The sequence below is a fragment of the Lentzea sp. NPDC005914 genome (assembly GCF_040629405.1).
GTDB lineage: Bacteria > Actinomycetota > Actinomycetes > Mycobacteriales > Pseudonocardiaceae > Lentzea.
In genome coordinates, this window is the sequence record NZ_JBEXVQ010000019.1 from 1 (window position 1) to 54,863 (window position 54,863).

Annotated in this window: 61 protein-coding genes; 23 read left to right on the top strand and 38 right to left on the bottom strand. The window is 68.8% G+C overall.

Going from position 1 to position 54,863, the window contains the following annotated elements; all coding sequences use genetic code 11:
- Nucleotides 1-90 precede the first annotated feature (90 nt).
- Complete coding sequence (locus ABZ345_RS25770) at nt 91-774, bottom strand: 3-keto-5-aminohexanoate cleavage protein (RefSeq protein ID WP_359853649.1); 684 nt, start codon at nt 772-774, stop codon at nt 91-93.
- A gap of 130 nt (nt 775-904) precedes the next feature.
- On the opposite strand from ABZ345_RS25770, the gene ABZ345_RS25775 reads away from it, so the two are divergent.
- Nucleotides 905-1,129 (top strand): hypothetical protein, encoded by a 225-nt coding sequence (locus tag ABZ345_RS25775; protein WP_359853652.1) that lies wholly within the window; start codon nt 905-907, stop codon nt 1,127-1,129.
- Here ABZ345_RS25775 and ABZ345_RS25780 read toward each other — a convergent pair.
- Entirely contained in the window at nt 1,126-1,560 is a 435-nt protein-coding gene (locus tag ABZ345_RS25780) for a GNAT family N-acetyltransferase (RefSeq protein ID WP_359854150.1), read from the bottom strand. The two genes, ABZ345_RS25775 and ABZ345_RS25780, sit on opposite strands and share 4 nt — an antisense overlap.
- A 38-nt stretch (nt 1,561-1,598) precedes the next feature.
- Between ABZ345_RS25780 and ABZ345_RS25785 the strand changes: the two genes are divergently transcribed.
- Complete coding sequence (locus tag ABZ345_RS25785) at nt 1,599-2,015, top strand: hypothetical protein (RefSeq protein ID WP_359853655.1); 417 nt, start codon at nt 1,599-1,601, stop codon at nt 2,013-2,015.
- Here the strand turns inward: ABZ345_RS25785 and ABZ345_RS25790 are convergent.
- From ABZ345_RS25790 to ligA, 8 genes are all read right to left on the bottom strand, one after another.
- Nucleotides 1,999-2,523 carry a hypothetical protein gene (locus ABZ345_RS25790; protein ID WP_359853657.1) on the bottom strand — a complete coding sequence of 175 codons (525 nt, stop codon included), beginning with the start codon at nt 2,521-2,523 and terminating at the stop codon, nt 1,999-2,001. The two genes, ABZ345_RS25785 and ABZ345_RS25790, sit on opposite strands and share 17 nt — an antisense overlap.
- A gap of 5 nt (nt 2,524-2,528) precedes the next feature.
- On the bottom strand, nt 2,529-3,263 hold the full coding sequence (locus ABZ345_RS25795; protein ID WP_359853660.1) for a hypothetical protein: 735 nt from the start codon (nt 3,261-3,263) through the stop codon (nt 2,529-2,531).
- Between the two features lie 10 nt (nt 3,264-3,273).
- Nucleotides 3,274-4,494 carry a hypothetical protein gene (locus ABZ345_RS25800; RefSeq protein ID WP_359853662.1) on the bottom strand — a complete coding sequence of 407 codons (1,221 nt, stop codon included), beginning with the start codon at nt 4,492-4,494 and terminating at the stop codon, nt 3,274-3,276.
- On the bottom strand, nt 4,491-4,811 hold the full coding sequence (locus ABZ345_RS25805; RefSeq protein ID WP_359853665.1) for a hypothetical protein: 321 nt from the start codon (nt 4,809-4,811) through the stop codon (nt 4,491-4,493). Before ABZ345_RS25805 ends, ABZ345_RS25800 begins: the two co-directional genes overlap by 4 nt.
- A gap of 10 nt (nt 4,812-4,821) precedes the next feature.
- On the bottom strand, nt 4,822-5,349 hold the full coding sequence (locus ABZ345_RS25810) for a YbaB/EbfC family nucleoid-associated protein (protein ID WP_359853668.1): 528 nt from the start codon (nt 5,347-5,349) through the stop codon (nt 4,822-4,824).
- A 135-nt stretch (nt 5,350-5,484) separates the two neighbouring features.
- On the bottom strand, nt 5,485-5,922 hold the full coding sequence (locus ABZ345_RS25815) for a hypothetical protein (protein WP_359853670.1): 438 nt from the start codon (nt 5,920-5,922) through the stop codon (nt 5,485-5,487).
- Nucleotides 5,923-5,962: 40 nt separating this feature from the next.
- Nucleotides 5,963-6,463, bottom strand: coding sequence for a GNAT family N-acetyltransferase (locus tag ABZ345_RS25820; RefSeq protein WP_359853673.1), 501 nt, complete (start codon nt 6,461-6,463; stop codon nt 5,963-5,965).
- A complete protein-coding gene (gene ligA / locus ABZ345_RS25825; RefSeq protein WP_359854153.1) occupies nt 6,456-8,573 on the bottom strand; it encodes an NAD-dependent DNA ligase LigA in 2,118 nt (705 codons plus the stop codon). The genes ABZ345_RS25820 and ligA overlap by 8 nt, the downstream gene beginning before the upstream one ends.
- 41 nt (nt 8,574-8,614) lie before the next feature.
- Between ligA and ABZ345_RS25830 the strand changes: the two genes are divergently transcribed.
- Entirely contained in the window at nt 8,615-9,475 is an 861-nt protein-coding gene (locus tag ABZ345_RS25830; RefSeq protein WP_359853675.1) for a hypothetical protein, read from the top strand.
- Here ABZ345_RS25830 and ABZ345_RS25835 read toward each other — a convergent pair.
- From ABZ345_RS25835 to ABZ345_RS25845, 3 genes are read right to left on the bottom strand one after another with little or no spacing between them, the layout of a single operon-like run.
- Nucleotides 9,423-10,076, bottom strand: a complete 654-nt coding sequence (locus ABZ345_RS25835; protein ID WP_359853677.1) for a hypothetical protein — start codon at nt 10,074-10,076, stop codon at nt 9,423-9,425. The genes ABZ345_RS25830 and ABZ345_RS25835 overlap by 53 nt on opposite strands.
- A 4-nt stretch (nt 10,077-10,080) precedes the next feature.
- Entirely contained in the window at nt 10,081-10,638 is a 558-nt protein-coding gene (locus ABZ345_RS25840) for a YdeI/OmpD-associated family protein (protein WP_359853680.1), read from the bottom strand.
- Complete coding sequence (locus ABZ345_RS25845) at nt 10,635-11,222, bottom strand: hypothetical protein (protein ID WP_359853683.1); 588 nt, start codon at nt 11,220-11,222, stop codon at nt 10,635-10,637. Before ABZ345_RS25845 ends, ABZ345_RS25840 begins: the two co-directional genes overlap by 4 nt.
- Here ABZ345_RS25845 and ABZ345_RS25850 point away from each other — a divergent pair.
- Entirely contained in the window at nt 11,221-11,700 is a 480-nt protein-coding gene (locus ABZ345_RS25850; protein ID WP_359853686.1) for an N-acetyltransferase, read from the top strand. The two genes, ABZ345_RS25845 and ABZ345_RS25850, sit on opposite strands and share 2 nt — an antisense overlap.
- Here the strand turns inward: ABZ345_RS25850 and ABZ345_RS25855 are convergent.
- The 3 genes from ABZ345_RS25855 to ABZ345_RS25865 all read right to left on the bottom strand — a co-directional run bounded on the left by ABZ345_RS25855 (nt 11,687) and on the right by ABZ345_RS25865 (nt 15,844).
- Entirely contained in the window at nt 11,687-12,859 is a 1,173-nt protein-coding gene (locus ABZ345_RS25855) for a hypothetical protein (RefSeq protein WP_359853688.1), read from the bottom strand. The two genes, ABZ345_RS25850 and ABZ345_RS25855, sit on opposite strands and share 14 nt — an antisense overlap.
- A 38-nt stretch (nt 12,860-12,897) precedes the next feature.
- A complete protein-coding gene (locus ABZ345_RS25860) occupies nt 12,898-14,751 on the bottom strand; it encodes a glycoside hydrolase family 9 protein (protein WP_359853691.1) in 1,854 nt (617 codons plus the stop codon).
- Between the two features lie 91 nt (nt 14,752-14,842).
- Nucleotides 14,843-15,844 (bottom strand): methionine synthase, encoded by a 1,002-nt coding sequence (locus tag ABZ345_RS25865; RefSeq protein WP_359853694.1) that lies wholly within the window; start codon nt 15,842-15,844, stop codon nt 14,843-14,845.
- A 185-nt stretch (nt 15,845-16,029) separates the two neighbouring features.
- On the opposite strand from ABZ345_RS25865, the gene ABZ345_RS25870 reads away from it, so the two are divergent.
- Both ABZ345_RS25870 and paaI read left to right on the top strand, forming a co-directional pair.
- On the top strand, nt 16,030-17,346 hold the full coding sequence (locus ABZ345_RS25870) for a cellulose binding domain-containing protein (RefSeq protein WP_359853697.1): 1,317 nt from the start codon (nt 16,030-16,032) through the stop codon (nt 17,344-17,346).
- Nucleotides 17,347-17,582: 236 nt separating this feature from the next.
- A complete protein-coding gene (paaI, locus tag ABZ345_RS25875; RefSeq protein WP_359853700.1) occupies nt 17,583-17,969 on the top strand; it encodes a hydroxyphenylacetyl-CoA thioesterase PaaI in 387 nt (128 codons plus the stop codon).
- Here paaI and ABZ345_RS25880 read toward each other — a convergent pair.
- Together ABZ345_RS25880 and ABZ345_RS25885 are read right to left on the bottom strand one after the other, a co-directional pair.
- Nucleotides 17,908-18,306: a hypothetical protein gene (locus ABZ345_RS25880; RefSeq protein WP_359853703.1), complete on the bottom strand. Its 399-nt coding sequence runs from the start codon at nt 18,304-18,306 to the stop codon at nt 17,908-17,910. The two genes, paaI and ABZ345_RS25880, sit on opposite strands and share 62 nt — an antisense overlap.
- Before the next feature lie 38 nt (nt 18,307-18,344).
- Complete coding sequence (locus tag ABZ345_RS25885) at nt 18,345-19,487, bottom strand: hypothetical protein (protein ID WP_359853706.1); 1,143 nt, start codon at nt 19,485-19,487, stop codon at nt 18,345-18,347.
- A gap of 36 nt (nt 19,488-19,523) precedes the next feature.
- Here ABZ345_RS25885 and ABZ345_RS25890 point away from each other — a divergent pair, with 36 nt between their 5' ends.
- Both ABZ345_RS25890 and ABZ345_RS25895 read left to right on the top strand, forming a co-directional pair.
- Nucleotides 19,524-20,027 (top strand): DUF6584 family protein, encoded by a 504-nt coding sequence (locus tag ABZ345_RS25890; RefSeq protein ID WP_359853709.1) that lies wholly within the window; start codon nt 19,524-19,526, stop codon nt 20,025-20,027.
- Nucleotides 20,024-20,875, top strand: a complete 852-nt coding sequence (locus ABZ345_RS25895) for a serine/threonine dehydratase (RefSeq protein ID WP_359853712.1) — start codon at nt 20,024-20,026, stop codon at nt 20,873-20,875. Before ABZ345_RS25890 ends, ABZ345_RS25895 begins: the two co-directional genes overlap by 4 nt.
- Nucleotide 20,876: 1 nt before the next feature.
- Here the strand turns inward: ABZ345_RS25895 and ABZ345_RS25900 are convergent, their stop codons facing one another.
- From ABZ345_RS25900 to ABZ345_RS25935, 8 genes are all read right to left on the bottom strand, one after another.
- The gene (locus ABZ345_RS25900; protein WP_359853715.1) at nt 20,877-21,590 is read right to left on the bottom strand and encodes a class I SAM-dependent methyltransferase; all 714 of its coding nucleotides are present in this window, start codon (nt 21,588-21,590) and stop codon (nt 20,877-20,879) included.
- 31 nt (nt 21,591-21,621) lie between these two features.
- Nucleotides 21,622-22,704: a tRNA 2-thiouridine(34) synthase MnmA gene (gene mnmA, locus ABZ345_RS25905; RefSeq protein WP_359853718.1), complete on the bottom strand. Its 1,083-nt coding sequence runs from the start codon at nt 22,702-22,704 to the stop codon at nt 21,622-21,624.
- The gene (locus ABZ345_RS25910; protein WP_359853721.1) at nt 22,701-23,870 is read right to left on the bottom strand and encodes a cysteine desulfurase family protein; all 1,170 of its coding nucleotides are present in this window, start codon (nt 23,868-23,870) and stop codon (nt 22,701-22,703) included. Before ABZ345_RS25910 ends, mnmA begins: the two co-directional genes overlap by 4 nt.
- Complete coding sequence (locus ABZ345_RS25915; RefSeq protein ID WP_359853724.1) at nt 23,870-25,213, bottom strand: MFS transporter; 1,344 nt, start codon at nt 25,211-25,213, stop codon at nt 23,870-23,872. Before ABZ345_RS25915 ends, ABZ345_RS25910 begins: the two co-directional genes overlap by 1 nt.
- On the bottom strand, nt 25,170-26,042 hold the full coding sequence (locus ABZ345_RS25920) for a lysophospholipid acyltransferase family protein (RefSeq protein ID WP_359853726.1): 873 nt from the start codon (nt 26,040-26,042) through the stop codon (nt 25,170-25,172). Before ABZ345_RS25920 ends, ABZ345_RS25915 begins: the two co-directional genes overlap by 44 nt.
- Nucleotides 26,039-26,812 (bottom strand): GNAT family N-acyltransferase, encoded by a 774-nt coding sequence (locus ABZ345_RS25925; RefSeq protein WP_359853728.1) that lies wholly within the window; start codon nt 26,810-26,812, stop codon nt 26,039-26,041. Before ABZ345_RS25925 ends, ABZ345_RS25920 begins: the two co-directional genes overlap by 4 nt.
- 142 nt (nt 26,813-26,954) lie before the next feature.
- Nucleotides 26,955-27,908, bottom strand: a complete 954-nt coding sequence (locus tag ABZ345_RS25930) for an electron transfer flavoprotein subunit alpha/FixB family protein (RefSeq protein WP_359853731.1) — start codon at nt 27,906-27,908, stop codon at nt 26,955-26,957.
- 13 nt (nt 27,909-27,921) lie between these two features.
- Nucleotides 27,922-28,704, bottom strand: coding sequence for an electron transfer flavoprotein subunit beta/FixA family protein (locus tag ABZ345_RS25935; RefSeq protein WP_359853734.1), 783 nt, complete (start codon nt 28,702-28,704; stop codon nt 27,922-27,924).
- 218 nt (nt 28,705-28,922) lie between these two features.
- On the opposite strand from ABZ345_RS25935, the gene ABZ345_RS25940 reads away from it, so the two are divergent.
- Both ABZ345_RS25940 and ABZ345_RS25945 read left to right on the top strand, forming a co-directional pair.
- Entirely contained in the window at nt 28,923-29,765 is an 843-nt protein-coding gene (locus tag ABZ345_RS25940; RefSeq protein ID WP_359853737.1) for a DegV family protein, read from the top strand.
- Nucleotides 29,766-29,835: 70 nt separating this feature from the next.
- On the top strand, nt 29,836-29,985 hold the full coding sequence (locus tag ABZ345_RS25945) for a hypothetical protein (protein ID WP_196778005.1): 150 nt from the start codon (nt 29,836-29,838) through the stop codon (nt 29,983-29,985).
- Between the two features lie 4 nt (nt 29,986-29,989).
- On the opposite strand, the gene ABZ345_RS25950 is transcribed toward ABZ345_RS25945, so the two are convergent.
- The 4 genes from ABZ345_RS25950 to ABZ345_RS25965 all read right to left on the bottom strand — a co-directional run bounded on the left by ABZ345_RS25950 (nt 29,990) and on the right by ABZ345_RS25965 (nt 33,299).
- Nucleotides 29,990-30,799 (bottom strand): isocitrate lyase/phosphoenolpyruvate mutase family protein, encoded by an 810-nt coding sequence (locus tag ABZ345_RS25950; RefSeq protein ID WP_359853740.1) that lies wholly within the window; start codon nt 30,797-30,799, stop codon nt 29,990-29,992.
- A gap of 111 nt (nt 30,800-30,910) precedes the next feature.
- On the bottom strand, nt 30,911-31,768 hold the full coding sequence (locus ABZ345_RS25955) for a hypothetical protein (protein WP_359853743.1): 858 nt from the start codon (nt 31,766-31,768) through the stop codon (nt 30,911-30,913).
- A gap of 26 nt (nt 31,769-31,794) precedes the next feature.
- Complete coding sequence (locus tag ABZ345_RS25960; protein ID WP_359853746.1) at nt 31,795-32,352, bottom strand: hypothetical protein; 558 nt, start codon at nt 32,350-32,352, stop codon at nt 31,795-31,797.
- The gene (locus ABZ345_RS25965) at nt 32,349-33,299 is read right to left on the bottom strand and encodes a hypothetical protein (RefSeq protein ID WP_359853748.1); all 951 of its coding nucleotides are present in this window, start codon (nt 33,297-33,299) and stop codon (nt 32,349-32,351) included. The genes ABZ345_RS25960 and ABZ345_RS25965 overlap by 4 nt, the downstream gene beginning before the upstream one ends.
- Nucleotides 33,300-33,614: 315 nt before the next feature.
- On the opposite strand from ABZ345_RS25965, the gene ABZ345_RS25970 reads away from it, so the two are divergent.
- Nucleotides 33,615-34,457 (top strand): DegV family protein, encoded by an 843-nt coding sequence (locus ABZ345_RS25970; protein WP_359853750.1) that lies wholly within the window; start codon nt 33,615-33,617, stop codon nt 34,455-34,457.
- Here ABZ345_RS25970 and ABZ345_RS25975 read toward each other — a convergent pair whose 3' ends face one another.
- The gene (locus tag ABZ345_RS25975) at nt 34,458-35,105 is read right to left on the bottom strand and encodes a TetR/AcrR family transcriptional regulator (RefSeq protein ID WP_359853753.1); all 648 of its coding nucleotides are present in this window, start codon (nt 35,103-35,105) and stop codon (nt 34,458-34,460) included.
- 115 nt (nt 35,106-35,220) lie between these two features.
- Between ABZ345_RS25975 and ABZ345_RS25980 the strand changes: the two genes are divergently transcribed.
- Genes ABZ345_RS25980 through ABZ345_RS26000 form a run of 5 tightly spaced genes read left to right on the top strand, consistent with a single transcriptional unit; the run spans nt 35,221 to nt 39,840 of the window.
- On the top strand, nt 35,221-35,568 hold the full coding sequence (locus tag ABZ345_RS25980) for a hypothetical protein (RefSeq protein WP_359853756.1): 348 nt from the start codon (nt 35,221-35,223) through the stop codon (nt 35,566-35,568).
- A gap of 9 nt (nt 35,569-35,577) precedes the next feature.
- Entirely contained in the window at nt 35,578-36,324 is a 747-nt protein-coding gene (locus tag ABZ345_RS25985) for a class I SAM-dependent methyltransferase (protein WP_359853758.1), read from the top strand.
- A complete protein-coding gene (locus tag ABZ345_RS25990) occupies nt 36,321-37,784 on the top strand; it encodes a glycoside hydrolase family 57 protein (protein ID WP_359853761.1) in 1,464 nt (487 codons plus the stop codon). The genes ABZ345_RS25985 and ABZ345_RS25990 overlap by 4 nt, the downstream gene beginning before the upstream one ends.
- A gap of 4 nt (nt 37,785-37,788) precedes the next feature.
- A complete protein-coding gene (locus tag ABZ345_RS25995) occupies nt 37,789-39,036 on the top strand; it encodes a glycosyltransferase family 4 protein (RefSeq protein WP_359853764.1) in 1,248 nt (415 codons plus the stop codon).
- A 48-nt stretch (nt 39,037-39,084) separates the two neighbouring features.
- On the top strand, nt 39,085-39,840 hold the full coding sequence (locus ABZ345_RS26000; RefSeq protein WP_359853767.1) for an SGNH/GDSL hydrolase family protein: 756 nt from the start codon (nt 39,085-39,087) through the stop codon (nt 39,838-39,840).
- Here ABZ345_RS26000 and ABZ345_RS26005 read toward each other — a convergent pair.
- A complete protein-coding gene (locus tag ABZ345_RS26005; protein WP_359853770.1) occupies nt 39,809-40,564 on the bottom strand; it encodes a DapH/DapD/GlmU-related protein in 756 nt (251 codons plus the stop codon). The two genes, ABZ345_RS26000 and ABZ345_RS26005, sit on opposite strands and share 32 nt — an antisense overlap.
- Before the next feature lie 81 nt (nt 40,565-40,645).
- Here ABZ345_RS26005 and ABZ345_RS26010 point away from each other — a divergent pair, with 81 nt between their 5' ends.
- From ABZ345_RS26010 to ABZ345_RS26030, 5 genes are all read left to right on the top strand, one after another.
- Entirely contained in the window at nt 40,646-40,942 is a 297-nt protein-coding gene (locus ABZ345_RS26010; protein ID WP_359853773.1) for a hypothetical protein, read from the top strand.
- A 50-nt stretch (nt 40,943-40,992) separates the two neighbouring features.
- Nucleotides 40,993-41,829, top strand: a complete 837-nt coding sequence (locus ABZ345_RS26015) for a nucleoside hydrolase (RefSeq protein ID WP_359853776.1) — start codon at nt 40,993-40,995, stop codon at nt 41,827-41,829.
- Between the two features lie 58 nt (nt 41,830-41,887).
- On the top strand, nt 41,888-45,145 hold the full coding sequence (locus ABZ345_RS26020) for a GH92 family glycosyl hydrolase (protein ID WP_359853778.1): 3,258 nt from the start codon (nt 41,888-41,890) through the stop codon (nt 45,143-45,145).
- A 153-nt stretch (nt 45,146-45,298) separates the two neighbouring features.
- The gene (locus tag ABZ345_RS26025; protein WP_359853781.1) at nt 45,299-45,988 is read left to right on the top strand and encodes a LuxR C-terminal-related transcriptional regulator; all 690 of its coding nucleotides are present in this window, start codon (nt 45,299-45,301) and stop codon (nt 45,986-45,988) included.
- Nucleotides 45,989-46,111: 123 nt separating this feature from the next.
- A complete protein-coding gene (locus ABZ345_RS26030; RefSeq protein ID WP_359853784.1) occupies nt 46,112-46,837 on the top strand; it encodes a nucleotidyltransferase domain-containing protein in 726 nt (241 codons plus the stop codon).
- On the opposite strand, the gene ABZ345_RS26035 is transcribed toward ABZ345_RS26030, so the two are convergent.
- Nucleotides 46,773-47,162 (bottom strand): DUF4267 domain-containing protein, encoded by a 390-nt coding sequence (locus ABZ345_RS26035; RefSeq protein WP_359853787.1) that lies wholly within the window; start codon nt 47,160-47,162, stop codon nt 46,773-46,775. The genes ABZ345_RS26030 and ABZ345_RS26035 overlap by 65 nt on opposite strands.
- A gap of 93 nt (nt 47,163-47,255) precedes the next feature.
- Here ABZ345_RS26035 and ABZ345_RS26040 point away from each other — a divergent pair, with 93 nt between their 5' ends.
- Nucleotides 47,256-47,819, top strand: coding sequence for a TetR/AcrR family transcriptional regulator (locus ABZ345_RS26040; protein ID WP_359853790.1), 564 nt, complete (start codon nt 47,256-47,258; stop codon nt 47,817-47,819).
- 23 nt (nt 47,820-47,842) lie between these two features.
- Here the strand turns inward: ABZ345_RS26040 and ABZ345_RS26045 are convergent, their stop codons facing one another.
- Genes ABZ345_RS26045 through ABZ345_RS26060 form a run of 4 tightly spaced genes read right to left on the bottom strand, consistent with a single transcriptional unit; the run spans nt 47,843 to nt 51,555 of the window.
- Entirely contained in the window at nt 47,843-49,003 is a 1,161-nt protein-coding gene (locus tag ABZ345_RS26045) for a class I SAM-dependent methyltransferase (RefSeq protein ID WP_359853793.1), read from the bottom strand.
- Nucleotide 49,004: 1 nt separating this feature from the next.
- The gene (locus ABZ345_RS26050) at nt 49,005-49,961 is read right to left on the bottom strand and encodes a class I SAM-dependent methyltransferase (protein WP_359853796.1); all 957 of its coding nucleotides are present in this window, start codon (nt 49,959-49,961) and stop codon (nt 49,005-49,007) included.
- Nucleotides 49,951-50,730 carry an enoyl-CoA hydratase-related protein gene (locus tag ABZ345_RS26055; protein WP_359853799.1) on the bottom strand — a complete coding sequence of 260 codons (780 nt, stop codon included), beginning with the start codon at nt 50,728-50,730 and terminating at the stop codon, nt 49,951-49,953. The genes ABZ345_RS26050 and ABZ345_RS26055 overlap by 11 nt, the downstream gene beginning before the upstream one ends.
- Nucleotides 50,731-50,787: 57 nt before the next feature.
- Complete coding sequence (locus tag ABZ345_RS26060; protein WP_359854156.1) at nt 50,788-51,555, bottom strand: ABC transporter ATP-binding protein; 768 nt, start codon at nt 51,553-51,555, stop codon at nt 50,788-50,790.
- A gap of 213 nt (nt 51,556-51,768) precedes the next feature.
- On the opposite strand from ABZ345_RS26060, the gene glgX reads away from it, so the two are divergent.
- Nucleotides 51,769-53,883 (top strand): glycogen debranching protein GlgX, encoded by a 2,115-nt coding sequence (glgX, locus tag ABZ345_RS26065; protein ID WP_359853801.1) that lies wholly within the window; start codon nt 51,769-51,771, stop codon nt 53,881-53,883.
- On the opposite strand, the gene ABZ345_RS26070 is transcribed toward glgX, so the two are convergent.
- A complete protein-coding gene (locus ABZ345_RS26070) occupies nt 53,860-54,738 on the bottom strand; it encodes a helix-turn-helix domain-containing protein (protein WP_359853804.1) in 879 nt (292 codons plus the stop codon). The two genes, glgX and ABZ345_RS26070, sit on opposite strands and share 24 nt — an antisense overlap.
- Nucleotides 54,739-54,863: the final 125 nt, after the last annotated feature.

The following is a 54,863-nucleotide window of genomic DNA, read 5'->3' on the forward strand; positions in this document are numbered from 1 at the left end:
CACGATCCAGGGGAGCTGCTCGCCCTTCCTCACACCAAGGTCAACACGCGGTTGATCAACAGTATTCCAAGATCATTCTGTTAGGAGTTCTTAGCTCGGAGCCCTCGACTTCTGATTCCTGCGGGCCATCGCGATCAGCTCGGCGTTGGTCTTGGCGATGCGGCCGTCGGGCATGTGCAGCGTGTCCTCCAGACCCATGCGCACGTGGTGTTCGAGCGTTGCGGCGTAGGTGAAGACGGTCCAGGCGTGCGCGTCCCTGCCGTGCAGCAGGATCGGCAGGCCGAGCGGTTCGACCTGCCGCAGCAGGGTTTCCGCGGTCTCCTTGGTCGCGGTGACGGTGATCCTCGCGATGCCCGGTGGCAGGTCGCCGAGGTCCGCCGGGGACTCCACGACCAGCTCGATGCCGACGTTGACCTGGTGCAGGGCCTGGGCGAGCTCGCGCCAACCCGGCTCGCCGACGTGGACGCTGGCAACGTCGGGGCGTCCGGCGGCGAGCGGCGCCCAGCTGGCGATCAACGTCGTGCGGTTGCCGGGGACGTCGGTGGACACGCTGATCTCGATGCCCGGCACGGCGGCCCTGACCGTCGCGATCGTCGTGGCCACCTCGGGGCCCACGAGCGTCGGCGCGCCGATGACGTCTCGCGGGTGCAGGTGCACCGAGGTGACGCCGAGCGCGGCGACGTCAGCGGCGTCCTCGGCGAGACGCTCGGGGGTCAGTGGCAGGGCCGGGTGCTCCTCGGCTGTGCGGGAGCCGTTCAGACAGGCTTGCAGCACATGTCATACGGTCCCACACAATCGGGCTCACCGCGTTGCTCCAACGGGTTTCACCGCCGTTCTGCGGGCTCGGTGATCAGGCACGAGAATCGGCTGTGATCGCCCCCACACACCGGAGGTCGGAAAGATCATGGCTGTCACCGTGAACCTCGACATGCTGCTCGACAAGGCTTACGAGAACCTCCCGCTCAACGAGATCCTGGACGCCCCGGTCGACGCGCTGCAGGGTGTGAGCCCCGGTGACGCGGAGAAGCTCAAGGCCGCGTTCAACATCAAGACCGTGCGTGATCTGGGCACCAACAAGTACTTCCGCGCCGCCGTCACGTTGCTGGACCTGGAGTCGACGGCCCGTTAAAGCGCGATTCGGTAGTGCACGAAGGGCGTCTTCTCCGCGACCTGGTCGTAGAGCCTGCGAGCAGTCTCGTTCCACTCGCTGGTGTGCCAGTAGACGCGGCAGCACCCGTGCTGTTTCGCCCATTCCGTCACCGCCTCGATGAGCGCGCGGCCGGCACCCCGGCCGCGCGCCTCGGGGGCGGTGAAGAGGTCCTGCAGGTAGCAGACGTCCGGGCCCGACGTGCTGGGGTGCCGGAGGAAGTGCGTGATGCCGACGATGGTGCCGCCGTCGCGGGCGCATAGAGCGTGGATGGTCTCGTCCGACAGGAACGCTTCCCACTTCTCGTCGTAGGTTTCCGCTGGCAGCGTGCGTTCGTAGAAGGTGTTGTAGCCCTCGAACAGCTCCTGCCACCGGTCGCGGTCCGCGGGGGTGAGCGGGCCGATCGCGATCATGTTGATCCTTTCCGTGTTCACCCGGTTGGATGACCTTCGTGTCGACGACCCTCACCACCGACCTGCTGCTGCACCGCGCGGGCACCAAGTCGTACTGGCGCGGCCTCACCTACCGCGACTCCGTGCAGTCCCTGCGGGTGCACAGCAGGCACGTGGCGGCTCGGGTGCGGGGCAGCGACGAGGCGGCGTACGCGGTGGAGCTGTCGTGGTCGGGCACGCACCTGGTGGGCGAGTGCAGCTGCCCGCACGGGTCGGAGGGCTTCTTCTGCAAGCACTGCGTCGCGGTCGGGCTGGTGCTGCTGGACCGGGGCGAGACCGTGCCGCCGCCCGACGCCGAGGACGTGGAACTGCGCGACGTGCTGAGAACCCTGCCCGCGGAGGTTCTGCGGGACCTGCTCTACGACCAGGCGGCGGGAGACCCGAAACTGCGGGCGCGGATCATGTCCGCGCGGTGATCTGCGTCTTGTGCCCCACCGCCTGATCCATCTCCAGCACCGATCCGTCGGTGAACACGAAGGCCTGGAAGTACCGCGGCCTCCCGAGGTCGTGTCCGAGGTGGACCTCCGGCAACGCGCGCAACGCCGACCTGTCCGCCTGCCACCACAGCACGTGGTTGTCCGAGTCGGCGACGTGCACGGCCGCGAGCCGGCGTTCCGTCAGGCACAACAGGGTCTTGCCGCGTCCGGCCACGAGGTGGTCCGCGAACCGCACGGCGAGCGCGCCGGGATGCTGCGCGACGACACGGCCGCACAGCGTCGGGTCGTACACCCACTCGTCGTCGAGGAACCGGCCTTCGCTCACCACGGTGCTCGGCAGCGGCAGCTTCGGCTTCTTCCGATCGGACTCCGGCACCTCGCCGAGCGGCTCGAACGGTGCGGTGAGCACGTCCCGCACCTGACCCAGCAGGTGTTTCTCGCACTCCCAGAACCACTCGATGGTCTCGCCGGGCGCAAGCCAGGGCACGCGGATCAGCTCCCGTTCGTGAAGCGCAGCATCGGATCGTGCGGGCCGTTCAGCGGGAAGTCGAAGCCCGATCCGTCCACGGCCAGAACGGCGCGCAGCACCGGCGTCTTCTCGTCCCGCCAGACCGGCTGGACGCTCGCGATCTGACCGCGTTCGAACTCGAACCCGGTCACGACCTCCGGCAGTTCGACGGGTTTGCCGGTGGAGCTGCCGGTCACCACTTCGAAGGCGCCGACGGCGAGACCGGACGCGAGACCGACGGTGGCGCTGCCGGCCAGGTGAGCGACGTTGCCCATGAACGACTTCTGCCCCTTGGCGAGCTGCGCCAGCGCGTCGGGCGTCGTCAGCCACGCCAGCCGCGCCGGCGTGAGCACCCACCAGCCCGGCACGCCGCTCCAGCCGGGCAACGACCGTCCGTGCCACGGCCGCACGGCGGAGACCGCGGCGCATTCCGGTGCCGGCCCGAAGACCTGCGGCTCGAAGGTCGGTTCCGGCACGTAACGCTCGGGCGGCTGATCACCGCTGACGGCCGCCGCCAGCGACACCGGTGCGAGCGCCACCATCGCCGCGCCCATCCCGACGGCGCGTGCCGCACGGGCGGCCAGGCCGCGCTGGGGGTTGCCCTTGCGATCCAACCCCGGCACCTCGTACGGCAGTTCCTTCAGCTGGCCCTCGCGCAGCCAGAGGATGCGTTCGCCAGGACGGCACCAGTGCTCCCGCACGGACAGCACAGCGGTCATCTGCGGTCACCTACTCGTAGTCGAAGCCACGGCGTTGCGCGTCCTTGCGTTCCTGCTCGGACTGCGGGACGCCCTCGGTCGCGGTCTCGTAGGACTTGTCGATCACGTGGTCGACCCCCATGTCGAACAGCGACCCGGTCAGCGAGCTGAACGCCGCCGTCGTCGGCCGCTGTCCGCTGAGGCCGACCAGCTTGAGTCCCTCCTGGGCGAGGTTCGCCGCCAGCGCGCTTTCGCCGGTCGCGTCCTTCATGAAGCGGTTCGCGGTCGTCGAGACGCCGTCGGCACCGGCCCGGCTGATGATCTTGCCACCCGGTCCGATGACGCCGTCGATCTGCCGGCCGACCGCCTTCTGCAACGGGCTGGTCAGCTTGTTGGCGACGTTGCTGTCGAAGATCTTGCCGCCGCGCAGGTCCCCGAACTTCTTCAGCAACCCCTCCGGCAGCCGTTTGCGGATCTTCTGCAGCAGTTCCTCGAGCCGCTTGACCAGCTTGAACAGCTCGCCCTGGAGTTTCTTGATCTTCATCGCGATCCGGCCGCCGGTGGCGCCCATGGTCGCGACCGTGCCACCTTCGGCGGCCACGACCGAGGCACCGGCGGTGATCCAGGACGCGGCCAGCGCGGCCAGCCACTCGACGATGAGCGTGATCACCATCTCGGTGATGATGTCGACGACCATCTCGACGAACATGTCGAAGAGGTCCGCGATGAGGTTGAGCGTCTCCTTGAGCTCCTTGATGTCCGCGGACAGCGCTTTCACGCCCTCCGTGAACTCCTTCATCTGGCCGCGGAACTTGTCGCCGGCGTCACCGCTCCACACACCGGAGGTCGACTCGGCCCGCTGGGCCTCCTTCTCGGCGACGCCGTCGAGCCACTCGCCGACCTTCACCCAGCCCTCGCCGGTGGCGCGCATCTGCTGCGGGTCACCGATCGCCCACTCCGCGAGCTCGACGAGCGGCGAGATCACCAGGGACACCAGGAAACCCAGGCCGTTGTTCAGGAACGCGTCGCCGGGGCTCGCGATCGTCTGGAGCAGCTCCGCCCTGTTCTTGATCATCTGGGCGGTCCAGGCCGGTGGGTCGTTCTGGTCGCGCAGATCGTTCGTCGCCATGACGTTGTCGGCGATCGAGCTGCCGCGGCCGGCGGCCTGTTCGAACCAGGTGCGGTGCTCCGGGTCGTTCGCGGAGTTGTTGAGGTCCGCGAGGGTGCCCGGTCCGTCCTTGGGCGCGGTCATGCGCCACTGCCCGCGAGGCCGTTGAAGACGTCGTGGAACGCCTTGTCCACTTCCTGGTAGGTCCTGGCGGTGTCCGCGACCTGCTCGCTGACGTGTTCGAGGTACTGCACGGCCTTGGTGGCCATGGTCTGACACTCCTGCAGGCTGTCGAAGTAGCCGCTGCTCAACCCGACCGCGTCACCGATCGGCCCGAAGCACTGGTCATCGACCCGCGCCTGCTCGAGCAGCTTCGCGAGCTCGCCGAACTTGCCGGCCAGGCTCTTCGAGCCCTCGCTGTACTGGGTGAGCGCGTCACCGCTGACGTGGAACTGGCTCATCGCTTCCCCCTCACCGCAGCACCGAGCCGCTGCCGAAGTCGTCGTCATCGTCCACCGGCGGCGCCGGCCTGCGCTGCGGCTGGACCGGAGGCTGGATGGGCGGCTGGATCGGCGGCGGTGGAGGCTGCCGCTGCAACACCGAGCCGCCGTACTCCTGCGCTGGTGGCGGCGGCTGTGGCACGTCGGGCCGGATCTGCAGGTTCTCTCCCGCGCCTGCGCCCATGGCGTCGCGGAACTGCTGCATGCGCTCGCCCAGCAACGGCGCCGCGGCCTCCTCCATCTGCGCGGCGGCGTTGGCCGTGGCCTGGCGGATCGCGCCGATGATCGCCTGTTGCAACGCGGTGTGCGAGCGGCTCATCGACTTCGGTTCCAGCCGCAGGTCGAGCACCGCACCCGACGGCGCGACGGTCACGGTCACGCCCTCGTCCGGCGCCTTGCCGACGCCGCGCATGGTCTTGATGGCTTCCTGAAGCTGCTTGGCCTTGTCCGCCTGCTCCTGGAAGGAGCGCATGGCAGCGGACAGCCGATCACCCGGCATGGTCACGGTTTACCCCCGACGATCACGTTCTCGGTGATCGAGCGTAGAGCACGCGGCCATTCGGCCGGGCGGGTTCGGACAGGTTGACCTGCAGTTTTGTTCGACTGGTCCGGTTCGTCGGATTCAGCGCGGCGACTACGACTTGGCCGTGGGACTGCTCCGGTCCGGCACGGGCCCGAGGAGACCGACGTACCAGCGGTCGTCGATCTTCGACACCACGATCCGCTCGTCAAAGCGGGACCTGTCGGCGTTCGTGCCCGTCACGTGGGCGTTGGCGAAGTCCGGCCCGAACTCCTGGGTGATGTCCAGCGACTCGACCACCAGGCCCTTGCCGCCGTGCTCGGCCAGGTAGCCGGCCGCGTCACCGCGCACGGGCTCGGCGATCATCTTGCGGAGCGCGGCCTCGTCCTCGTCGTTCATCGCGGCGAGATAGGTGTCGACGGCCGCTTTCGGGCTTTCCGCGCCGGTGCCGTCGCCACTCGCGCACGCCCCCAGCACCAGCATCATGGCCGATGCCAGAACCAAACGGGCAGGACGCACCGCGCCCCGCCCGTTCAACCCGACCCTCGTCATGAGTCCAGAGAAGCACACGGCGGCGAACGAACTCAGTTGCTCAGAGCGGCATCCCGTACGCATAAGCCACGAGGTTGACTCCGGGCAACGGCGCCCAGTCGCGTTCCGGCAGCCGCGTGAAACCCAGTCGCTCGTACAACCGGTGCGCCGCAGCCATCTTCTCCGAAGACGACAGCACGACCCGCTCCGCACCGGCGGCCCGCGCCCTGTCGATCACCGTGCGCACCAGGGCTTCGCCCACTCCCCGGCCGCGTGCTGACGCGGCGACCGAGAGCATGCGGAACTCCAGTTCGCCCGGCTGGGAGATCTCGGCGTAGGGCGTGCCGGGCAGCACGACCGTGACCGAGCCCAGCACCTCACCGGAGTCGTCCACGGCGACCAGCAGTTCGGCGTCGCGGAACCGGGACTGCGCGTCGGCGAGCGTGTCGGCGTAGTCGTCGGTGCCCTCCAGGTAGCCGTTGACGCGGTAGGCCTCGACCGTCACGGAGCCGACCGCGGGCAGGTCGGCCGCCGTCGCCGGGCGGATGTTCAGGTCAGCCATCTGACTCCTCTTCCCCGATGACGGCCACCTCCCGCGCCGCGTCCGGGCCCTGTTCCAGCAGGACGCGGAAGCCTGCCTCGTCGAGGACCGGGACCTTCAGGGAGATGGCCTTGTCGTACTTGGATCCTGGCGAGTCGCCGACGACCACGAAAGAGGTTTTCTTGGAGACCGAGCCGGCCGCCTTGCCGCCGCGGGCCAGGACGGACTCCTTCGCCGAGTCGCGGGAGAACTCCGTCAGCGAGCCCGTGACCACGATGGACAGGCCTTCGAGGTTGCGGGTGATGGACGCGTCGCGCTCGTCCTCCATCCGCACGCCCGCCGCCCGCCAGCGCTCCACAACGCCTTGGCGCCACTCGGTTTCCCGCCACTCCACGACCGCCGTCGCGATCGTCGGGCCCACGCCCTCGGCGCTGGCCAGCACCTCTTCCTCGGCCTCGAGGATCGCGTCCATCGAGCCGAACTGCTGCGCCAGCGCACGGGCGGCGGTCGGGCCGACGTGCCGGATCGACAGCGCGACCAGCACCCTCCACAGAGGACGCTCCTTGGCGGCTTCGAGGTTGTCGAGCAGCTTCACGGCGTTCGCGGACAGCTCGCCGTTCTTGGTCTTGAAGCGCTCGATCTGCTGCAGCGCCTCGGCGTCGAGGTCGAACAGGTCGGCCTCGTTCGTGTACACAGTGGACTCGGTGATCGCGGCGGCCGCCTCGTAGCCGAGCACCTCGATGTCCAGCGCGGCACGGGAAGCCAGGTACGCCAGCCGTTCACGCAACTGGCCGGGACACGTCTCCGCGTTGGGGCAGCGGATGTCGACGTCGCCCTCCTTCATCGCGCGCAGTTCGGCGTTGCACTCGGGGCAGCGCGTCGGCATGACGAACTCGCGCGCGTCGGCCGGTCGTGCGGCCAGCACCGGGCCCAGGACCTCGGGAATCACGTCGCCCGCCTTGCGGATGACGATCCGGTCGCCGATCAGCACGCCCTTGCGCTTGACCTCCGACCCGTTGTGCAGCGTGGCGCGCGCGACCGTGGAGCCGGCCACCTTCACCGGTTCCATCAGCGCGAACGGCGTGACGCGGCCGGTGCGGCCGACCTGGACCTGGATGTCCAGCAACGTCGTGGTGGCTTCCTCCGGCGGGTACTTGTACGCGATGGCCCACCGCGGCGCGCGCGACGTCGTGCCCAGGCGCCGTTGCAGCGACACCTCGTCGACCTTGATGACCACGCCGTCGATCTCGTGGACCGCGTCGTGCCGGTGCTCGCCCCAGAACTCGACGTGCTCGCGGATGGCCGCCGGATCGGTGAGCACCTTGGTGTGCTGCGAGACCGGCAGGCCCCACGACCTCAGCGCCTCGTACGCGAGCGACTGGCGGGCGACCTCGAAGCCCGCGGTCTTGCCGATGCCGTGGCAGATCATCCGCAGCTTGCGCGACGCGGTGACCTTCGGGTCCTTCTGCCTGAGCGAGCCCGCGGCGGTGTTGCGCGGGTTCGCGAACGGCGGCTTGCCCTGCTCGACCAGCGAGGCGTTCAGAGCGAGAAAGTCCTCGACCGCGAAGAAGACCTCGCCGCGCACCTCGACGAGGTCCGGCACCGGGTACTCGTCGGAGCCCTTGAGCGTGACGGGCACGTCCGCGATCGTGCGGACGTTCAGCGTGACGTCCTCGCCGGTGCGGCCGTCGCCACGGGTCAGCGCGCGCGTCAGCCTGCCCTTCTCGTACAGCAGGTTGATCGCGAGGCCGTCGATCTTCAGCTCGCACAGGAAGTGCGTGCCCTCGCCGACGTCCTTCTGCACGCGCTCGAACCAGGCCGTCAGCTCGTCCTGCGCGAAGACGTTGTCCAGGCTGAGCATGCGCTCCAGGTGGTCGACCGCCTTGAACTCGGTCGAGAACGTGCCGCCGACGAGCTGCGTCGGCGAGTCCGGTGTGGCCAGACCCGGATGTTCGGCCTCCAGTGCCTCCAACGCCTTGAGCAGCTTGTCGAACTCACCGTCGGTGACGATCGGGTCGTCCAGCACGTAGTAGCGGAACTGGTGCGAGCGCACCTCTTCCGCGAGCACGGCATGCCGCTCGCGCACCTCGGCGGGGACGTCTTCAAGGCTCTCGCTGGTCACGCCCGACAGCGTAGTAACGAGACGCCCTGGTGGCGCGAGAACACGGTGTGATGCGCGGTGTCGGATACACGCTGTTGTCCCTCGTGACCGGTTCGGTGCTGGTGTGGCTCGACTGGCACGCCGGCTCCGCGAATCCCGCCGTGCCGTTCACCCGCGCGGCCATGATCGTCATCGTGCTCCTGCTGACCGTGCTGCCGTGGGTGCTCGGGCCCGTGGCACCCCATCGCACGGCCCGGATCATCCGCACGGCCGGGTACGTCTCGATCTACGCGTTGCTCGCGGCGCTGACGGCGTTGTCGCGGTTCGCGGGCAGCCGCTTCGACCACTTCACGGCGTTCGACCAGGCCAACTGGGAAGCCGACATGCGCGGCGGGGCGGTGGTCGGCGCGGTGCTGATGATCGTGCTGATCGGCGGGTACGCCGTGGCGGTGCTGGCACTGACCTCGCAGCGGATGGCCGTGGAGCCCAGGACGTTGACCATCGGCACCGGATTGGGCCTCGCGCTGGCGTTGGCCGTGTACGCGTTCATGCCGGTCGGGAACACCTCCCACGCGTTCGTGCTGGCCTTTCTGCCGCCCGCCGCTTTGCTGGCCGCCGGTGTCCTGGCGCGCCAGGGCGTCATCGCCGGTCTGTGCGCGGGTGGTGCCGCGGCGCTGCTGCTCGCCACGCTGACCATCGCCACGATGGTGCTGCTCCCGGGTCAGGTCGACCTGGAGTGGGCGAACCCCGATCCGTCCGTGCCTCACGGCACGCTGTTCGAACTGCAGATGAGCGTGGGCGACGCGGCCGTCCGGTATCAGCTCGGACTGCTGCTGGGTCCCCTCGCCGGGCTCGCGATCGGGTTCCTCGGCAGTTCCTTCACTCGACCTCGGCGAGTGTCCGGACCAGCGAACGCAGCTCCAGCAGGCTGATCGTGCCCTCCGGCTCCAGCTGAGCGGTTTCCACGCGCCGCAACCGCTCCCCCGCCAGCCGTTCGCCGAGCGTGACGTCCAGCGGCAGGAACGTCATCGTCTGCCGCTGCTGTTCGGTCAGCTCGGACAGCGCCGGGTGGTAGACCGCGACGTCGACGACGTCACCGTCCACCTGGGCCACCACGCGGTAGTCGCCGAGCCGCATCCTGACCTCGCCGAGGTTGATGACGACCTCGGCCGGGTCGGGCACCGGCGGCACCGAGTCGTGGAACTCCCACACCATGTCCGTCGGCGGCGCGGCCTTGATCCACGCGTCGGTGTAGGGCCGCAGCCGCGGGTCCTCCTGACCGGTGATCACCAGCGCGTACATGGCCAGGTGACCCTGTTCGAGCGAGAACGTCAGGTCCGGGTGCAGACCGGCGACGAGCGCCTGCAGTTCGTCCTCGACGCGGTGCGGCTCGCCGTCTCCGAGTGCCGCGCTCACCACCGGGACCAGCTCGAACCACCGCTCCCAGAAGCGCTGGGCGGCTTCCCCGGCGTTCGGCAGGTGAGCTTGGGCTTGGGTGATGTCTTCGGCTTTGCGGCGGCGGAACCACTTCATTCGCTCAAGCGTAGAGCTTGCGTCCGTCTGCCAGCATTTCGACGAACTGGGCGATCCGCTTCTGGCGTGTCTCCGGCCGTTTCGCGTCGTGGATGCGCAGCAGGATGGCGTACCGGTTCTGGCTGTTCAGGCCCTCGAAGGCGATCTTGGCCTTGTCGTTGGCCTTGAGCGCCTCGATGAGGTCGTCGGGCACCTCGATGGTCGCCGGGCCCGCGTACGCCGCGTCCCAACGTCCGTCGGCTTTGGCCCTCTCGATCTCCTTCAGACCCGCCGGCAGCATCCTGCCCTGGGCGATCAGCTCCTCGACCTTGCCGCAGTTGCGCTTGGACCACCTGCTGCGCGCCTTCCTCGGCGTCCACCGCTGCGAGTAGTAGGTCTCGTCGATCGACCGCACCAGCCCGTCGATCCACCCGTGGCACAGCGCGATGTCCAGCGCCTGGTCGTAGGTGATCGTCTTGAGCCCCGACCCCTTCTTGGCGTACTTCATCCACAGCTCGGTCTCGGTCGCACCGTTCTCGTGCAGCCACGCGTCGAACTCGGCGGGATCCTCGAAGAAGATCAACGCACCCTCCTCAGGCAGAGCGTCATCTCCTCATAGGGAACACCGAGTTCGGCCTCCGCGGGACAACTTTCTTTCTCGATGCCGACCACCTGCACGTTCACCCGCGGCGCCGCACAGTCGAACTTGGACACGACGGACCTCTGGAGATCCTCGGTGTCCAACTCGAAACAGTCGCCCCGCGCGGCGTTGGGCAACAAGCACAGCGCCGCGTTGTGCCTGGTGTCGCGCAGCACCTTGTACTCACCGCGCGGACACTCCCCGCTGGTGCTGGCCAGGATGGTGCCGACCTTCAACGCGGCCCGCTCGCCCCCGCAGTCGACGACCGTCAGCCCCAGATCGTCCTCGCCGGGCCCGGTGAACTTCACACAGCTGCCTTTTTCCGCCTTCGAGTAGTCCGTGAGGAAAAGGGACTCCGCTGTCTTCGGCACCGCTTCGTCTCCGTCGCTCAGGAGCCACCACAGCACCCCGTAAGCCAGCAAGGCGAGCACGGACACCATCACGGTCTGTCGCACGACCACGCCGCGGATTATGGCGTCGAAAACTCGGTGGCGCGCGGTGACCGGCTTGGCCACAGTGCGCGTCATGCTGATCCGGCGGGAGACACCCGCAGACATCGACGCCATCCGCACCGTCACGAACCTCGCGTTCAAGAACGGCCCCGAAGCTCTGCTGATCGACCGGTTGCGGGAGGACGAGGGCTGGATTCCGGAACTGTCCCTGGTCGCGGACGGCGTGCTGGGGCACGTCGTGTGCACGCGCGGGTACATCGGCGATACGCCCGCTCTGGGGCTCGGGCCGATCAGCGTGCGCCCGGATCATCAGCGAGCGGGGATGGGTTCAGCGTTGATGCACGCCGTTCTCGGCGCGGCGGAGGCTCGCGGTGAGCGCGCCGTGATCCTGCTCGGCAGCCCGGTCTACTACCCGCGGTTCGGCTTCCGGCCGGCCTCGGAGTTCGGGATCACCCCGCCGGTTCCCGAGTGGGAGCCGCACTTCCAGGCCCGGCTGTTCGCGGACGTTCCGGCGGGGGCGTTCCGGTACGCGGAGCCGTTCAACCGACTGTGACGACCGTGCCTTCGGCCTTGCGCGCGTAGATCGTGCCATCGGGTTGGGCGGACACGGTGTCGATGAAGCGGTTGTCGCTCAACGGTTCCCAGCCGGTTCCGAGGCGGTGTGGGCGGCCGTTCAGCAACGTGTAGAGGCCGACCGTCCCATCAGGACGGAGCACCGCTTCGGGGGAGCTGTCGACGCCTGCCGCGACTTCGCGCCACGTGCCGGCCTCGTTGACCATGAGCTTGGTGCCCGAGCGGATGTACACGGTGATCGACCCATCCGGGTGAACGATCGCGGAGGGCTTGCCTACTGCGAACCCAGGCGGGCTCATCGGGACGGCGGACCTGCCAGCGAACCCCGGCGAGCTCGTCGGAATCGATCCGGATTGCCAGGCCCCCTGGGGGGATCCGGCCCCCATCCCAATCATCGCAGAGGGGTCTGACAATTCCGCGACGCTCCCATCCGCCATCACCGCGTACAGCACGACCGTCCCATCAGGACGAGGAACGGCCTCCGGATCTCCCCCAACCCCCGAAGCCACCGGCCGCCACACCCCATCGGCCAGCGCCATCACCACACCCCGATCGGTCCGGGCGAACACGAACCGCCCCGCCACCGACGGCCGGCCGACGAAGGAGCCGGATGTGCTCAGCCGAGAGTCGCCCCAGACATCGCCGTCCTCCACCACGTAAACCGCACCACCCACGACCTCCGGCCCACCCTGCCAAGCCTGCCGCAGCAAGAACGAAGCCCGCGACAGAGCCAGGTCGTACCGCTCCGGACAACAAGACCGCTGCACCTCGTCCGCGAGCAACCCCGAAGTCAGCTCGGGCCGGTCCACCCGAACCGCGCGCTCGAAGAACCGTCGCGCCGCATACGACACGTCCATGATCTCCGCAGGCGTGCCCCACCCCATCGAGGGCCGTTGCTGGAACACGCCGAGAGAGTCGGCGTCGCCGCAGTCGAGGTTGTTCATGTGCGACTCGACCCACCCGGCCTCGAACCCGGCGAGCATCACCTTGTCGCTCACGCCCAGAGAAAGACCAACGGCGTGCACGACGCGGATGACGTCCGCGTCGTGCACGCCGGGAACTCGGCAGGAGACGTTCAACGGCAGGGCCTCAGCCGTACCGGCCGTCAGCAGCAGGAAGACCAGCGCGAGCCTGAGCACAAGTCCGAATTGGACACCCAGGCCCGCGCCGGCGCCACTCAGCTGGAAGCGATCAGCGAGAAGCCGAGCACGCCCGTCGCCGTGAAGTCGATGGCGGGCTCGGAACTCGGCCACGAGCGCAGGTCGTCGGCGAACACGGACTTCGCCGAGTCGAACTCCTTCGTGTACGGCTTGGTGCACGCCACCGAACCCTCCGGCATCTCGCCGAGGTCCTCGAACAGCGTGGCGTCGTTCGGGCCGTTGATCACCGCGCCGACCAGCACCTTCGAGCCGCCGTTGATCGAACCCGACAGGTTCGCGGCCTGGTGGTGCGGGCACTCCGGGAACTTCGCGCCGACGCCGACGATCAGCGAGGTGCCCCAGGCGTTGGTGCCGAGGGCGAAGCCGCGCTGCTGCGTGCCGAACGTCCGGTACTGCGTGGAGCCGGTCACCTTCTCGTACAGGGCGGCCGTGGTGATGAAGCCGAACGTGCGCGAGCCGACGTCCCACGTCTCGACGTTCGCGGCGGTGCGGAAGGGCGAGGTCAGAGCAGCATCGGCGCCCTGCTGCAGCTGACGCTTGATGTCACCGACGATCTGCGACTCGGTCACCTCGGCTCCGGGCACGCCCTTCTTCAGCAACCCGGCGAGGTCGGCGTGGCCGAGCGCGGAGATGTTGTAGACGTTCAACGTGTCGGGGTCCTGGGTCGCCAGGAACTCCTTGGCCCAGTGCGCGGCGGCGCGCGCGAATTGGTTGTAGCGCTTGTCGTTCAACGCCTTCGCGGCCAGCGCGAGCTGGGTCGCGCCGAACTCCATGTCGTCGGTCCAGGAGCCCTCGGGGTAGTACGCGTGCGGGAACGCCGTCACGAGTTCGCCGACGTCGGAAGTCTTGGCCAGCGCGAACAAGGACGCGGCCTTGTTCAGGTACTCGCACGCCAGACGGGGGTTGCGCCGAGCCTCGATCTGCGCCGCCAGGGCGAACGAACCGGCGACGCGGCCGACCAGGTTCGGGCTGATCTTCTCGCCTGGCTTGTTCGCCCGGAACGCGGGCCTGTACTTGATGTAGTACTGGCTGTCGCCCGGCTTCACGTCGAGCTTGTCGTCCGCCTCCGGCAGGCGCCACACGTCGTGGTCGCCGACGAACCCGAACTCCTCGGAGCCCGTGCCGATGCCGACCTGCGCGTACAGAACGCCGGACTTCTCGTCCCACGCCTTGTCGAGCCACTTCAGGCCGAACTTCGCCTCGTCGTACAGCGCATCGTTGTGCTTGTTGCGCAACGCCAGCAGCATCGACGCGGTCGAGTACGACGAGGCGTGCGTGAACTTCACGAAGTCACCCGCGTCGAACCAGCCGCCTTCGAGGTCGACCTTCGTGCCCGTGGCCTTCAACGGCGCCGCGATCTCGTCGCCGCCCTCGCCCTTGAACACCGGCTCCTCGTAAACCATGGCCGAGCGGTCGGTGAGGTGCGCGGGCTTGCGGTTCAACCGCCCCGGGATGACGGACGCGCCGTCGCGCTGAGCCTGGAAGAACTCGACGGTGCTGTTCGCGACCGGCTGGAACAACCTCGAAAGAGAGTCGATCTTGAAGGACGTCGAGGTCGTCGAGCCGACCTTGATCCGGTACGTGCCGGCGGTCTTGAGAGCCGAGAAGTCGATCGGGTGCACCGAGGGGAACTTGTCGCTCCAGGCTCCCGTCGACGCGCCGGTCTTCCCGGTCAGCACGGTCTTGCCGCGGCTGTCGACAACGGTGAACTTGGTGTTCGCGGCACCACCGAGCACGTACGCGTGCTTCGCCTCGGTGGTGCCGAAACCGATCTGGTCCAGCCTGATGTGTCCGGTGGGGGCCGCCTGAGCAGGCGCCACGACCACACCTGTGAGCACTGCGGCGACGAGAGCCGCACGTCTGATGCGCATGAGGGGAACTCCCGGTCCAGGCCTCGACGGACGGCCTACGGTTAAGAAAGTTTCCTAATAGTCGCCGCAGACTAGCCGCCCAAACCGGACATCACCAGCCCTCTGGAGGTTCCGAAAAGGCCGAGGAGAGATCACGGGTCAGCGACAGCGAACGCTTGACCCAGCTCGACGTCGCCCCGGCCAGACCGCACGTCGGCGTGGGCAGTGCCTTGTCCGCGAGAATCGACCGCGGGAAGCCCAGCCGGTCGACCAGGGTGAACGCCCGCTGCCCGACCTCCTTCAACGTCACGGGCGCGCCGGGGTCGACGCTCGGCACCAGGCCCAGCGCCAGCGTCGTACCCGCCTCCCATGTCTCACCGATCTCGTCGAGGGCCTCTGCCCCCTTGATCAACGTCAGGTCGAACGCAATCGCTTGCGCGCCCGCCTCCCTGAGCAGCGTCAACGGCGGCTGCGGCGCGCAGCAGTGGACCATCACCTCGTAGTCCTTCAACGCCTCGATCACGGTCGCGAGCACCCCGCGGGCGTCCGGTTCGGGAACGGCGGCCACGGTGCCGAGCTTCGACGGCGTCGGCAGCAGGCCCTGCAGCACAGCGGGCAGCCCCGGTTCGTCGAGCTGCACGACGACCTTCGCCTTGGTGCGCTTGGCGACCTCGGCGGCGTGCAGCTTCAGCCCCTCGGCGAGTGACTCGGAGAACTCCTTCACGGCACCGCGGTCCGTGAGCACCCGATGGCCGCGCATCAGCTCGATGTTCGACATCAGCGTCCACGGCCCGACCGCCTGCACCTTCACCACCGAAGGCTGCGCACCCGCCCGTTCCAGCGCCTCGTCGAACGCGTCCAGGTCGCCGCGCAGCAGATCGACAGCGCGGCGGTGGTCACGGCCGGGACGCGGGTTCACGCGATACCCGGACGTGACGACCTCGATCGCGAGGTCGACGAGCAGGCCGGCGGTGCGGCCGATCATGTCCGCGCCAACTCCCCGCGCAGGCAGCTCCGGGACGTGCGGCAGCTCAGGCAGCTCTCCGACGACGACGCGCGCCGCCTCGTCGATGTCGGTTCCGGGCAGCGATCCGATTCCAGTGGCTCCACGCACCCGCCGAATTGTTCCACTGTCCTGAAGACAAGAAAGGTCTAGACCCATTGACGCTGTGGTCTAGGCCACTTACCGTGATTGAGCAGGTGCTGAGCGTGTGAGCACCTCCCTGTACGTGGGTGGGAACGCGACGCGCCCCGCGTTCCCACCCGCGCCCTTCCACCCTGCCGGGAAGGACCCGCCCGATGGCCCGCTTCGCCCTTTTCGCCGCCGGGGCCGCCACTGCGTTAGTGGCCGGACTCGTCGCCATCGCTCCCGCTTCCGCCGCCGGCGAATCCGCCGTCTTCAGCCAGGACTCGACCTGGGGCTCCGGCTACCAGGGCAAGTACACGATCACCGCGGGCACGACCGCGCTGGCCGGCTGGAAGCTCGAGTTCGACCTCGCCGGAGCCACCATGGGCTCCTACTGGGACGCCACGCTGACCAGCAGCGGCACCCACCACACGTTCACCAACCGCGAGTACAACGGCAACGTCTCCGCCGGTGCCTCGACGAGCTTCGGCTTCCTGGTGAGCGGTTCCGCAGTGCCGGCCAACTGCAAGCTCAACGGCGTCCCGTGCGGCGGTGGGACGCCCACCACCACTACGACCACGCCCTCCACCACAACGACGTCCGACGTGCCACCGACGCCCGGTAGCGCACGCGTCGCGCCGTACATCGACATCACAATGCCGACGCCGTCACTGGTCGAGGTGGCCAACGCGACCGGCCAGAAACACTTCACGCTCGCGTTCGCCCTGGGTTCCTCGGCCGGCTGCGTGCCGGCGTGGGGCGGCACGGTCGCGTTGAACGACAGCCGCATCGTGAACGACGCCAAAGCCCTGAAGGCGCAGGGCGGCAGCGTGATCGTGGCGACCGGCGGCGCCATGGGCCCGTACCTGGAGCACGTCTGCTCAACCGCTGACGCCCTGTACAACGCCTACGTGGCCACGCTGGACGCCGTGGGCTCGAACAGCATCGACGTGGACGTGGAAGCCACGATCCCGCAGTCGATCGTCAACACGGCGCTGAAGCGGCTGCAGGACACCCGCGGCACGACCGTCAGCTACACGATGCGAATCCAGGGCCAGGACTACGGCATGGACCCGTACTCAGTCGACGTGTTGAAGGACGCGGCCGCCAAGGGCGTCACCGTGCTGGTGAACCCGATGCTGATGAACTTCGGCTACACGGGCAACTGGGGCGACGCGATGGTCGCCGCCTCCAACGCCACCCTGGGGCAGATGCGCGCCATCTGGCCATCGAAGTCCGACGCGCAACTCAAAGCGTTGCTGGGCCTCACGCCCATGATCGGACGCAACGACACGGGCCCGACGACGACCCAGGCCGACGCGCGCAAGGTCGTCGACTACGCGAAGGCCAACCACGTCGGACGGATCGCGTTCTGGTCCGCCGGCCGTGACAACGGGTCGTGCCCAGGAGGCGGAGTTTCGCCCACGTGCAGTGGAATCTCCCAGGCCAACTGGGAATTCACGAACATGTTCAAGACCTACACGGGCTGATTCACCCTGCGGAGCAAAGGCCGGCGCGGGATCTTCCGTCCCCACGCCGGCCTTTGTTCGTTCGTCCGAGGCCTCTAACAGCCGCTGCAGCACCCGCAGCCCGGACCCGTGCACGAGCCGCAGCAAGAGCATCCAGCCATGATGACCACCTCCGATGTTGAGCGATCAAGCATTCGGACAGTAAGGCGCGATCAACTCGGCGTGACACCACCTTCAGAGTGATTACGCTGCCACGAATGAATGGTCCTGCTGAGATGTTGGCCGCCGACAAGGCCTCGACCGCGCTCGGCATCGCGCCGGTCGAGCTGCGCGACGGCTACGCGTTGCTGCGCATGACGGTCGCCGAGAACATGATCAACGGCCACGGCATCGCGCACGGCGGCTACGTCTTCCTGCTGGCGGACACGGCGTTCGCCTGCGCCTGCAACAGGGCCGGGTCCGTCACCGTCGCCGCCACGGCCGAGATCGACTTCATCAAGCCCGTGCACGAGGGTGACGAGCTGGTGGCGGAGGCGGTGGAACGGACCCGGTTCGGCCGCAGCGGGATCTACGACATCACGGTCAGGCGAGGGACTGAGACCGTGGCCGAGTTCCGGGGTCGGTCACGGACCCTGCGCGCCTGAGGCCGACGAACTGCAGTGCGGCGAAGGCGAACACGGCCAGCGCCTGCGTCAGCACCAGTCCCACGCCCGCGCCGGTGAGCGGGAACCACTTCAGCTCGGCCGTGAGAATGCTGTCGATCCCCCACACCGCGTTGCCGATGATGATGAGCAGCACCATTCGCCGGTCCGGGACCGCGCGCATTCCGAGTGAGAACACGCCTGCCCCGTACACCACGAAGAAAACACCGACCCCGATCAGCCAGCCGGTCGGAAGCCCGATTTCCGGGCGAACGAGGAGCGCCAGCACGCCCATCGTGAACGAAGCGACACCATCGAGTTTCAAGGCGAATTTCAACATGGCCTGACGATCGCCGGTTCAACGCTGCCAGAACCACGTCAAGCGCTGCCAACTCCTGCCATCAGGTCCGCCGCGACCAGCCGCGCGGCCGCGTTCTGCCAGTTGTGCAGCGTCCGCTCGGGCACCTGCGTCACGAACCACTGCAGCGCGCGCCGATCCTCGGCGTCGAGGTCCTCGCGTTTCGTCCGCACCGAATACGGCCGGATTCCCTTGACGTAGTAGAAGTACAGGGCGTTGTAGTAACGCCACTCGTCACTGGTCCCGAAATCGCCGTCGACCGGCTTGAGTCGTTGAATGCTCGTCAGCAGCATGCTTTTCAGCTGCGCGGCCCGGTCGAGCGGTGGCGCCTCGTCCGTCAAAGCGATCAACGGGCTGGCCACCAGCTTGCCCAGGTCCCCGTAGTGGCTCAACGCCTTGCGCGTCAGCCGTGCGAACTCGGCCTCGTCCTCGGTCACCAGCGGCCGCCGCTTGGGCAACGACTCCGCGGCCTCCCGCAGCTCGGCCCGTTGCGCCGCCACCCCGGGCACCGCCAGCCGGTCCACCACCGACGCGAGCGGGTTCGCGAGCACCTGCACCGCGATCGCCGCCGCGACCGTCGTGTACGCGAGCATCTGAGGGCCACCGAAAAGAACCACCTGCGACCCGAACAGCACCGCCGTGAACCCGGCGATCACGAACGACCGCAGCATGTCCGCGCGGATCGCCTCGCCTTCCTCGACCGCGTCGGTGACCGCGATGAGGATCCCGAACACCACCAGGTCGAAGCCGATCGAAGGCAACGTGATCGCGTCTGGCAGAAGTTGCAGCAGGAAGGCGGCAGCAGACAGCCCGAACATCACTCCGACGAGTGAAAAGTACGCGCGTTTCCTTATGGCGAGCACCGTCGACACGGCCAAAGGGAGCAGCACGACCCACGGCATCCAGAACGAGGCCGCCAGGACGACCGGCAACCCGATCGACCACCACCTGATCAACTCGGGCCGCGAGAGCAACAAGATCGCGCCCGTCCAGGCCAGCGCGGGTACCCCGATCACCACGGGATGAGGCACGACGACCGCCACCGAATAGCCGAGCAGCCCCGCCCCCGCCCACCACAGCAGAACCTTGCGCGGATCACGGGCGAGCAGGTACAGCCCCAGCCACCAGGCGAGGCCCGAGACCAGCAGCGATAGGCCGAACACAGGTCAAAGCTAGCCCTACCTGCAAAACTAATCTGCATGCCGGTAGAGCGGACGCTGCACAAAGCGGCCGAGGAGCTGCGCCGAGGTGACCTCGCGGGCGTGCTCAGCGCACGTCAGCGCGTCGCAGGACTCGTCGGCACCTACCCGCACCGCCTGGATCTCCGCGAGCGCCTCGCCGAGGTCTACCGCGTGCTCGGCCAGCCGGCCCAGGCCGGACGCTGGACCTATCTCTCCGACGACCGCGACCCGGTGGAGACGCAGGCCTTCGAGCGCGCCTACCGCCAGGCCCAGGCCCGCCTGGTGGCGCTGTGCTGGCAGGGCCGCGTGGACGAGGCCCCCACCGAGACCGCCCGAACCCGACTGGCCTCCCTCTACCTCGAGGCACGCATCGAGCTGCAGCACGAACTGGACGCCACCCCGCACCAGGAAACGTCCTGGGGCGCCTGCCTGATCGTCATGGTCGGCGGCACCTTCGTTCTGGTCTGCTTTCTCCTGGGCCTCGTCACCCTCGTCCAGTTCTTGTGGAGACTGGTCTCATGAGAACGCTGTCGCACTACGTCCGCCGCACCCCCACCATGCACGTCACAGTGGACGGCCGCGCCCTCCTGCTCAAGCTGGAGCACCTCCAGCTCACCGGCTCCTTCAAGCTCCGGGGCGCCGTCAACAAGCTCCTCGCCCTGAACGCCTCCGAGGTGGTCACCGCCTCAGGCGGCAACCACGGCATCGCGGTCGCCCAAGCCGCCCAGCTGCTGGGCGCGCACGCCACGGTCTTCGTCCCGGTCACCGCTCCCGAGACCAAGACGAAGCGCATCGAAGCGTTGGGCGCCAAGCTGATCGGCCACGGCAACACCTACGCCGAAGCCGCACTGGCCGCCAGGGACCTGGGCCTGCCGTACATCGAGGCCTACAACGACGCCACCGTCATCGAGGGCCAGTCCACCGTCACCCGGGAGATCGTCGAGGACGTGCCCGAAGCGGACACGATCGCCATCGCGGTGGGCGGCGGCGGCTTGATCGCGGGCGCCGCGCTGGCCTCCGGCGGCCGTCACATCATCGCCGTGGAACCCGAACACTGCTGCGCCATGCACAACGCCCTGAAGGCGGGCACACCAGTCGACTCCGAGGTCAACTCCGTCGCCGCCGACGCCCTGGGCGCCACCCGGGCAGGCGACCTGTCGCTGGAAATCCTCAAGCAGCACAACGTCACGTCGGTGCTGGTGTCCGATGAGGACATTCTCGCCGCCCGCGACCGACTCTGGGCGGACTTCCGCCTGGCGGTGGAACCGGCCGGTGCCGCGGCCTTCGCCGCGTTCCTCCAGGGCGACGTGCCGGGCGAACTGCCCTGCGTCGTCCTCTGTGGAGCCAACTCGGAGTGGCAGCCCCGCTGACTCAAGCCGAGGCGCGGCACACCGTGACAACCGAACGGGACAGCGAAGTGATCGGCCCACGCTCCCAGTCCCCGAACTGTCCCTCGGCCACGAACCCGGCCTCGGCCAGAAACCCGTTCAACTCCTCGACCTCGAGGAACCGCAACGAAGCCCGATCGCAGCGCACCACCTCACCACCACGCGACGTCGACTCGGCGAACGTCACCACCCCGTCCTCGACGGACTCGATGCGGTAGGTGATCGTCAGGTCGTCGATCTCGAAGTCGGACTGCGCCCACCGCTCCCACTCGCGCGCACCCGGATATCGCGTGTCGAACGCGAACCTGCCACCCGGCCGGAGCGCGGTCCTGATGGCGCGCAAGGACTCCCGGAGATCTTCGTCGGTCACGAAGCACTGGAACGCGTTGCTGGACATGACCGCGAGATCGAACTCACCTTGCCAGCGCATGCCAGAAGCCTTGCCAGGCACCCACTCGACGCCACCGCGGGCGCGGCCTCGGGCGCGCTCCAACGCGGCCAGGTCAGGATCCACCCCGACAAGACGCCCGGCATGGCCGCGTTCCCGTGCGGAGATCAGCATCTGCCCGGTACCGCACCCGACGTCCAGCACATCGCGAGCCTCGTCGACCAGGGGATCGTAGAAGTCCGCGTCCGCGCCCTTCCACGGGTTGAGCCTGTCGTAGAGCGCCGCGTTGTCGGCGTCGGTGAAGGTCACGCCCTCGACGCTAGTGCTCCGGACAACCGAATTAGCTGGTGGCGTCGATCGTCGCGCTGGCCAGCACGATGTCGCCCGCCGCGTCCTCGCGGTAGATCGCCACGGCCTGCCCGGGAGCCACGCCCTTCAACGGCTCGCGCAACTGGACCTGCAGCACGCCGTCGACCAGTTCCGCCACCGCAGGCGCCGTGCCACCGTGCGCGCGCACCTGCGCCACACACTCGACAGGCCCGTCCAACTCCACGTGCGCAACGGGCGAGGAAGCGGAAATCCCCGTCACCGCAAGCTTCTCGACGGCTCCGACACGCACGTTCCCGGACACCGGCTCCAACGCCAGCACGTACCGAGGACGGCCATCCGCGGCAGGCCCGTCGATCCCGAGCCCCTTGCGCTGCCCGACGGTGAACTCGTGCACACCCGCGTGGCGGCCGAGCACGGCACCGGTCTCGTCGTCGATCAGCAGGCCCGGCTTGGTGTCCATGCGGCCCGCCAGGAACTTCTGCGTGTCCCCGTCGGGAATGAAGCAGATGTCGTGCGAGTCCGGCTTCTTCGCCACCGACAGCCCGCGCGAGGCGGCCTCGACCCGGACGAGCTCCTTCGTGGTGTCCCCCAACGGGAACATCGCGTGCGCGAGCTGGTCGGCCGTCAGGGAGGCCAGCACGTAGGACTGGTCCTTGCCCAGGTCGGCCGACCGGCGCAGCTCCGGCCGTCCGTCCACCAGGGCCAGCCGCGCGTAGTGGCCGGTGCAGACGGCGTCGAAGCCGAGAGCGATCGCCTTGTCCAGCAACGCCTCGAACTTGATCCGCTCGTTGCACCGCAGGCACGGGTTGGGCGTGCGCCCGGCCGCGTACTCGGCGACGAAGTCCTCCACGACCTCTTCGGTGAACCGCTCCGCGAAGTCCCAGACGTAGAACGGAATCCCCATCAGGTCGGCCGCGCGACGCGCGTCGTGCGCGTCCTCGATCGTGCAGCACCCGCGGGCACCGGTCCTCAGGGTGCCGGGCTTGGCCGACAAAGCCAGGTGGACACCAGTGACGTCGTGTCCCGCTTCGACGGCTCGTGCCGCCGCCACCGCGGAGTCGACACCGCCGCTCATCGCCGCGAGGACCTTCACTGCTTGACCACCTTCCGGGAACGCCTCATGCCTGCCAGACCTGCCGTACGCGCGCGCTCGACCACCGGGCCGATCACCGCCGCGAGTTTTTCAACGTCGGCGTGCGTCGACGTATGCCCCAACGAGAAACGCAAAGATCCACGCGCCAACGCCGGTTCCACACCCATCGCCAGCAACACGTGCGAAGGCTGCGCGACACCGGCCGTGCACGCGGAGCCCGTCGAGCACTCGACACCACGCGCGTCGAGCAGCATCAGCAGGCTGTCGCCCTCGCAGCCGGGGAACGTCAGGTGCGCGTTGCCGGGCAGCCGGTCGACCGGGTCGCCGTTGACGATCACGTCCGGCACCACCGCGCGCACCGACGCGATCAGCTCCTCGCGCAACGCGACCAGCTCGGCGGCGCGAGCGGCCTGCTCGTCCACCGCGATCCGCACCGCGCGCGCCAGCCCGACGATCGACGGCACGTCCAGAGTGCCGGACCGCACGTCCCGCTCCTGACCGCCACCGTGCATCAGCGGCGCGCACTTCACGTCACGAGCCAGCAGCAGCACGCCGACGCCGTAGGGACCGCCGACCTTGTGACCGGTCATCGTCAGCGCGGAAGCACCGGAGGCGGCGAAGTCGACCGGCACCGCGCCCACGGCCTGCACCGCGTCCGTGTGGAACGGCACACCGCGTGCGGCACAAGCGGCAGCGATGTCGTGCACCGGGTTGATGGTGCCGACCTCGTTGTTGGCCCACATCGTCGTGACGAGCGCGACGTCGTCGTCCAGGGCGTCAGCGACCGACGACGCCGACACGCGGCCGAAGCGGTCGGTCGGCAGCCAGGTGACCTCGGCGCCCCGCTGCTCCAGCCACTCGACGGCGTCGAGCACCGCGTGGTGCTCGACGGCCGAGGCCAGGACCCGGCGCTTGCCGGAAGCCCAGTAGATGCCCTTGACCGCGAGGTTGTCGCTCTCCGTGCCGCCACCGGTGAACAGCACCTCGGACGGCCGGGCGCCCAGGGCGTCGGCGATGGTCTCGCGGGCCTCCTCGATCGCACGCCGCGCCCGCCTGCCGGAGGTGTGCAGCGACGAGGCGTTGCCCGTCGTGGACAACGCCTCGGTCATCGCCGCGACCGCCTCGGGGTGCATGGGGGTCGTGGCCGCGTGGTCGAGATAAGCCATCAGGGCTCAAGGGTAGCCCGCATGCGGGGTCCGGTCAGAATCGCTCCCACCACGGCCAACGCCGCCATCGAGAGGTTCAGCACCACGACGCCCGCGGTCGGCGCGGTGGCCACCACCACGACACCGCCGAGTCCGATCATGGTCGCGGAGAAGACCATGTCCGAGATCTGCAGCGCCGCGGAGTTGAACCCGCGGTCTTCCTCGGGAGACGCGGCCATCATCAGCACGCCGACGCTGGACGTCGCCATGCCCATGCCTGCTCCCGCGACGGCCCACAGGACCGGCGTCAGCCAGGCGGGACCCCACGCGGGTGCGATGAGCGTCACGGCGGCCATGCCGGTCGCGGTGAACAGGAAACCGGCCCGCACGAGGGCGTAGCGCTCGATCTTGGGGTGCCTCGACGCCCACATCGACGCGCCGGCCCAGCCGAGCGCGCTCAGGGTCAGCGGGATGCCCGACTCCAGCGGCGAGTAGCCGTGCACGACGGTCAGCGTGAGCGGGATGAAGCCCTCGACCGCGAAGAACGTGCCCGCCAGCAGACCACGCGCCAGGATCGTGACCGGCAGACCGCGCCGGGCGACCAGCGTGCCCTTCGGCAGCAGGATCCGCAGCGCCGGTGCCAGCAGCAGCAACGCCACCGCGAGCAGCCACCACGTGCGGTGCTGCAGCGCCCAGCTCAGGCTCGCCACGCCGAGGCCGACCGCCGCCGCCGCGACGGGCAGGTACTTGCGTTGCGGCGGGGTCGCGTCGTGCGGAGGCAGCTTCTTGAGCACGGGAACGAGCAGCACGCTGCCGAACAGCACCAGCGGCACGATCCCGAGGAACACCAGGCGCCAGCTCACGTGCTCGGTCGCCCAGCCCGCGATCGCCGGGCCCACCAGCGACGGCACCACCCACGCCGCGGACAGCGCGCCGAACACGGCGGGCCGGTCGCTCTCGGGGTAAGCGATCGCGATCAGCACGTAGACCGCGACGATCAAGAAGCCCACGCCGAAGCCCTGCAGCACGCGGCCGACGAGCAACACGGTCATGGTCTCGGCGATGCCCGCGACGACCAGCCCGGCGAGGAACAGCACCACGCCGACCAGCACCGCGGGCTTCGGTCCCCGCCGGTCGGAGAGCCGTCCGGAGAAGACCGTCGCGATGACGCTCGCCGCGAGGTTCGCGAGGAACGGCCACGCGTAGAGCGCCTCGCCCTTGAGCTCGCGGACCATGGTGGGCATCGCCGTGCCGACGCCCATCGCCTCGAAGGCGAAGAGCGTGACCAGCAGGAGGATGCCCGTCGTGGGCCAGCGGCGGTCAGGCGACCAGAGGCGAGACGGGGCGGGCGCGGTGAGAGTCACCCGTAGATGGTGCTATCTCCAGTTCGGTCGAGGTCAAGCGGTTTGACTGTTCCTCGGCGAGTCTCGCCAGTTCCCTGCGGGTCGCCGCGCGGCCGGGAGCGATCTCGTCGAGCACGTGCACCTCGACGACGAGATCCTTGACCTTGAGCACCCGCCGGATCGAGTCGACGAGCGAGTCGCTGCCGATGAACGCGGGCTGCGTGGTGACGTGGTCGCCGATCCGGTAGCGCAGCACGATCGGCCGCACCGGCACGCCGGCGTCGAGCGCGGCCTGGAACAGCGCCGGCTTGTAGCGCCCGGACGCGAGCCCGCACCACGTCGTGCCCTCGGCGTGGATGCCGACCGCGCTGCCGTTGCGCAGGCTCGTCGCCAGCTCGCTCACGGCCTGCGGCAACTCGCGCAGCTTCTCGCGGTCGAGGTAGACCGTGCCCGCCGCCGTGATGATCCTGCCGAGCACGGGCCAGCCCTTGATGTCCTTCTTGGCCACGAGCCGGATCGGCTGCACCGCGTCGATCGCGAGCTCGTCCAGCCAGGACACGTGGTTGCTCGCGACCAGCACGCCGCGCTTCGGGATCTCCTGGAACCTCCTGGCGCCGTGCACCCGCAGCCTGACCCCGAACGCCCGCAGCACCGCGTGGAACCAGAGGCGGATGGCGTTCTCCCGCTGTTTGGCCGGCAGCAGCAGAGCGACAGCGATCCACACACCGCACAGCAGCGCCGCGATCGCCGTGACAGCCCGCCAGGCCTGCCTGAACGCGCTGACCTGACCCGGTGTGCCGCTGACGCACCCGTCACCGCAGGGCGAGGCGGGCATCCAGGCGTGACTCATGCTGTCTCCCCCAGGAAGAACTTGAGATAGCGCTGGTCGATGTGGTCCATGCCGAGCAGGATGAAGAGGTCGGCGACCCCGAAGTCCGCGTCGAGCGCGGGCCGTCCGCAGATCCAGGCGCCGAGCCGCAGGTAGCCCTTCAGCAGCGGCGGCATGACGGTCTTGGCCGGCCGCACGATCTGGTCGACGTCCCACGGGTTGTGCGGCGTGACGCGGTACTGCTCGGGCGCGTAGTGCTTGGCCTGCACCGTGTCCCACACACCGGCCGCGAAGCTGCCACCGTCCTGCAACGGGATCGACGCGCACCCGACGAGCCACTTGTGGCCGCTCAGCAGCATGTACCGCGCGATGCCCGCCCACACGAGGCTGACGACAGCGCCGTTGCGGTGGTCGGGGTGCACGCAGGAGCGCCCGGTCTCGACCGTCGTGTGGCGGATGTCCTTGAGGTTGCTCAGGTCGAACTCGCCGTCGCTGTAGAGCCGCCCGGCTTCCTTCGCCCGCTCCGGCGGCAGCATGCGGTAGCCGCCGACGATCTCGCCGGTGCGGTCGTCGCGCACCACCAGGTGGTCGCAGTGCTGGTCGAACTCGTCGACGTCGTGGCCGGGCACGCTGGTGTGCAGCGTCGCCCCCATCTCACCGGCGAACACCTCGTAGCGCAGTCTCTGCGCGGCGACGACTTCCTCGCTGTCGCGGGCGACGAGCAGCGAGTAGCGGGGAGCGTCCTCGTCCTGCTGGACGGGGGTGCTGACAAGCAGTTCCGGCTGCGTCATGCGAACCAGGGTGAAGCCGGGTTGGCGAATGACAGCAGGTCAGAACGATGACCGGTCAGTGGCAGTCGGGTTAACCCACGGTGGTCCAGTTAACGCGAATGGGCCGCCCCGTGAACGGGACGGCCCATCGAGCGTGCTGTGCTCAGCCCTTGCGCTTCTTGACCTCTTCGGTCAGCTGCGGCGCGACGTTGAACAGGTCGCCCACCACACCGAAGTCGGCGATCTCGAAGATCGGGGCCTCGGGGTCCTTGTTGACCGCGACGATCGTCTTCGAGGTCTGCATGCCCGCACGGTGCTGGATGGCACCGGAGATGCCCAGCGCCACGTACAGCTGCGGCGAGACCGTCTTACCGGTCTGGCCTACCTGGAACTGGTGCGGGTAGTAGCCGGAGTCGACCGCGGCGCGCGAGGCACCGACGGCGGCACCGAGCGAGTCCGCGAGCTCCTCGACGACCGAGAACTTCTCCGCCGAGCCGACGCCGCGGCCACCGGAGACGACGACCGAGGCCTCGGTGAGCTCCGGGCGGTCGCCGCCGACGACGGCTTCGCGGGAGGTCACGCGGGCGGACTTGGCCGCGTCCACGGAGACGGAGACCGACTCGTCCAGCACGGCGTCCGCGGCCGACTCCTCGGCCTCGACGCCGCCGGGGCGGACGGTGACGACCGGGGTGCCGTTGCCGACCTTGGCCTTGACGACGAACGCGCCACCGAAGATGGACTGCACGCCGGTGCCGTCCGCCTCGATGTCCACGACGTCGACGAGCAGGCCGGAGCCGATGCGCACGGCGAGGCGGCCCGCGACCTCCTTGCCCTCGACGGTCGCGGAGACGAGCACCGCGGACGCGTTCGGGGCGAGCGCCGCGAGGGCGTCGACCTTCGGGGTCACCAGGAAGCTCGCGGCGTCGTCGGACTCGACGGCGTAGACCTTCGCGGCGCCGAAGCGACCCAGCGACTCGCGGATCTTCGACGCGGTGCCGGGTGCGCCCACGACCACTGCGGCCGGGGTGCCCAGGCGGCGCGCGGCCGTGAGCAGCTCGTAGCTGACCTTCTTGACCTCGCCGTCGACGTGGTCGACCAGAACCAGAACTTCAGACATGATTTCCCCTCCCTCAGATGAGCTTCTGGCCGACGAGGAACTCGGCGATCTTGGATCCGCCGTCGCCACCGTCTTCGACGCGCTCACCGGCACCGCGCGGCGGCTTCGGGGCCGCCTCCAGCACCTGGCTCCACGCGCCGGACAAGCCGACCTCGGACGCGTCGATGCCCAGGTCCGCCACCGTGAGGGTGGAGACGGGCTTCTTCTTCGCGGCCATGATGCCCTTGAAGGACGGGTAACGCGGCTCGTTGATCTTCTCCGTCACGGAGACGACGGCCGGGAGCGATGCCTCGAGGAACGCGACGCCCTCGTCGGTCTCGCGCTCGCCCTTGATCGTCGTGCCCTCGACGGTGACCTTGCGCAGCTGGGTGACCTGCGGCAGGCCGAGCAGCTCGGCGAGGATGGCCGGGACTGCGCCCGCGCGGCCGTCGGTCGCCTCGTTGCCCGCGATGACCAGGTCGACGTTCTCGACCGTGCCGATCGCCTTCGCGAGGACCTTCGCCGTCGCCAGGACGTCCGAGCCGTGCAGCGCCTCGTCGTTGACGTGGATCGCCTTGTCCGCACCCATGGACAGCGCCTTGCGGATGGCGTCGGTGGCGCGATCGGGACCCATCGCGATGACGGTCACCTCACCGCCGTGGGCTTCCTGCAGCTGCAGGGCCTCTTCGACGGCGCGCTCGTTGATCTCGTCGAGCACTGCATCCGCGGACTCGCGGTCAAGGGTGTGGTCGGCGTCGGTGAGCTTGCGCTCGGACCAGGTGTCAGGCACCTGCTTGACCAGGACAACAATGTTCATAGGTCCTCTTCGACCTCCTGCGGACGGGCGGCGACGCTTACGCGGAGGACTCTAGGGATTGCGCCGCCGGGTGTTCACGACCCTGCCATCAATCCGGATGTTACCCGTCAGTAGCACCCCTGCAAACGGCAGCAAGCACCCCGCTAGCGTGACAGTTGTCACCCGTTGACGACACCTTTTGAGACTTAACCCATTCGGGGGACTACGCTGCCGGGCTTATGTACCGGCGAGTAGCAGTTGTCACCGACTCCACGGCCTGTCTCCCGGCGCAGCTGACTGATCAACTCGGCATCGAAGTGGTCCAGATCCAGGTGCGGATCGGCGACCACACCGATGACGAGTCCCGCATCCCGGTCCCCGACCTCGTCTCGGCCATGCGTTCGAACGTTCCCGTGGCAACGATCCCGCCCGATCCCGGCGCGTTCTTCTGGACGTACAACGAACTGGCCGCGCAGGGCGTCCGCTCGATCGTGTCCGTGCACGTGTCGGGCAGGCTCTCCGAGACCGTCGAGGCTGCCCGCACCGCGGCCGCCCAGGTCCGCGTGCCCGTGCACGTCGTCGACACCCACACCTGCGGGATGAGCATCGGCTACGCCGTCCAGGCCGCCGGCAAGATCGCTGAAGCGGGCGGCAGCGTCGAGAGAGTTCTCGCGACCGCCCAGCGCCGCTACGACAGATCCACCGAACTGATCTACGTCGACACCCTCGAGTACCTGCGTCGCGGCGGCCGCATCGGTGCCGCGGCGGCGCTGGTCGGCGGCGTGCTGTCGATGAAGCCGCTGCTGACCATGGCCGACGCCCAGATCACCCCGCTGGACAAGGTGATCGGCGCCGACCGCGCGCTCAACCGGATGCTGGACATCGCGATCAAGCGCGCGGGCACCGACACCGTCGACGTGGCCGTCGAGCACTTCGACGCCGAGGAGAAGGCCACCCGCTTGCTGCGCAACCTCCGACGCCGGGTGCCGAACGTCCGCCAGTTCATGTTGACGCAGGTCAGCTCGGCGATCGGAGCCCACGTAGGCCCCGGTGCGCTGGGCATCACCGTTTCGCCGGTCTGACGTTCGGGGAACTCCAGGTGCTGTTCCGTTCGTTGAACCGGATGTAACGGACACCTGGAGGGAACCTCAGATGGCCTCGTTCATGGACAAGATCACCAGGTTCCTGCGCAGCCCGCAGGGCCAACGGCTACAGGCCAAGGCACGGCAGGCGGCGCAGGACCCCCGCAGGCGCGCGCAGGCCGAACAGCTGCTCCGCAAGTTCCGCGGCAAGAAGCACTAGGCCTTCAGGCCTTGACGAAGAGGGCATTCAGCTCGCCGTACCCGATGCCCCCTTCGACACTGCTGTAGGTGCCCTCGGTCACCAACTCCTCCGCAGCCCTCTTCGCGAGGGCGTAGGCCGCTTCGGCGATCGCGGAGCCGAGGCTCATCCGCGCGACGCCCGCCTTCGCCAACTCGCCGACGGCGGGCGCGCCCGGCCCCACGAGAATGTTCACCGGCGCGGCAATCCGCTTCGCCAGCTCCGTGACGATCTCGAGGTCCGTCACCCCCGGCACGAAGATCCCGCTCGCACCGGCCTCGAGGAACCTCGCGGCTCGCTCCAGCGTGTGCTCGAGCCGGCCTGCCGGGTCGCCGATGCCGCGCAGATACGTGTCGATGCGCGCGTTGATGTACAGGTCCGGCGCGGCCTCGCGCGCCGCGGCTAGACGCTCCGCCTGCTCCGCGATGTCGCGAAGGCTCCCGTCGAGCCCGTCCTCGATGTTCACCCCCGACGCCCCGGCCTCACTGACCGCTCCGACGGTCTCGGACACCTCGCCGGCGGTGCTGCCGAACCCGGCCTCGATGTCGGCGGTCACCGGGATCTGGACGACCTTCGCGATCCGCGCGACGAGGTCGATCACCCGGTCGCGCTCGACCTTGTTGCCGTCCGGCGCGCCCAAAGTCCACGCCACACCGGCACTCGTGGTGGCGACGGCCTGGGCGCCGGCCGCCTCGACCACGAGGGCGGAGGCGACGTCCCAGGCGTTCGGGAGAGCGAGCGGGCCGGGCTGGTGGAGGGCGTGGAAGAGCCGGGTGCGGTCGGCGCTGGAAGTCATGTACCGAGTGATATCAGCCGCCACCGACAAAATCCGGCGAGTTTCGGACAGGAACCGAAGGCTTTCGGACGCACCCTGGTTGCTGCCCCGGTTTCTGCTCTGGATTCTGCTCTAGTTGCTGCCTGCCTTGCGGCGCACCTCTTCGAACGTCCGCAGGTACCGCTGCCGGAAGTCCTCGCGCTCCACCCAGGTGGTGCGCTCGGCGGGCTGGGGCTCGGCGGGCGGCGGAAGCGTCGTCTCCGCAACGACTTCCGGGCCCGGCTCAGGATCCACTTCGGACTTGGGCTCCGGTCCGAGCTCGGGCTTGGGACCCGCTTCAAGCTCGGGCTCGCCTTCAAGCTCGGGCTCCGGTTCGGGCATGGGCTCGGCTTCGGCCTTGGGCACCGGTTCGCGCTTGGGCTCCGGTTCGGCCTCTGCGACCGGCTCCTCGACTACCTCAGAACTGTCGGTGTCGACGAACTCAGAACTGTCGGTGCCAGCCGCTACGGTTGATTCGGGGGCTTCAACGACCCCCAAGGGGGGCTCGAGGTCCCCATCCCAATCGTATCGCGCGGCACCGACAGTTTCCGGCGCCGCCGCCGCGACTGGCTGGGCTTCGGCGACACGCGCCGACTCCGCGACCGGTTCGGGTTCGGCGGCCGACTCTGCACCACGCCCGGCGTCGGCGATCCGCTCCAGTCCCGCGGGCCGCTCGGCCTCCGCCACCGGCTCGGCGAACGCCGCCAGCGCCGGTTCCAGCGGCGGCAGGCCCACCACGGGATTGCGGTGGATCGGCCGCGAGTCGTACTCGTCGTCGACCGGCTCGACGACCGCGGGCTTCTCCACCCACGTTCGCTCGACCGGCTCGTCAGCCGACGTCGAAGGCGCGCGAGCGTCCTCCCGGCGTCTCAGCACCACGTACATGAGCGCCGCCCCCAACGTGAAGGACAGCACGCACAACCCGAAGACGATCCCGACGGCACCTGCCATGCCCAGGCTCCTACCTGTACGACGACCTATACGACGAGGACGTCGACCTGAGGTCCGCCGTCCGAGGGCGGGCCCCAGACGGGGTCCACGATCACCCGAGTGATCACGACGTTCGCCACGCCCTGCTCGGCCAGGTAGTCGCGCACCAGGCCGGCCCGCTCCATGGCGAGCACGTCGCAGCGGTGCGAGGCGGTTTCGCCGTTCCACGCGTGCGCCACGAGGTTCACGGTGCCGCCGGTGACGTTGCGCAGGACGCTCGCCAGACTGCGGCGCACGTCCTCGCCTCGGCCCACCAACGACGAGGTGCCGGGTGCGAACGTGACGCCCTTGACGGCGTGCGACGTGAACAGGTCGCGCACGTTCTGCTGCGCGACTGCCGCGGGCACCAGGACCGGTGCGGCGGGCTCCATCCGCAGCGGTGCCACGAAATCGGTCACCGGCACCGGGCCCGTGAGAACAGCGGGCACCGCGGGCGACGACGACAGCGCCGTCTCCAGTTCGTCGCCGTAGACCGAGAACCCGAACGCCGTCAGCGTCGCGGGCACCATCAAGGCGCCGACCACCAGCGGAGCCCAGCGCTTCACGACGCGGCCACCTGCTCGGGAATGTGCACCGGGGCGACGCGGTCGGCTGCCACCGACAACGCCGCACGCGCGGCGGACAGTTGCGAGTGGACGACGCGACGAAGCTCGTGCAGCTCGTCGGTCCGGTTCGCGACCTCGGCCAGGCGGCGGTTCGCCTCGCGACAGGCCACCTTCACCACGAACTCGGCACGCGCGCGAGCCAGCGCTTCCTGCTCCTGCAGGTGCTGCGCGGCCTCGTTGCGGCGCCGGGTCATGGTCAGCTCGAAGAACTGCTGGGCCTTCTCGCGCTTGCGTTCCGAGTCGGACTCGAGGGCGTTGCACTGCAACGCCGTCTCGCGCAGCAGGTGGTCGGCGTCGGTCTGCGCCTGCTCCATCGCCTCAGCGCACTCGCGCTCCACCTCGTCGGCGCGCTGGCGGTGCTGGGCCTCGAGATCGGAGCAGCGACGCTCCATCTCCAGCTCGCGCCGTTCCATCGCCGCGGCACGGGTGGCGCAGTCCTGACGGGTCGCGTAGAGCTCGGACTCGGCCTCCGAGCGCATCACCGCCGACTCCCGCTCGGCCTCGGCGCGCAACGCGGCGACCTCGACGTCGGTGCGGGCGCGGAGGTCCGCGCACTCGCGTTCGGCCTGCAGGTGCATCTCCGCGGCCTCGTCTTCCGCGAGGCGGAGCATGCGGTGCATCCGTTCGGTGGCGCCCGCGTGCGTGCCCGAGGTGGTTTCCAGGCGCTCGATGCGGGCGCGCGCCTCCTCCAGATCCCGGCGCGTCATTTCCAGCAGCTGGCGCAAATCCGCGGCCTGTGCCAGAGCCTCCGCGCGGTCGAGGCTCGTGAAGCGCAGCTGCTCCTCGAGATTCTCGATGTGGTCGATGACCTGACGGCGATGAAAACCTCGGTAGACAACGTCGAAAGCGGCGTGCAGCGGAACTAGTTCCGGCTCTTTTGCACCCATGGTCACCTACTCACTCAACCAGGCCGAAGATTGTGCGAGCTTACCCACGGCAGGTACCCCCAACCACCGTCGAGAGTGGACAGAACGGGCACCTGTAACACGTGGAATAACGCTGGTTTCCAGCGAAAACAAGATGCTCATAGATCAACTCCAAACAACGTCTAGTCACCCGATTGTGTCAACCGAGGTGCCTTTTCGAGGGGATCACTCCGCGCGTTCGCTGTGTACGGAAAGCAACCGTCCAGGCCTAGATCACACGAATTGACAACGATCGTTGGTGGCTACTGCGATCACGCTTCGTTAACCTTCTCGTTCGTGCCCTCACGAGTAGCCGTCGTCACCGACTCGACCGCGTCACTTCCGGCCCGGCTGGCCGAGCGTTTCAACATCATCACGGTCCCGATGCAGCTGAAGATCGGGTCGGAGCTGATCGACGAGGCCTACGTGCCGACCGACAGGCTGCTGCAGGCGATGGACGCCCAGATCCCGATCACGACCCAGCCGCCGGCGCCGGACGCGTTCTTCTGGGCCTATCAGGACGCGTGGGCCAAGGGCGCGGAGACGATCGTGTCGGTGCACGTGACGCCGAAGTTGTCGCCGGCCACGGACGCGGCGAAGGCGGCCGCGGCCAAGTCGCGCGTGCCGGTGTTCATCGTGGACTCGCACTCCTCGGGCATGACGCTCGGTTTCGCGGCGCTCGCGGCCGCCCGGATCGTGCAGTCCGGCGGCAACGTCCAGAACGCGCGCAGCGTCGCGGAGGAGCGCGGCCGCAACGCCCACGTGCTGATCTACGTCAACACGCTGCACTACCTGCGCCAGGCGGGCCGGGTCAGCGCGGCCGCGAAGATGTTCGGCGACGCGCTCTCGGTCAAGCCGCTGCTCACCGTCGTCAACGGCGAGGTGGAGCCGTTCGACAAGGTCGTGGGTCGTGAACGCGCGCTCGGCAAGCTCGTCGACAAGGCCGTGGCACTCGCGTTCGGGCGCAACGTGGACCTCGCGGTCGAGCACTTCGCGGCCGAGAAGGAGGGCCACGAGCTGCTGAAGATGCTGCAGAAGCGGATCCCGCACGCCCGCGACGTCGTCCTGACGCAGGTCAGCGCGGCCATCGGTGCGAACGTGGGCCCCGGCGCGCTGGCCGTCACCGTCTCCCCGTTCTAGTCAGAGCCGGTCGACTTCCTCGGCGAGGAGCAGTCCCGCGTCGAACCCCATGGGCGCGAAGTGGCCGGCGAGCTCCAGCGAGAGCACGCCCTGCAGACGGGTCCAGAACGACAGGGCGCGATGCACGGTCGGCGACGACGCGGGCAGGCCGCTCGCCCACCCGCGATCCATGGTCAGCAAGACCTCGAACGGGGTCCTCGGCTGGTCAGCCGGGTCGGCGCACACCTCCAGCAGCACCTCCAGGATCTCGTTCGAGATCGCGGTGATCTCGTCCGGCGCGTGGTAGCCGGGCACCGGCGTGCCGTAGATCAACAGGTACCGCTGCGGGTCCTCCAGCGCCCACGCCCGGATCACCGCGGCCAGCGCCACCGCGGTCGTGCCCGCCTCGAACGCGGCGCGCACGGCGTCGGCGAGGCTGCGATAGGCGTCCCGGATGAGCTCGGTGATCAGCTCGTCGCGACCGGCGAAGTACCGGTACAGCGCGGGCCCGCTCATGCCCATCCCCTTGGCGATGGCGTTGAGTGACAACGTTGTCACCCCTGCCTCCGCGATCTGCGCCCACGCGTGCCGTTTGACCTCCTCGCGCACCTGAGCCCGATAGCGCTCGCGAGGGTTCCGCACCGACTCCACCGAAGACTCCGTCGCCATGGTTAGACCCTCTCACATTCGTTATTGACACTCACGCCCAAGTCAGCTTAGCTTCAGCTTGTCACCATAGTTAGAACCTCTAACCAACACGACAAGCCATAGCGAAGGTGAAACCATGTCTGTCAACATCCGCACGTCTGCACATCCGACGACGTCGACGCTGGTCGCGGCCTGGGCGGCCCCGGTCATGGTCGTCGGCCAGTTCAGTCTGCTCTCCGGCATCCCGATCGCCGTCGTGCTCGTCGCGAGCCTGCACGACCGCCGTTCGAAGGCCCTGCGCTGGTGGACAGGAGCACTCGCGCTGGCCTACGCCACCCCGCTGACGCTCTGGCTCACCGGTCCGAGCGAGGCGCCCAGCCTGTCGAAGTACATGAGCCCGGCGATGACGGCGGTTCTCGCAGGTGTCGGGGTCGCCACGGCCATCGCGCACCAGGTAGTTCGCAGGAGGTCTACTGGCAAGTAACCTGACCGCGTGACCCTCCCCCTGACCGGCGAACGCACGGTGCCCGGTATCGCGGAAGAGAACTACTGGTTCCGCCGGCACGAGGCGGCGTACCTGCACCTCATCGGCCACTGCGCGGACGCGGTCGTGCTGGAGGCGGGCTGCGGCGAGGGCTACGGCGCCCAGCTGATCCGCACGGTCGCGCGGCGGGTGATCGCCCTCGACTACGACGAGCTGACGTCGCGGCACGTCGCCCGGTCGTACCCGGAGCTGAACGTGCTGCGCGGCAACCTCGCGATGCTGCCGCTGCGCGACGAGAGCGTCGACGTCGTGGCGAACCTGCAGGTCATCGAGCACCTGTGGGACCAGGAGGGGTTCCTCGCCGAGTGCCGCAGGGTGCTGCGGCCCAGCGGGAAGCTGATCGTCACCACGCCGAACAGGCTCACCTTCTCGCCCGGCCAGGACACGCCGCTGAACCCGTTCCACACCAGGGAGCTCGCACCGTCCGAACTGGACGAGATGCTGCGCGAGGCTGGTTTCCGCGTTGACGAACTGACGGGACTGCGTCACGGACTGAGGCTTGACTCTCTCCTGGATGGACAGATCATCAACGCACAGGTCGAAGTCGCCCTGTCCGGCGCACCGTGGCCGGCCGAGCTCAAGGAGGCTGTCGAGTCGGTGACGGTGGAGGACTTCGACATCACCGCTGAGGACATGGACGCGTGCCTCGATCTCGTGGCCGTTGCCGTGAAGGATGCTGCGAGGGCGCGCGCGTGACCCGTGAAGGCTCCGAGGGGACGTTCTGCCTGGTCCTGCACAGCCACCTGCCCTGGCTCGCGCATCACGGCGCGTGGCCGGTCGGCGAGGAGTGGCTCTACCAGGCGTGGGCACACTCGTACCTGCCCCTCGTCGACATGTTGCGGCGCTTCGCCGACGAGGGACGCGGCGACGTCCTGACGCTCGGCGTCACGCCGATCCTGGCCGCGCAGCTCGACGACCCGTACTGCTTGCGCGGCGCGCACGACTGGCTGGGTAATTGGCATCTGCGCTCGCACTACGCCGGCGAACGGCTGCGCGAGCTGTCGGCCTATGAGCACCGGGCCTCAGCCTGGGCCTTGGAGAAGTTCGAAACCCAGTGGCGGCACGGGTTCTCGCCGGTCCTGCGGTCTCTTGTGGACTCTTCGACGATCGAGCTGCTCGGCGGACCGGCGACGCATCCCTTTCAGCCGTTGCTGGACCCGAAGGTGCGGGCGTTCGCGTTGCGGACCGGTCTGGACGACACGAGGCTGCGGATCGGCCAGGCCCCGGAAGGGATCTGGGCGCCGGAGTGCGGTTACTCGCCCGGCATGGAGACGGGGTACGCGAAAGCGGGCGTGCGGCGGTTCATGGTGGACGGGCCCGCGCTGCACGGCGACACGTCGTCCGCGCACCCCGTCGGCTCGTCGGACGTGCTGGCGTTCGGGCGTGATCTCGAGGTCTCGTACCGCGTCTGGTCGCCGAAGGTCGGCTATCCGGGCGACGCCGCGTACCGGGATTTTCACACCTTCGACCACCCGACGGGCCTCAAACCCTCGCGGGTGACCGGCAAGAACGTGGCGCCGGAGGACAAGCGGCCTTACGACCCGCTGCTGGCACGGGAAGCGATCGGCCGGCACGTCGAGGACTTCGTCGACACGGTCGTCCGAAGGCTGCGGGCGATCGACGGCGGGCTCGTCGTCGCCGCGTACGACACCGAGCTCTTCGGACACTGGTGGCACGAGGGTCCTCTGTGGCTGGAGGCCGTGCTGCGGGCGTTGCCGGAGGCTGGAGTGCGGGTGACGACCCTCAGAGGCGCCGTCGAGGCCGGGCATGTCGGTGCGCCCGTCGAGCTGCCCGCTTCGTCGTGGGGCAGCGGCAAGGACTGGCGGGTGTGGGACGGCGCGCAGGTGTCGGACATCGTGTCGCTCAACGAGTCGGTGCAGAAGGAACTGCTGGAGCTGGACTTCTCGTCGGACGTGCGGGATCCGGTGCTGGACCAGGCGGTGCGCGAAGCGTTGCTGGCGTTGTCGAGCGACTGGGCCTTCATGGTCACCAAGGACTCGGCCGCCGACTACGCCCGCTACCGCGCGAAGATTCACAGCGACCGTTTCAGCGAGCTCGCGGCGCTGGCTCGCGGCGGTCGCGGTCATGCTCGGGCGGCGGAGCTCCGCGCGGCGGACGGCCCCTTCGGCCATCTGGACGCGCGAGGAATGAGGTAGCGGGATGCGCGTGCTGATGTTGTCGTGGGAGTACCCGCCGGTGGTCGTCGGCGGGCTGGGCAGGCACGTCCACGCGCTCGCGACACAGCTGGCCGCGCAGGGGCACGACGTCGTGGTGCTCTGCCGGCAACCGTCCGGCACCGACGCCGTCACGCACCCGACCACAGATCTGGTGAGCGAGGGCGTGCGGCTGATCCGCGTCGCCGAGGACCCCGCGCACTTCGTGTTCGAGAAGGACCTCCTGGCGTGGACACTGGCGATGGGTCACGCGATGACGCGCGCCGGGCTCGCGCTCGGTGACTGGCGCCCGGACGTGGTGCACGCGCACGACTGGCTGGTCACGCACCCGGCCGTGGCCTTGGCGGAATCCTTTGGCGTGCCACTGGTGGCGACGATTCACGCGACCGAGGCCGGGCGGCACTCGGGCTGGCTGTCGCACCCGTTGAACCAGCAGGTGCACTCGGTGGAGTGGTGGCTGGCGAACCGCGCGGACTCGCTGATCACCTGCTCGTCGGCGATGCGGAGCGAGGTCGCGCATCTGTTCGATGTGGACACCGCCGATGTTTCTGTGCTGCACAACGGCATCGAGCCGGGCGGCTGGACGGTGCGCGCGAAGGACGTCGGCGCCGCCCGCCGTGCCTACTCCCCGCACGGTGATCCGCTGCTGTTGTTCTTCGGCCGGATCGAGTGGGAGAAGGGCATCCAGGACCTCATCGCGGCGCTGCCCCGGATCCGCCGCTTCCACCGGGGCACGCGCGTCGTCGTGGCCGGTGGGGGCTCGCAGACCGAGTGGTTGCGGGACCAGGCGCGCAAGCACCGCGTGCTGCGCGCGGTGGAGTTCGTCGGACATCTCTCCGACAGGTCTTTGGCGGCGTTGCTCACAGCCGCGAACGCCGTGGTGCTGCCGTCGCGGTACGAGCCGTTCGGGATCGTGGCCCTGGAGGCCGCGGCCGCCGGGACGCCTCTGGTCGCGTCCACCGCGGGCGGGCTCGGCGAAGTGGTTCTCGACGGGGTGACCGGACTGTCGTTCGCCCCCGGTGACGTGGACGGACTCACTCGCGCCGTGCGTGCCGTGCTGTCCGATCCCGCGTCTGCCGCTGTTCGTGCGCGCGCTGCCAAGGAGCGTTTGGCGACCGACTTCAACTGGGCCTCGATCGCTGCCGACACGGCTGACGTCTACGCGTCTGCTGTCGTGCGCGAACCACGAGTCCTGGGACGCCCCAAGATCGCTACGGGCAATCTGTTCACTTGATCTTGGTACAGTCGCCGGTCCCGTTAACAGAAGGCGACCGAGGACTGAATGAAATACCAACGCTTCGTGGCGCTCGGGGACAGCTGCACCGAGGGCCTGGACGACCTGCTTCCCGACGGCCGGTACCGCGGCTGGGCGGACCGGGTCGCGTCCGTGCTGGACAGGCCGGGTTTCCGCTACGCCAACCTCGGCGTGCGCGGCCGCCGGCTCGACCAGATGCTGGTGGAGCAGGTGCCGTCCGCCACGGCGTTGGAGCCTGACCTGGTCGCCGTGTTCGGTGGCGGCAACGACGTGATGTCCGGTGCTTCCGGACGCGAGATCGGTCGCCGGGTGGACGCGATGGTGCGCGCGGTGACGTCGTTCGCGCCGACCGTCGCCGTCTTCACGTTGAGCGACGTCTCACAGCGCATGCCTTTCGGGTGGCGCATGCGTCCGCGCATCGAGGCCCTGAACGACGCCGTGCGCGTCGCCGCCGTGCGTTATGGCGCGGTCCTGGTCGACGTGTGGGACGACGAGTGCGTGCAGGACTCGCGCTTCTTCGGCCCGGACCGCCTGCACCTGTCGTCGTTGGGGCACAGGCGGTTGGCGGGCCATCTGCTGTCGGCGCTGGACATCCCGTTCGACGCGTCGTGGATGGCGCCCCTGGAGGGTTCGGCGGCACCGTCCTCGCTGTGGGACCACTGGCGGTGGCTGCGCGACCAGGTGCTGCCCGTCGCATACTCGCGGTCCCGCAACAAGCTGATCGGCCGCCAGCCGGGCGACGGCTTCCGCGCTAAGCGTCCGCAGCTTCTTCCGTTCGCTTAGCCAGCGCCTCCTTGGCCTTGCGGGCCATGTCCGCGATGTCCGCGCGCCGCTGAGCGTCCGCCTCGTAGTCGGCGCGCCGGTCCCGCACCACGCGCGCCGGCATCCCGACCGCGATCTTGTAGTCGGGCACGTCGCCGCGCACCACCGCGTGCGCGCCCAGCACACACCCGCGACCGACACGGGTCCCGCGCAGCACGGTCACTTTGGCGCCGAGCCAGCAGTCCGGCCCGATGCGCACCGGCGACTTCACGATGCCCTGGTCCTTGATGGGCAGCGTGATGTCCTCGGTCTTGTGGTCGAAGTCGCAGATGTACACCCAGTCCGCGACGAGTGACGACGCCCCGATCTCGATGTCGAGGTAGCAGTTGACCGTGTTGTCCTTGCCGAACACGACCTTGTCGCCGATGCGCAGCGACCCCTCGTGGCACCGGATGGCGTTGCCGTCGCCGATGTGCACCCAGCGGCCGATCTCCAGCCGTCCGTAGCCCGGCCGCGCCATGACGTCGACCCGCTTGCCGAAGAAGACCATGCCGCGCAGCACCACGTGGGGGTTGAGCAGGCGGAACTTGAGCAGCCGCCAGTACCGCACGAGGTACCAGGGGGTGTAGGCGCGGTGGCGCAGCACCCAGCGCAGCGAGGCGAGCGTGAGGAAGCGCGCCTGCTGCGGGTCGCGGGTCGACCTGGCCCACCGGGTCCACACCGGAGCGCCCCACATCGAAGTCATGGACGAAGACTCTAACTTCGCGCTGCCGAGTGCCTGAAAACGGTTCTAAGGTGTCACGACCACGGCGAACAGAGGTGCGGCATGTGGGCGGTCGTAGGCGTCTGGGAGCTCAGCGCGGAGATGCACGACGAGTGGCGCGCGCAGGTGCCGTTGATGGCGTCGAGCAAGGTCGGGACGCCGGGGTTCGTGCACGGGACGTGGACGCAGGACGGCCACGCGATCCAGGTGTTCGACAACGAGGACGACGCGCGTCGCTACCACGCGAAGATGCGCGACGAGGGCTGGCTCGAACGGCCCGGGCTGCGCAACGTCGTGTGGGACGTGGCCGAGGTCGGCGCCGAGGCTCAGACACCCCAGGAGCATGCAACTGGGGGCTGAGTGACCAGCTCGACAGGGTGCCCGAAGGCTTCCGCTGACAAGCTGGGAGCATGGCGATCCCTCTGATCATCGACACCGACCCCGGCGTGGACGACGCGTTCGCTATCGCGCTCGCCGCCCGCAGCCCCGAGGTGAAGCTCGTCGGCCTCACCACGGTGTTCGGCAACGTCGGCCTCGAGCTCACCACCCGCAACGCCCTGCGCCTGCTCGCCTACCTCGGGCGCGCCGAGGTGCCCGTGGTCGAGGGGTTCGAGGGGCCCGCGGGTGCGGCGGACGTGCACGGCGAGGACGGCCTCGGCGGACAGGCGCACACGTTGCCGGACAACGAGAAGGGCGTCTACGGGGACGATCCGGTGCGGTTCTTCGCCGACAACCTCGGGCCGCGCACCGTGGTCGCCGCCATCGGGCCGCTGACCAACATCGCCGCCGTGCTCGACGCGGGCATCGAGATCCCGCGGCTGATCGTCATGGGTGGTGGGCTCGGGCTCGGCAACACCACCGAGCGGGCCGAGTTCAACTTCTGGGCCGATCCCGAGGCCGCGCAGACGGTGATCCGCCGGGGCAAACCGCTCATCGTGCCGCTCAACCTCACCCACCGGTGCATCGCCGACGCGGAGTTCCTGTCCAGGATCGACCCGGTGCTGAGCAACCTCACCGGCACCTACCGGGCGTACCTGGCCGACCGGTCGGAGAACCAGGGGATCTACGTCCACGACGCCGTGGCGGTGGCGGAAGCGATCGTTCCCGGCACGCTCAAGACGAGAACGCACCTGCTCGACGTTGACGACGACGGAGCTTTGGTCGAGGGAAATCACCAGGTAGAGGTCGCGGAGGACACCGATTGGCCCGCGCTGAGGGCCTTCATGGAGCAGCGCTTGTCCGGTTGACGACAACTTCGACTCACCCTCTGGGGTTGGGCGGGCACGGTAAGTAGGGTCCGCGTCCATGCAGCGAAGAGTCCTCATGACAGCTGCGGTGGCGGTGGCCATGACATTCGGAGTGGTCCCTGCCTCCGCTCAGCCCCAGATTCAGGTGGTGCCGGATCCCGCGGCGCACGTGAACCCGTTCATCGGCACGACCAACCTCGGGAACACCTTTCCCGGCGCGGTCGTGCCGTTCGGCATGTTCTCCTTCAGCCCCGAGGCGTCCCGCGGCAACACCCTGCGCGCCGCGGCACCCGGTGGCTACCGCTACGACGCCACGAAGATCCGCGGCTTCAGCCTCACCCACATGTCCGGGACGGGCTGCGCGGGCGGAAGTGGTGACATCCCGATCTTCCCGCACGTCGGCACCGTCACCACGTCGCCGACCGCGGACGCGACGGACGCCGTTTACGCGAGCGAGTTCGCGCACGCCGACGAGGTGGCCAAGCCCGGCCGCTACGACGTGACGCTGAAGTCCGGCGCGAAGGCCGAGCTGTCCGCCACCGAACGCACCGGTGCCGCGCGCTTCAGCTTCCCCGCCGGCAAACCGGCCACGGTCCTGATCAACACCTCCAAGTCGCAGGTCGGCAGCAGTGACGCCCAGACCGTGATCGACAAGGAGAAGCGGACGATCACGGGCTCCGTCACGTCGGGCAACTTCTGCGGCTACATCAACCAGGTCGGCCGCCGCAGCTACTACACGCTGCACTTCGTGGCGGAGTTCGACCAGGATTTCGCTGAGGTCGGCACGTACCAGGACAACGTTGTCACCGCGGGAAGCACCACTTCCGCGGGCGGCACGACGTACGGGACGAACGGCTGGCCGGTGCTGGGCAAGGGTTCCGGCGCCTACCTCGGGTTCGCGCCCGGCTCACAGGTGAACGTCAAGGTCGGCATCTCCTACGTCAGCCTGGACAACGCGAAGCAGAACCTGCAGGCCGAGAACAAAGGTCAGTCCATCGAGGACATGAGGGACAACGCGTACATCGCGTGGCAGAAGCAGCTCAAGCGCATCGAGGTCGGCGGCGGCTCCGATGACGAGCGGACCAAGTTCTACACCGCGCTGTACCACGCCCTGTTGCACCCCAACCTCTTCAGCGACGTCAACGGCGAGTACGCCGGGTTCGACGGCAAGCCCCACAAGATCGACAAGCGCAGGCAGAAGGCCCAGTACGGGACGTTCTCCGGCTGGGACATCTACCGCTCGCAGCTGCAGCTCGTCACGTTGCTGGAACCGCAGATCGGGTCCGACATCGCGCAGTCGCTGCTCAACCAGTCCGACCAGAACAACGGCGTCTGGGACCGCTGGACGCACAACGGCGGCGGCACGCACGTGATGAACGGCGACCCGGCACCCATCGCGCTGGCCGCGATTTCGGCGTTCGGCGGCGACAAGTACGACATCAAGTCGTCGCTGCGGAGTCTGGTCAAGGCCGCGACCGTGCCGACCGCGCAGGACCTCAGCAAGGACGGCTGGGCCGTGATGTCGGTCGGGCAGCGGCCGTCGCTCGACAAGTACCTGCAGAACAAGTACATGCCGTCCGTGTCGAACGCGTGGGGCGGCGCCGCGGAGACGCTGGAGATCTCCGCGGCGGACTTCGCGATCAGCCAGCTGGCCGAACGCACGGGTGACCGCAAGACCGCGAAGACGTTCGCCGAGCGCGCGCAGTGGTGGCAGAACAACTTCGACCCGGTCGCGGACTCCACCGGCGGCTACATCCGCAACCGCAACGCCGACGGCACGTGGGTCAAGGACTTCACGCCCGACACCGGCAACGGTTTCGTCGAGGGCAGCAGCGCCCAGTACACGTGGATGGTCACGCACAACGTCGCCGGGCTCGTGGAGTCGCTGGGCGGTCGCGAGCGCGCGAACAAGCGTCTCGACGACTTCTTCCACAACGCCGACGGCAGCTGGGCTTTGACGGGCAAGGGCGGGGCGAAGTCCGAACTGGACAACGAGCCGTCGGTGAACGTCCCGTGGCTCTACAACTACACGGGCCAGCCCGCCAAGACGCAGGAGACCCTGCGCGAGACGATCGGCACGCTGTGGAAGAACGCCCCCGGCGGCATCCCCGGCAACGACGACCTCGGCGCGATGTCGTCGTGGTACGTCTTCACCTCGATGGGCATCTACCCGCAGGTGCCGTCGCGTGCCGAACTGGTGCTGAGCAGCCCGCTGTTCACGTCGGTGAAGATCAACCGCGGTGGCGGCAAGGACATCACGATCAACGCGCCCGCCGCGAACAACGCCACGAAGTACGTGCAGTCGCTGAAGGTCAACGGTCGCGCGACGACGAAGACCTGGCTGCCCGAGTCGTTCGTGGAGCACGGCGGCAAGCTGGACTTCGTGCTGGGCAAGACGCCTTCTTCCTGGGGCACCGGTGCTTCCGACGCGCCGCCGTCGTTCCGCGAGGGCGAACAGCCGATCAAGCACGACCAGCCGTACTTCCTGACCGTCGAGCCGCGCGACCTCGTGGCCGAGCAGGGCAAGCCGACCACGGTGAAGGTCAACGCGGTCAAGCTCTACGACGGCGACCCGAAGGCCACGTACAAGGTCGAGGGCTCGCCGATGATCCCGGTCACCCCCGTCACCGGGACCGTGCCCGGCGAGTTCGTACTCACCCCGCAGCCCAGCGCGCCCAACGGCTTCTACGACTTCACCGTCACGGTGACCGTCGAGGGCGCCGCGAAGCCCGTCGTGCTGCCGAAGACGGTGAAGGTCGCGCCGGCGGGCAGCATGCTCGCGGCCGTCAACAACGTCGGCGCCTCGGCCGACGCCGACGGTGACGGCGACTTCGACGGCGGCGGCTACAGCTACTCCCGGGAAGCACTCGCCGCGGCGGGCCTGCCGTCCGGTGGCACGGGCACGGTGGACGGCCTCACGTTCACCTGGCCCTCGTCACCTCCCGGCCGCCCGGACAACGCGACCGCGGCGAAACAAACGCTTGCACTGTCGGGAACCCGGCTCGCCCTCCTCGGTTCGGCGACCAACGGAGCCCGCACCCGTTCCGCGGTCGTGACGTTCACGGACGGCACCACCGCGTCGGTCGACCTCGGCTTCAGCGACTGGACACTGGGCGGTGGAGGCCAGGCACCGAGCTACGGCAACGTGATCGTGGCGAACACGCCGTACCGCAACACGCTCGGCGGCGGCAACGAAAAGGTCGCCACGCACATCTTCGCGACGAAGACGTACGCGGCACCGGAAGGCAAGACGCTGGCGAGCGTCGTGCTCCCGGAAGATGTCGACCTGCACATTTTCGCTGTGGCACTGGGCTAACTCCTGGAGCTGGTTCGTCGAACGTGGGTGGTTCTTGTCGCGCTGGCGGTAGGAACCACCCACGTCCTATGTTGTGACGTAAGCCCAAGCGCCGCCGCCTCGCTCTGAGCGTGAGGCGCCATGCCCAACTGCGTGCGGTCAACGAGGATCGCAGTGCACTCGTCGGATCTGCTCACTTCCGACGCCGTCGCGACCTGGCTCGATGCTCTGCCCGGCTGGCTCGTGGTGGGCACCGCCTGCACGCTCGAGGACCTGGTGCTGCTGTGCCGTTTGCGCCCGCCGGACGTCGTGGTGGGCCAGCTCGAACCGGCTCTTGTACCGGACTTTCCACTCGTGCCGCTCTGCCCGACGTGCGGACTGGCAACGCTCCGGGCCTCCCTGGAACACGTGCCGCTGCTTCCGCTGCGCCGGGTTGCTCCGGGCGCGCTGACCGACCGCGAGATGGAAGTCCTCGCGTACGTCTGCTCCGGACTGTCCGCCGTCGTGGTCGCGTCGGCGTTGCGACTCTCGCCGCACACCGTCGTCAACTACAAGCGGCGGATCTTCGCGAAGCTCGGCGTGCAGAGCCGCGTGCAGGCGGCCGCCGTGGTCGCCCGCCTCGGTCTGATCCGGACTCCCCGCCGCAGCGCCGCGTTGCACGACGACGTTCCCGCGCTCACGCATCGGGAGCACGACATCCTGGCGTCGATCGCGCGCGGGGAGTCGGTGCGGCAGACGGCCTCGGCGTTGGGGATCGCGGTGAAGACCGTGGAGTCGGAGCAGCGGCAACTGTTCTTCAAGCTCCGGGTGCACAACCGGGCTCAGGCGCTGGCGGAGGCGCGGCGGCTGGGGTTGCTGACATAGCGAACGACGTAAGGGATTGGCGTCCCCTGCATGGTTCTTCGTCCGCGCGGAGCCTGACGATCTTGCAGAACACTGCGCTTCACCCGCGTCTCCCGCTCGAGTCGCGGCCAATAGTGTTGGGTGGTGTTCACCGTTTCTGAGCGCCAGTGCCTGCGCAGTGACCTGGTCAACGCCGCCGACACCGACCCGCGCGTGGTCGGAGCGGCGTTGACGGGGTCGGCGGCGGTCGGCAAAGAGGATCGCTGGTCCGACATCGACTTCGCGTTGTCGATTGATCGCGACATGGACGCGGTGGTGGCCGACTGGACCGCCCTGCTGTACGCGTGCGGAGCGGTCAGCCACCTCGACGTGCGGCGCGGGGCGGTTCTCTTCCGGGTCTTCCTGATGCGGTCGACGTTGCAGGTCGACATCGCGTTCTGGCCTTCGACGGAGTTCGGGGCGACGGGGCCCACGTTCCGGCTGCTCTTCGGTGAGGCCAACGAGCTTCCGCACTCGCCGCAACCCGACCGCGCCGAGCTCGTCGGGCTCGCGTGGCTCTACGGGCTGCACGCGCGGTCGTCGATCGAGCGCGGGCGCGGCTGGCAGGCGCTCTACATGATCAACAACATGCGCGACCACGTGATGTCGTTGCGCTGCCTCGCCGAGGGCGTCAACGCGGTCCAGGGGCGGGGCCTCGACGATCTCCGCGACGCCGGCGAGTTCGCCGGGACGCTCGTGCTCTCCACACATCCCGACGAGTTGCGCCGTGCGTTCCACGTGCTGACCGGACTGCTGCTGACCGAGATCAACGACTCGGCGCTGGCTCAGGCCGTGCGGGCGTTGTCTCCCGGAGCAGCAGTCCAGCGGTGAGCAGCACCAGCACGGCCGCCGACCCGTGCACCGCGAGCGCGTAGCCCACTGTGCCGCCGTGCGTCATCACGGCCAGACAGTCGCCGATCGGGATGATCGAGTCGGCCAGGACGACCCAGCCCAGCGCTCGCCGCTGCCCCAGCAACAGCAGGATCAGCGCGGTCAAGGCGTACGCGAGGTCGCGCACGCCCTTCACGATGTAGTAGCCGTCCGGGTCGGTGATGCCGAACCCCGCTGCCGCACCCGGCCCGTTGAACAGGAAGTTCAGCCCGAAGACGAACCCCGCCAGCACTACGAGCCAGGCCATGACCGTGTTCACCCGCATGATGTCCTCCACAGAAGTTCTAGCATTGCTAGCGACAAGAGCGACGCTAACAGAACAAGCGCTCGGATGTCTAGCAGTGCTAGATTCAGGGTCGTGACCATCCAGAACCGCCGCGAACGCGAACGCGCGGAACGCCACCAGCTGATCATCGACGCGGCCCGCGAGCTGGCCGAGGCGGAGGGCTGGGACGCGGTCACCACGCGCAGGCTCGCCGACAAGGTCGAGTACAGCCAGCCGGTGCTCTACAGCCACTTCAAGGGCAAGGACGCGATCGTGCGCGAGGTCGCGATCCAGGGGTGCGGCGAGCTGGCCAGGCACCTGCGCAAAGCCCGTCCCGCACCAGGGCAGTCACGACTGCGGGCCACCGCGGAGGCGTACTTGGAGTTCGCCAGGGAGAGGCCCGCGCTCTACGACGCGATGTTCGTGCAACAGGTCGACATCCCGTTCGGCACCGACGACGCGCCGCAGGAGCTGCGCGACGCGTTCGGCGAGCTGGTCGCCGCGGTCGAACCCGTTGCGGGTGACCGTGATCTGGAGACGCTGACCGAGGTCTTCTGGAGCACGCTGCACGGCATCGCCACGCTCACCCACGGCAAGCGCCTGCGGCCCGACCACCACCTCGACCGCCTGGACCTCGTGATGGGCCTGAGCCGATAGCCCGGGTCAGGCGGCGTTCGAGATCAGGTCCGTTCTGCCTTGCACAGCACCATGACCGGCCCAGTGCCGATCCTCGTCAGCACCACGGTCGCTTCATCGGGCCCGGCGAGCTTCAGCCGCCTGCGCAGCGTGTTCGGGTCGATGTCCAGGCCGCGCACCAGGATCTCCAGCCGGCCGATCCCGCGCGTCTTCAGCAGCGACTTGAGCGCTTTCTCGGTGTAGTGCGCATGCTCGAGCACACGGAACGCCCGGATGCCCGCCGGTGGCGTGTCTCCGCTCAGGTACGCGATGCGCTCGTCGAGCTGCCACAGGCCGTGCCTGGCCGCGTAGTGCCGCACCAGACCCGCGCGCACGACCGCGCCGTCGGGGTCGATGATCCACTCGCCGGGCGGGGCGACCGGTGAGTCGTCGGGCTCGGCGTCGGTGATCGTCCACATGTCATCACCGTGGATGACGGAGGCTCGGCGCGAAACCCCTTGGGTGGCAAGGCCTCGCGTCCACAGACAGGCTTCGCGGACAGCACCGTCGAGCGACACCAGTTCGATCTCATCAGCCCACGGCGCGACGGCGAAGTCGATGCCGGGCGCGCATTTCACGGCGAGGTCGACACCCGAGTAGATCTCGGACAGCTCGTCCAGCGGCGGCACGAAGTCCTGCGGGTGCCACTTGCGGCGGCCGGACGAGTCGCGACGGGCCGGGTCCGCGGTGACCGCGGTGGCACGCGAAACGGGCCGGAGCGCATCGGCCCTGACGACCAGCTGGCCCGGAACGTTGTTGCGCGCCATGGCAAGCCGCACCGGGTCGAGGTCCGAGCCGACGCACCGCGCCGCGACCGCGTGCAGAGCGTGGAGATCAGCGCCGATCGAGCACGTGACGTCGTGGACGTCCCGGCCCTTGAACCGTTCGGCGCGGTGGCGGGCGACGGGCGACGCCGTGGCCTGCTGCAGGGCGTCGTCGGTGAAGAGCCAGTCCTGTGCCGAGTCCAGTTTGGACACCGCACGACGGCGCAGCAGCACGGTTTCCACCACGGGAGCGAACTGCGAACCGAGGAGCTTGCGGGCGACGCCGACGTCGCGCAGGCGGGAAGAGTCGGTGAAGGGCAACGCGTTCACCTCGGCGAGAGCGGCGACTCCGGCATCGGAACGCAGGAACGCCACGTCGGCAGAGGTGAACGCGTAGCCCAACTCAGGAGGTCTTCTTGCCGGTGACCGACACGTTGTAGAACACCTCGCGCGGCAGGACCTTCGCGAAGACGTTCTGGTCGACCCACGAAAGGTTCTGCCAGGTGCGGTAGGCGAACATCGCCCAGCCGAAGCCCAGCTTCTCGCGCGGCACGGCGGCCTCGAACGTGCGGACCGGCCAGCCGAACAGAGCAGCGGAGAGCTCGTCGGTCACCGCGCGAACGCCGACCGCGCCCGCACGACGAGCCGTCGCCTCCAGCTGGTCCGGGTCGAACGTGTGCAGGTCGACGACGGCTTCCAACGCGGCGGCACGAGAAGACTCGTCGAGCTCCTCCTGCGGGCGACGCCACCCACCCAGCGCGGGCACGGCCTTGGTCAGGTTGGTGGTCAGCCACCACGTCGCCTGGCCGAGCTTGCGGGCGTAGAAGTTGCCGATGTTCGTCGGGTCGCCCGCGAACACGAACTTGCCGCCGGGCTTCAACACCCGCAGCACCTCGCGCATCGCCGCCTCCACATCGGGGATGTGGTGCAGCACCGCGTGGCCGACGACGAGGTCGAACGTGTTGTCGTCGTACGGGATCCGCTCGGCGTCGGCGACCCTGCCGTCGACGTCCAATCCGAGGTGCGAAGCGTTGCGCAGCGCGACCTCGACCATGCCGGGCGAGAGGTCGGTGACCGAGCCCTTCTTGATCACGTCGCCCTGCATGAGGTTCAGCAGGAAGAAACCGGTGCCGCAGCCCAGCTCCAGCGCGTGCTCGTACGGTCCCACGTCACCGGCCGCCGCGCGGAACCGGTCCGTCGCGTAGGTGATGCAGCGGTCGTCGTAGGAGATCGACCACTTCTCGTCGTACGTGCCCGCTTCCCAGTCGTGGTAGAGCACCTGAGCGAGCTTGGTGTCCTTCCACGCGGCCTCGACCTCTTCGGCCGTCGCGTGCGGGTTGGGTGCCGGGTCAGTTGCCACTGAACTTCGCCTTTCCGGGCCCGTTCTCGATGAACGACTCGACGCCCGCCTTCTTGTCCTCGGTCGCGAACAGCGCCGCGAAGAGGTGGCTCTCCAACTTGAGGCCCGACTCGAGGTCCGTGTCGAGGCCACCGTCGACGGCGGCCTTGGTCGCGGCGAGCGCGAGGACCGGCCCGTTGACGAACTGCTTGGCCCAGCGAACAGCTGCCGCGTACACGTCGTCCGGCGCGACGACCTGGTCGACCATGCCGATCTCGAGCGCCTCCTGGGCGCCGACGAACCGGCCGGTGTAGAGCAGGTCCTTGGTCTTGGACGGACCGATCAACCGGGCGAGGCGCTGCGTGCCGCCACCGCCGGGGATCAGGCCGAGCAGGATCTCGGGCTGGCCGAGCTTCGCGTTGTCGCCGGCGATGCGGCGGTCGCAGCCGAGCGCGACCTCGAAGCCGCCACCCAGCGCGTAGCCGGTGATGGCCGCGACGGTCGGCTTCGGGACGGTGCTCAGCGCGCCGAGTGCGTCACTCAGGCTCTTGGCCCGCAGCGTCATCTCGGCGTGGGAGATCTGCGCGAACTCCTTGACGTCGGCGCCGGCCGCGAAGACCTTCTCGCCGCCGTAGACGATCACGGCGTAGACGTCCGGCCGTTCCGAGGCCTCCTTGGCCGCGGCCTGGAGCTCGGTCTGCACCTGCCGGTTCAGGGCGTTCATCGGCGGCCGATCCAGCCGGATCGTGCCGATCCCGTCCTCGACTTCCAGCCTCACGAACTCAGCCACTGCAAGCGCCTCCATGTTTGTCGCGACGGCGGTGTCACGTTACCCGGCAGTAGCTTCTCAGACTTTCCGGCGGGCGAAGAACCGCTCCCCCGACTTTTGCAGTTCGAGGTCCTGACCGAACGCCTTTGAGAGGTTTTCCTCAGTGAGGACGTCGTCGAGCAGGCCCTGCGCGACGACCGAGCCCTCGCGGAGCAACAACGCGTGGGTGAAGCCGGGCGGGATCTCCTCGACGTGGTGGGTGACGAGGATGGTCGCGGGCGCGTCCGGGTCCATGGCGAGCTCGGACAGCTTCGCGACCAGGTCCTCGCGGCCGCCCAGGTCCAGGCCCGCGGCGGGCTCGTCGAGCAGGAGCATCTCGGGGTCGGTCATCAACGCGCGGGCGATCAGCGTGCGCTTGCGCTCGCCCTCGCTCAGCGTGCCGTAGAGCCGGTCGGCCAGGTGCTCGATGCCCAGCGTGCCGAGCAGTTCACGAGCGCGGTCGGTGTCCTGCTTGCCGTACTCCTCGCGCCACCGGCCGAGCACCGCGTAACCGGCGGACACGACCAGGTCGACGACCGTCTCGTCGCCGGGCACGCGACCGTTCAGCGCTGCGGAGCACAGCCCGATCCGGGGCTTGAGCTCCTGGACGTCGGTCTTGCCCAGGCGCTCGCCCAGGAGGTGGACCTTGCCCTTGGTGGGGTGCAGCTCGGCACTCGCCAGCCTCAGGAGGGTGGTCTTGCCGGCGCCGTTCGGGCCCAGCACTACCCAGCGCTCGTCCAGCTCCACGCTCCAGTCGATGTTTCCGACCAGCGTGTTCTTGCCTCGGCGGACTGACACGCCCGCCATGTGCACGACCAGATCTGTCACGTCGACGTCCGCCACGCCTCCATTCTTCCGAACGGGGGTCCGGGTGGGGATCGGCGGGGTCTCCTGGCGGAGTTCGAGTCACGCCCAGGCCGACCGTGCGTGACCGCGGAAGCGATCCGATAAGCAGATGCGCTGCGCCGCCGGTGTGAACTCTCAAGTTTTTTGTCGGTATCGGATGCCAAGATCGGAGGTATGGCTACGCGACCCGAGTCCGAGGTGCTGGCAGGCCGTCCGTTCCCGCTGGGGGCACACGCCGAGGCAGGCGGTGTCCGGTTCGCGGTGACGTCCCACGTCGCCGACGCGGTCGAGGTCTGCCTGATCAACGACGACGGCACCGAGAAACGGGTCGAGCTGACCGAACGGACGTTCGGGGTGTGGCACGGGCTGGTGCCGGGAGTCACGCCGGGCCAGCGGTACGGGTTCCGGGTGCACGGGCCGTACGACACGGGACGCGGGCTGCGATGCAACCCGGCCAAGATCCTGGTGGACCCGTACGCGCGGCAGATCACCGGCACGATCACGGACCTCAAGGCCTCGCTCGGGTACGTGGGCGACCCGATGCACGGGCCGCCGTCGGCGATCGACTCGCTCGGCTCGGTGCCGCTGGGCGTCGTGAGCTCGCCGGGCGGCGCGGACACCGGGGTGAAGCCGGAGGTGCCGTTCGAAGAGGCGGTCATCTACGAGATGCACGTGAAGGGCTTCACGAAGAACCACCCCGACATCCCGGAGAAGCAGCGCGGGACGTACCTCGGGCTGGCGCATCCGGCGGCGATCGAGCACCTGACCCGACTCGGCGTCACCTCCGTGGAACTGCTTCCCGTCCAGGCGTTCCAGGACGAGCCGTCGCTGCTGCAGCGCAACTCGGGCAACTACTGGGGGTACTCGCCGCTGGGCTACTGCGCACCGCACGCGGCGTACGCGAGCGAGCCGGGCAGAGAGGTCCAGGAGTTCCGGACGATGGTCGCGGCGCTGCACGCGGCGGGCATCGAGGTGTTGATCGACGTGGTCTACAACCACACGTGCGAGGGCGGGCCGGACGGACCGACGATCTGTTTCCGCGGATACGACGCGCCGGGGTACTACCTGCACGCGGGTGGGGGCAGCACGGTGGACATCACCGGGTGCGGGAACACGCTGGACGCCGGGTCGCCGCAGGTCGTGCGGCTGGTCACGGACTCGTTGCGGTACTGGGCCGACGAGATGGGCGTGGACGGGTTCCGGTTCGACCTGGCGTCGACGATGGGGCGGCCGGGCGGCGGGTTCTTCGACCGCGACAGCGCGCTGCTGACGGCCATCACCACCGATCCGGTGCTGTGCCGCAGCAAGTTGATCGCGGAGCCCTGGGACGCGACGGGCGACGGGTACCGCGTCGGCGACTTCGGGATGCAGTGGGCCGAGTGGAACGGGCGGTATCGCGACACGGTCAGGGACTTCTGGCGCGGGCACACGTCGGTGCGCGATCTCGCGTACCGCCTGAGCGGCTCGAGCGACCTCTACGCGGACGACCTGCGCAGGCCCTGGCAGTCGATCAACTTCATCACCGCGCACGACGGCTTCACGCTGCGGGACCTGGTGTCCTACAACGACAAGCACAACGACGAGAACGGCGAGGAGAACCGCGACGGGACCAACGACAACCGGTCGTGGAACTGCGGGGCCGAAGGGGAGACGACGGACGCCGAGGTCCTCACGCTGAGGGCCAAGCAGGCGCGCAACCTGCTCGCGACGCTGCTGCTGTCCACCGGCACGCCGATGATGGTGGCCGGCGACGAGATGTGGCGGACGCAGGGCGGCAACAACAACCCCTACTGCCTCGACGGCCCGGTGTCGTGGATGGACTGGACCGAGACGGACGCGGGCAAGGCGCTGCTCGGGTTCACGCAGAAGGTCATCGACCTGCGGGCCAGCTCGCCGGCGTTGCGGCAGCCCGAGTTCTTCGAGGGACGCACGACGCCCAGCGGCAACCCGGACCTCATGTGGTTCCGGCCGGACGGGCAGGAAATGGCCGAGACCGACTGGTTCGACGAGGGGCGCCGGACGCTCGGCATGTTCATCGACGGCTCGAACTGCCTGTCGCGCACACGGGACGGCGAGCTCGTGTCGGACGACTCGTGGCTGTTGCTGATGCACGCCGGGGCGGACCCGATCACGGTGACGCTGCCGCACGAGCGGTACGGGCCGTCGTACGAGCCGTTCCTCGACACGACGACACTGGACGGCTCCCCGGCCGATCCCGCCGAGCTGCTGCCCAGGTCGAAACTGACGCTGGAGCCGCGCTCGCTGTTACTGCTCCGCCTGCCGCGCTGATCCCCGGTAATTCGCCGGTGTGACTCCGGTCATCCGCTTGAAATGGTCGCGCAACGTGCTCGCACCGCTGAATCCCACAGTGCGGGCGATCTGGTCGACCGTGTCCGGCGTTGTTTCGAGCAACGTCTTCGCTGCGTCGATGCGGCGGGCCAGCACCCACTGACCGGGAGAGAGCCCGGTCTCGGCCCGGAATCGCCGGATCAGGGTGCGTTCGGAGAGACGCGCGCGGGCCGCGAGCTCACTCAACGGCAACGGCGATTCGAGGTTGTGAACAATCCATTCCCGAACCGCGGACAGGCTATCGGTTTCACCACTTTTTCCGGTTCCGTTCGACAGCGTCCGGACAGGTAAGCCCTCCGAGTCACGCCGGGTGAGATGCCGCAGCAGGGCGGTCGTTCCGGCTGTGTCGCTCGACGTGAAGACGCCCTCCCACTCGACATGAGGCACTCCGGGAGCCACGCCGACCTGCGGAAACCGGCGTGCGAACACGTCCGACCACTCGACACTGACCGCGGCGACGCCATCGTCGAGCACACCCGCTTCCGCCAGCACGAACGCCCCTGTCAGCAGCCCGACGAGGCGCGCTCCGGCCTCACGAGCAGCGCGCAAAGCATCGAACACCGCAGGCGTGACGGAACGGTTGACGCTGGTGAAGGCGGGCACCACAACGGTGTCCGCATAGCGCAGCAATTCGAGTCCACCGTGCATCTCAATGCGCAGTCGATGTGACGTGCGCGCACTGTTCCCGTTGAGGCTGGCATATCTCAATTGGTACCGAGTAGCACCCTCACTCAGGTCGTCCTCGAATGCGCTGGACACCATCCCGAGATCGAGCAGCACCACGCCTTCGGACACGAACACAACAACTCTGTGCATTGGCCGGATTCCTCCCCCAGGTGGCGATTTTCGCCTCTTGGCGGCAGCGGAGAACTCTGCCGAGAATAACAACGAACTGCGCGCCGCATTCGCTTGTCGCCAAC

Bases quoted from the DNA above. Each gene is read 5' to 3' on its own strand.
- ABZ345_RS25870 (WP_359853697.1), top strand. From the start codon at position 16,030: ATGGCCCGCTTCGCCCTTTTCGCCGCCGGGGCCGCCACTGCGTTAGTG.
- ABZ345_RS25795 (WP_359853660.1), bottom strand. From the start codon at position 3,263: ATGACCGCTGTGCTGTCCGTGCGGGAGCACTGGTGCCGTCCTGGCGAA.
- ABZ345_RS25950 (WP_359853740.1), bottom strand. From the start codon at position 30,799: ATGACTTCCAGCGCCGACCGCACCCGGCTCTTCCACGCCCTCCACCAG.
- ABZ345_RS26005 (WP_359853770.1), bottom strand. From the start codon at position 40,564: ATGACTTCGATGTGGGGCGCTCCGGTGTGGACCCGGTGGGCCAGGTCG.
- ABZ345_RS25980 (WP_359853756.1), top strand. From the start codon at position 35,221: ATGTCTGTCAACATCCGCACGTCTGCACATCCGACGACGTCGACGCTG.
- ABZ345_RS26010 (WP_359853773.1), top strand. From the start codon at position 40,646: ATGTGGGCGGTCGTAGGCGTCTGGGAGCTCAGCGCGGAGATGCACGAC.
- ABZ345_RS25815 (WP_359853670.1), bottom strand. From the start codon at position 5,922: ATGACGAGGGTCGGGTTGAACGGGCGGGGCGCGGTGCGTCCTGCCCGT.
- paaI (WP_359853700.1), top strand. From the start codon at position 17,583: ATGAATGGTCCTGCTGAGATGTTGGCCGCCGACAAGGCCTCGACCGCG.
- ABZ345_RS25930 (WP_359853731.1), bottom strand. From the start codon at position 27,908: ATGTCTGAAGTTCTGGTTCTGGTCGACCACGTCGACGGCGAGGTCAAG.
- ABZ345_RS25910 (WP_359853721.1), bottom strand. From the start codon at position 23,870: ATGGCTTATCTCGACCACGCGGCCACGACCCCCATGCACCCCGAGGCG.
- ABZ345_RS25935 (WP_359853734.1), bottom strand. From the start codon at position 28,704: ATGAACATTGTTGTCCTGGTCAAGCAGGTGCCTGACACCTGGTCCGAG.
- ABZ345_RS25920 (WP_359853726.1), bottom strand. From the start codon at position 26,042: ATGAGTCACGCCTGGATGCCCGCCTCGCCCTGCGGTGACGGGTGCGTC.
- ABZ345_RS26060 (WP_359854156.1), bottom strand. From the start codon at position 51,555: ATGGCGGGCGTGTCAGTCCGCCGAGGCAAGAACACGCTGGTCGGAAAC.
- ABZ345_RS25945 (WP_196778005.1), top strand. From the start codon at position 29,836: ATGGCCTCGTTCATGGACAAGATCACCAGGTTCCTGCGCAGCCCGCAG.
- ABZ345_RS25940 (WP_359853737.1), top strand. From the start codon at position 28,923: ATGTACCGGCGAGTAGCAGTTGTCACCGACTCCACGGCCTGTCTCCCG.
- ABZ345_RS25830 (WP_359853675.1), top strand. From the start codon at position 8,615: ATGCGCGGTGTCGGATACACGCTGTTGTCCCTCGTGACCGGTTCGGTG.
- ABZ345_RS26020 (WP_359853778.1), top strand. From the start codon at position 41,888: ATGCAGCGAAGAGTCCTCATGACAGCTGCGGTGGCGGTGGCCATGACA.
- ABZ345_RS25805 (WP_359853665.1), bottom strand. From the start codon at position 4,811: ATGAGCCAGTTCCACGTCAGCGGTGACGCGCTCACCCAGTACAGCGAG.
- ABZ345_RS25995 (WP_359853764.1), top strand. From the start codon at position 37,789: ATGCGCGTGCTGATGTTGTCGTGGGAGTACCCGCCGGTGGTCGTCGGC.
- ABZ345_RS25780 (WP_359854150.1), bottom strand. From the start codon at position 1,560: ATGATCGCGATCGGCCCGCTCACCCCCGCGGACCGCGACCGGTGGCAG.
- ABZ345_RS25955 (WP_359853743.1), bottom strand. From the start codon at position 31,768: ATGGCAGGTGCCGTCGGGATCGTCTTCGGGTTGTGCGTGCTGTCCTTC.
- ABZ345_RS25850 (WP_359853686.1), top strand. From the start codon at position 11,221: ATGCTGATCCGGCGGGAGACACCCGCAGACATCGACGCCATCCGCACC.
- ABZ345_RS26035 (WP_359853787.1), bottom strand. From the start codon at position 47,162: ATGCGGGTGAACACGGTCATGGCCTGGCTCGTAGTGCTGGCGGGGTTC.
- ABZ345_RS25810 (WP_359853668.1), bottom strand. From the start codon at position 5,349: ATGCCGGGTGATCGGCTGTCCGCTGCCATGCGCTCCTTCCAGGAGCAG.
- ABZ345_RS25820 (WP_359853673.1), bottom strand. From the start codon at position 6,463: ATGGCTGACCTGAACATCCGCCCGGCGACGGCGGCCGACCTGCCCGCG.
- ABZ345_RS25775 (WP_359853652.1), top strand. From the start codon at position 905: ATGGCTGTCACCGTGAACCTCGACATGCTGCTCGACAAGGCTTACGAG.
- ABZ345_RS25880 (WP_359853703.1), bottom strand. From the start codon at position 18,306: ATGTTGAAATTCGCCTTGAAACTCGATGGTGTCGCTTCGTTCACGATG.
- glgX (WP_359853801.1), top strand. From the start codon at position 51,769: ATGGCTACGCGACCCGAGTCCGAGGTGCTGGCAGGCCGTCCGTTCCCG.
- ABZ345_RS25890 (WP_359853709.1), top strand. From the start codon at position 19,524: ATGCCGGTAGAGCGGACGCTGCACAAAGCGGCCGAGGAGCTGCGCCGA.
- ABZ345_RS25965 (WP_359853748.1), bottom strand. From the start codon at position 33,299: ATGGGTGCAAAAGAGCCGGAACTAGTTCCGCTGCACGCCGCTTTCGAC.
- ABZ345_RS26000 (WP_359853767.1), top strand. From the start codon at position 39,085: ATGAAATACCAACGCTTCGTGGCGCTCGGGGACAGCTGCACCGAGGGC.
- ABZ345_RS25925 (WP_359853728.1), bottom strand. From the start codon at position 26,812: ATGACGCAGCCGGAACTGCTTGTCAGCACCCCCGTCCAGCAGGACGAG.
- ABZ345_RS25895 (WP_359853712.1), top strand. From the start codon at position 20,024: ATGAGAACGCTGTCGCACTACGTCCGCCGCACCCCCACCATGCACGTC.
- ABZ345_RS26015 (WP_359853776.1), top strand. From the start codon at position 40,993: ATGGCGATCCCTCTGATCATCGACACCGACCCCGGCGTGGACGACGCG.
- ABZ345_RS25835 (WP_359853677.1), bottom strand. From the start codon at position 10,076: ATGAAGTGGTTCCGCCGCCGCAAAGCCGAAGACATCACCCAAGCCCAA.
- ABZ345_RS25800 (WP_359853662.1), bottom strand. From the start codon at position 4,494: ATGACCGCGCCCAAGGACGGACCGGGCACCCTCGCGGACCTCAACAAC.
- ABZ345_RS25975 (WP_359853753.1), bottom strand. From the start codon at position 35,105: ATGGCGACGGAGTCTTCGGTGGAGTCGGTGCGGAACCCTCGCGAGCGC.
- ABZ345_RS25860 (WP_359853691.1), bottom strand. From the start codon at position 14,751: ATGCGCATCAGACGTGCGGCTCTCGTCGCCGCAGTGCTCACAGGTGTG.
- ABZ345_RS25845 (WP_359853683.1), bottom strand. From the start codon at position 11,222: ATGACGCGCACTGTGGCCAAGCCGGTCACCGCGCGCCACCGAGTTTTC.